Below are 56,105 nucleotides of genomic sequence, written 5' to 3' on the forward strand. Positions count from 1 at the left end.
GACCTGTCGTCCCCCCACCGGGGGGCTGCCGGGTACGGCGTTCGGCTGGGTTTGCCGTGGGAATCCCGTGGACGCGCGCCCAGTGCGTCGATTTCGGCCCGGAGCCCATACATTTGTACTACTGAGAACTACTGAGCGGGACGAAAGGACATGCTGTGGCTGTGCCGGATGGCGCCCGCGTGCTCATCGCTGACGACGACCCTGACATCCGTGACCTCGTGGAGTTCAAGCTCACGCAGTCCGGGTATGCCGTGGAGGCCGTCGGTGACGGGCTCGCCGCCTGGGAGTCCTTCCAGGCCGAGCGCCCCGCGCTGGTGATCCTGGACGTGATGATGCCGGGACTGTCCGGCATCGACGTGCTGCGCAAGATCCGTGACAGCGAGGACGGCGCCGTGCCGGTGCTCCTGCTGAGCGCCAAGTCCCGGGACAGCGACGTCGACACCGGCTTCGCCGTGGGGGCCGACGACTACGTCATCAAGCCGTTCAGCCCGCGCGAGCTGCTGCACCGGGTCAACGGAATGCTCGCCCGCGCCCGGTGACCACCCGCCCGCTCCTCCTGGGCATCGAGCTCCTGGTCCTGCTGGCCTGCCTGGCACTGGGCCTCAGCGTCATCTGGTCCAAGGTGACGCGCCTGCGTCGCGAGCGACGGACCGCGGCGTCCCTGGCCCCCGTGCGGGGCGCCCTCATCCAGCTCGCCGCCGGCGAGCCCGGCGGCCTGCGGATCCTGCGCAGCGCGCGCGGCAGGACCGCCGACGCGATCGACGAGGCGGCGGTGGCCCTGCTGGCAAAGGTGCGCGGCGAACCCGCGAGCCAGCTCGTCACCGTCCTGGAGCACCACGGCGCGCTGGAGCGGGCCAAGCTGGAGGTCTCCCACCGCTCGCCCGTACGCCGCGCCCGCGCGGTACAGCTGCTGGGCCTGGCCCGCGTGGACGACAGCACGGCACTCATCTCCGAGGCCTTGGAGGACGAGGCCTCCGAGGTCCGGGCCAGCGCTGCGTACGCCGCCTCATACCTGGCCGACCCCTGGCTCGCCGCTCCATTGCTGCGCTCGGTGGGCAACGGCGAGGGCATCCCAGCGGGTCTCGCCGCGGACGCCCTGCTGGAGATGGGCGTCGAGATCGCGCCCGTGCTGCGGGCCGCCATGCGCAACACCGCTCCCCGCACCCGCATGGTCGCTGCGCACGTGGCCGGCGTGGGCACGTTCGTGCAGGCGCTGCCCGAGCTGCGCGAGCTCATCGGCGCCGACCCCGACGTCACCGTGCGGGTGGAGGCGGCCGAGGCGCTCGGCTCGATCGGGCAGGACTCCGAGGTCGAGCTGCTGGCACGCCACACCCGGCCGGACCAGCCGACGGACCTGCGCCGCGCCTGCGCCGAGGCGATGGGCCGGATCGGCTCCCCGGTCGCCCACGACGACCTCGTCGGGCTCCTCGACGACGACGACCCGCGCCTCGCCGAGGTGGCCGCGGAGTCGCTGGTCCAGATCGGTCCTCGCGGGCGGGCCACGCTCGAGGGGCGTCGCCACCAGCCGGCCGCCGGCACGGCGCTCGTGCTGGCAGACCTCAGGGCGGCGCAGCGGTGAACGGCTTCCTCGACGGCCTCCGGACCGGGGTGCAATGGCTGTACGACGTCACCTCGGTGCCGATCCTCGTCTACTTCGTCGTCATCAACCTCTCGTTCCTCCTGCTCATCATCACGGCGGGCTTGCAGTTCCGCCGCTACCTGCGGATGCGCGACGCCTCGGTCGACACCCTCGGTGGAGAGCTCGCCCTGGGCGTCTCGGTGGTGATGCCCGCCCACAACGAGGAGGTCGGCATCGTCACCTCCACCACCGCGATGCTGAGCCTGCGCTACCCCCGTCACGAGGTCGTCGTCGTCGACGACGGCAGCACCGACAACACCTTCGAGGTGCTGCGCGAGGCCTTCGACCTCGTCCAGATCCCCCGGGAGGTCCCCATGGACCTCCCCCTGCGCGCCGAGATCCTCGGCGTCTTCGTCCCGCGCGACGGGCACACGCGCCTCGTCGTCGTGCGCAAGACGAACTCCGGGCGCTCCGAGGCCATCAACGCCGGCGTCAACGTCGCGGTCGAGCCGCTCATCGCGTTCATCGACGCCGACTCGATCCTCGAGCCCGACGCCCTGCTGCGCGTGAGCAAGCCGTTCACCGACGACCCGACGCGGATGGTCGCCACCGGTGGCACCATCCGAGCCGTCAACGGCAGCCGGGTCGTCTCCGGCCGCCTGGTCAAGCTCGCCATGCCGACCCAGTGGATCGCCCGGATCCAGGTCGTCGAGTACCTCCGCGCGTTCCTGGTCGGTCGCACCGGCTGGTCGCGCCTGGGCATGCTCATCCTCATCAGCGGTGCCTTCGGCATGTTCCGGCGCGACGTCGTCGTGGACGCCGGCGGGCTGGACCCCGACAGCATCGGCGAGGACTTCGAGCTGGTCCTGCGCATCCACCGCCGGATGATGGACGAGGGGCGCGACTACGCCGTCGAGTTCGTGCCGGAGCCGGTGTGCTGGACCGAGGTGCCCTCGACGCTGTCCGTCCTGGCCCGCCAGCGACGGCGCTGGCACCGTGGCCTCTGGGAGACCCTCTGGGCCTACCGCGGCATGCTCTTCAACCGCCGCTACGGGCGCATCGGCTTCTTCGCGCTGCCCTACTACTGGGTGTTCGAGCTCTTCGCGCCGCTGCTGGAGGGCTTCGGGATCATCGTCGTCGTGCTCGGCCTGCTGCTCGGGATCGTCAACGTGCCCTACGCGCTGCTCTTCCTCGTGCTGGCCTACGGCCTGGCGATCCTCGTGACCCTCGCGGCGATGTCTGTCGAGGAGTGGGCCTTCCACCGCTACCACCGCTGGCGTGACCTGTCGACGACGTTGGCCGCCGCGGTCCTGGAGAACATCGGCTACCGCCAGCTCACCGTCTGGTGGCGGCTCGGCGGCTGGTGGGCGAGCCTGCGCAAGAAGGAGCAGGTGTGGGGCGTCATGACCCGTGCCGGATTCGACGAGGCGACCGATTGACCAAGCCCTCCCTGTGGTCCGTGTCCGGCCAGCTCAGGCTGCTGGTCGTGGCGATGCTGTGCATCGTCCCCGTGGTCGCGGGATCCGCCCTGCTCACGGTGCGGTCCAACTCGCGCGACACGGCCCGCACGAGCCTGGCGTTCTCGCCGGCCATCGACACGACCGCCTCGATCCGCCAGCGCATGACCGACGCCAATGCCGCCTGGAGCCGCACCACGCAGACCGGGGTGGACGAGGGGGCGGCGCTCCGTGCCTCGATGAGCGAGGTCGAGCGCCTGGTCTCGCTGCAGCAGCAGGTGCTGCGACGTGACGTGCTCACGCGCAAGGAGCGGGCCACCTACGCCGACCTGACCAGCCGCCAGGAGACCGCCGCCCGGGCGTGGTTCTCCTGGGTGGCCGAGCGCCGCAGCCAGGACGGGCTGTCGCCGGCGGCGGTGCTGGCGGGTGCCGACGGGCGCATGGCCGAGTTCCGCTCGGTGTCCGACGAGCTCGAGTCCGAGCTCGTCGCCGGCCGCATGGCGGCGCGGGCCCGCATCGCCGGGGCGTTCGACCGGCTGCTGTCCATGATGGCCGCGCTCACTCTGCTGTCCGTGGTCGGCGCCTACCTCATGTGGCGCAGCATCGACGGCTCGCTCTCGGCCCCGGTCGCCCGGCTGCGCCAGGTCGTGGCCCGACAGCGCGGCGGGGACAACCTCGCCCTGGCCGATGCCTCGGGTGGCGCTGCAGAGATCCGAGCGCTGGCCGACGACTTCAACGAGCTCACCAAGACCAACCGCGCGCTGGTCGAGGAGCAGGCCCAGGTCCTGCTCATGCACCAGCTCGCCCTGGAGGTCGCCGACATGGTGCGCAGCGTCGACGACATCGAGGAGGCGCTGCGCCTCGTCTGCGCCCGGTTGGGCACCGGCATGCACGCCGACCGCGTCCTGCTCTACACCCTCGGTGACGGGCAGGAGGCGGTGGAGCAGCGGGTGCAGTGGCACCGCGACGACCTGCCGCCGCTTCCGCCGCTGCCGCCGTCACTGATGACCATGGTGCCGGAGGTCAACCGCGAGCTGCGCCGCGACGCCTCGGTCTTCGTCATCCGCGACCTGCTCGACTCCACCGTGGTGCGCGACGAGCGGGCGCAGGCCTTCCACCGGGCCACCGGTGCCCGCTCGATGGTCATGGTGCCCGTCGGCGTGGGTGAGCGCGGCCTCGGGGTGCTGGCCCTCATGACGGTCGACATCTACCGGCGCTGGCGGCGCTACGAGATCCAGGCCGCCCAGCAGTGCGCCGGCTACCTCGCCCAGGCCATCGCCCAGCTGCGGCTCAACGAGATGCAGGGCGAGCAGATGCGCCGGCTCACCGAGCTCGACCGCCAGAAGACCGACTTCATGGCGACGGTGAGCCACGAGCTGCGGACCCCGCTGACCTCGATCAGCGGTTACCTCGAGCTGCTCGAGGACGGCGACTACGGCGACCTCAGCGGCGTGCAGCAGTCGGCACTGCGGGTCATCGGGCGCAACGCCACCCGCCTGCGAGGTCTCATCGAGGACCTGCTCGTGCTCAACAAGATCGAGGCGTCCGGGCTCGAGTCGGACCCCGAGGACGTGCTGGTCTCCGAGATCGTGCGCGGGGTCAGCGAGATGCTCGAGCCCGTCGCCGCCGCGGGCGGGGTGCGCCTCGTCGTCGAGCAGGTCGACCCCTGCCTGCAGGTCCACGTCGACCGCATCCAGCTCGAGCGCGCCCTGATCAACCTGGGGTCCAACGCCGTGAAGTTCACCCCGACCGGGGGAGTGGCGACCATCTCGACCCGTCGGGAGGGCGACTCGGTGGAGATCGCGGTCGCCGACACCGGCATCGGCATCCCGGAGAAGGACCAGGCCAAGCTGTTCGACCGCTTCTTCCGCGCGTCCAACGCCAATGCCCAGGCCATCCCGGGCACAGGCCTGGGGCTGGCCATCGTGCGGGCGATCGTCGAGGGCCACGGGGGAGAGCTCGGGTTCGAGTCCACGGAGGGCGTCGGCACCACGATGACGATCTGCCTCCCGCTGGTGCTGAGCGCCGCCCCCCGGCGCAGCCGCCCGGGGAATGCCTCCCGGGCCACCACCGTTTAGGAGATGTGCGCCGCTGTCTGGCACACTTGACCGCTGACCGGTTCACGGCCCGAGGCACCCGCCCCGCCGACCCGGCCACATGACCAAGGAGCACGCTTTGAAGAAGGACATCCACCCCGCGTACGTCGAGACCACGGTCACCTGCACCTGTGGCGCGACGTTCAAGACCCGCAGCACTGCGACCTCCGGCGAGATGCGCGCCGAGGTGTGCTCGCAGTGCCACCCGTTCTACACGGGCAAGCAGAAGATCCTCGACACCGGTGGTCGCGTGGCCCGCTTCGAGGCGCGCTACGGCAAGAAGGCCGCAGCCGAGTCCAAGTAGCTTCCCTGATGCGCCGGTCCTGACCCTCGAGGTCGGGGCCGGCGCATTGCTTTACCCGTCTGCCGGCGGCGCGACCGGGCACCGGGCAGGCAACCCCGGCACCACCCGCGCACGACCTCAGGAGCCCCGCATGTTGGAGTCCGCAGCCGCCCTCGTCGAGGAGCACGCCGACCTGGAGAGGCAGCTCTCCGACCCGGAGGTCTTCGGGGACCAGGACCTCGTGCGCCGCCTCAACAAGCGGTACGCCGCGCTGGGACCGACCGTCGCCGCGTACCACGCCTGGCACGCGGCGACCGACGACCTGCAGGCCGCCCGCGAGCTGGCCAAGGAGGACGAGGGGTTCGCCGCAGAGGTGCCCGCGCTGGAGGCGACGCTGCAGGCGGCCGAGGACAAGCTGCGTCGCCTGCTCGTGCCCCGCGACCCCGACGACGACCGCGACGTCATCCTCGAGGTCAAGGCGGGCGAGGGCGGGGAGGAGTCGGCGCTGTTCGCCGGCGACCTGCTGCGGATGTACCTGCGCTACGCCGAGCGGCGCGGGTGGAAGACCGAGCTCATCGACGCCACCGAGTCCGACCTCGGCGGCTACAAGGACGTGCGGATGGCGGTCAAGGCCAAAGGCACGCCCGAGCCCGGCGACGCCCCGTGGGCGAGGCTGAAGTACGAGGGCGGGGTCCACCGCGTGCAGCGCGTGCCCGTCACCGAGAGCCAGGGGCGCATCCACACGTCGGCGGCCGGCGTGCTCGTCATGCCGGAGGCCGAGGAGGTCGAGGTGACCATCGACCCCAACGACCTGAAGATCGACGTCTACCGCAGCTCGGGCCCGGGCGGGCAGTCGGTCAACACCACCGACTCGGCGGTGCGCATCACCCACCTGCCCACCGGCACCGTGGTCTCCTGCCAGAACGAGAAGAGCCAGCTCCAGAACAAGGAGTCGGCGATGCGCGTGCTGCGCGCCAGGCTCCACCAGCTGGCCCAGGACGCCGCCGACGCCGAGGCGAGCGCCGCCCGCCGCAGCCAGATCCGTACGGTCGACCGCAGCGAGCGCATCCGCACCTACAACTTCCCGGAGAACCGCGTCTCCGACCACCGCACCGGCTACAAGTCCTACAACCTCGACACCGTCCTCGACGGCGAGCTCGACGCGGTCGTGCAGTCGGCCGTCGACGCCGACGAGGCCGCTCGCATGGCCGCCGTCGCGGAGGCGTCCGGCTCCGCAGCCTCGTCCCGGTGACCGGGCCGCACGCTCCGGCCGACCTGCGGGCCGCGGTCCGAGGGGCCGCTGCCCGGCTGGCCGAGGCAGGGGTGCCGTCGCCGGACGTCGACGCCGTCGCCCTCGCGGCCCACGTGCTGCGCACCACGGCCTCGCAGGTCCGCACCGCGATGGTGGTCGGCGCCCCCGCGCCGGACCCTGCCGCCTACGGTGCGCTGGTCGAGCAGCGCGTCAGCCGCGTCCCGCTCCAGCACCTCACCGGGCGCGCCGCCTTCCGCCGCCTCGAGCTCGCCGTCGGACCCGGGGTGTTCACGCCCCGGCCGGAGACCGAGGTCGTGGCCGGGCTCGCCATCGACGCGGCCCGGGCTGTCGTCGCGGCGCCGGTCGTGGTCGACCTCTGCACCGGGTCGGGCGCCATCGCGCTCGCCGTCGCAGACGAGCTCCCGTCCGCGACCGTGTATGCCGTGGAGCTGGGGGAGGACGCGCACGCCTGGGCCGCGCGCAACGTCGCCGACACCGGCCTTCCCGTCACCCTCGTGCACGGCGACGCCACGACCGCCTTCCCCGAGCTCGACGGGACGGTCGACGTGGTCGTCTCCAACCCTCCCTACATCCCGGTCGGCATGGTGCCCGTCGACCCCGAGGTCCGCGACCACGACCCCGAGCTCGCCCTCTACGGCGGCAGCGAGGACGGCCTGGCCATCCCCCTGGCGGTGGGGGCCAGGGCCGCGGCGCTGCTGCGTCCCGGTGGGGTGCTGGTCATGGAGCACGCCGACAGCCAGGGCGAGTCGCTGCCCCGGGCCCTGGAGCGGACGGGGTGCTGGCGCGACGTGCACGACGAGCGGGACCTCACCGGCCGGCCCCGCGCGACGGTGGCCACCCGCGCCTGACGCCGGTCCCCGCGCTCCGTCAGGCGGCGTCGGGCGCCCGGACTGCCGCGTCGACCAAGGCGCGAGCGGACGCCTTCGCGGCCTCGGGCGCCTCGGGGCTGGCGTCCAGCGAGCCGCTGGCCAGGCCGCCGTCGAGCAGCAGGGTGAGGGAGCGTGCCAGCGCCTCGGGGTCGCGGGCCCCGGCTTGCCCGGCGAGCCCGCGCACCCATGAGAGCACTGCCGACTTGTGGGCCACGGTGCGGTCGTGGACCGGGGTGCCCGGCTGCGACTCAGCGGCAGCGTTGATGAACGCGCAGCCGCGGTAGCCCTCCCGGCGGCACGAGCTCCGCAGGGCGTCGAACATGCCGACGAGCTGGTCGGCGGGATCGGGACCGGCCGCGGCGGCGGCCTCGTGGAGCTGGCCGGTCCAGATGCCGTCGACCTTGTCGAGGTAGGCCACGATGAGGTCGTCCTTGGCGGGGAAGTGCTTGTAGAACGTCGCCTTCGCGACGCCGGACTCGGCGATGATCAGGTCGACCCCCACCGCCCGTATGCCGCGGGCATAGAAGAGTGCGAACGCCGCGTCCAGGACGCGCTCGCGGGCCTCGCTCGGCCGGGCTGTGGTGGTCATGGACGCACTATACCTTGCAAGTAGACAGATCTGTCTGTTAGGTTCTCCGCATCGCGGTAGACAGACCTGTCTACTGGCGCTCACGGTTCTGATCAGGAGTCCCCATGAAGATCGCAGTCCTCGGCACCGGCATGGTCGGCCAGGCCCTCGCCGGCCGCCTCAGCGAGCTCGGCCACGACGTGGTCATCGGCACGCGCGACCCGCAGTCCACCCTCGCCCGCACCGAGCCCGACGGCATGGGCAACCCGCCCGTCTCGGCCTGGCTGCAGGACCACCGGGCGGTCGGTCTCGCGACCTTCGCCGACGCCGTCGCCGGGGCGGAGCTGGTCGTCAACGCGACCAGCGGCAACGGGGCCATCCCGGCCCTCGAGCTGGCCGGCGCCGACAATCTGGCCGGCAAGGTCGTGCTCGACATCTCCAACCCGCTCGACTTCTCGAACGGCTTCCCTCCCACCCTCTTCGTCAAGGACACCGACTCGCTCGGCGAGCAGGTCCAGCGCGCCTTCCCGCAGGCGCGGGTCGTCAAGACCCTCAACACCCTCAACGCCCACCTGATGGTGAACCCCAAGGCCCTGGGCCAGGAGTCGTCGGTCTTCGTCTCCGGCGACGACGCGGCCGCCAAGGCCACCGTCACCGAGCTGCTCGAGAGCTTCGGGCACACCGACGTCATCGACCTCGGCGACATCACCACGGCCCGCGGCACGGAGATGCTCCTGCCCGTGTGGCTGCGCCTGATGGGCGCCCTCGGCACGCCGGCGTTCAACTTCAAGATCGTGCGCTGACCATGACGCCCACGCCGGGTCGGCCGATGGCCGGCAGGACGGTGCTCGTCACCGGCGGGACCGGCGGGATCGGCGGCGCCACCGCCGCCGGTCTCGCCGCCCTCGGGGCGAGGGTGGGCGTCGTCGGCCGCGACCGGGCTCGGGCCGAGGGCGCCGCCGCGCGCCTGCGCGCGTCCGGCGGAGAGGTCGACGTCTTCATCGCCGACCTCTCGGCGCAGCGGGAGGTGCGCCGACTCGCCGACGAGGCGCTCGCGGCATACCCCCGCCTCGACGTCCTCGTGAACAACGTGGGCGGCTACTGGGCCCGCCGGCACACCACCGAGGACGGGCTCGAGCGCACCTTCGCCGTCAACCACCTCGCGCCGTTCCTGCTGACGAACCTGCTGCTGCCCCGGCTGCGTGAGAGCGCCCCGGCCCGGGTCGTCACGGTGTCGTCAGGCGCGCAGGCCATGGGCCGCATCGACTTCGACGACCTGGAGGGGGAGCGGGGCTACCGTGGCCAGCGCGCCTACAGCCAGTCCAAGCTCGCCAACGTCCTGTTCACCTACGAGCTGGCCCGGCGCCTCGAGGGCACCGGTGTCACCGCGACGGTGCTGCACCCCGGCGTGGTGCGGACGGCGTTCGGCCAGGAGGACCCGGGGCGGTGGATGGCGGCCATGACGCGAGTGGCGCGGCTGTTCATGAAGACCCCGCAGGAGGGTGCCCGTACGTCGATCCACCTCGCCTCCTCGCCGGCGGTGGAGGGCGTCACCGGCCAGTACTTCGCGAACGAACGGCCGAAGCGGTCCTCGAAGGCGTCCTACGACCGGGCCGCCGCCGCGCGGCTGTGGGACGCCTCCGCACGGCTCGTGCACCTCACCGACGACCAGGGGGCCTGAGGGGCCTCGGTGAGGTCCGGGGCAACACGTCGCAGGGGTGGGGGCCGCAATAGGCTGCAGCCCATGAGTCCTGTGTACGACTGCACCACCGAGTCCGGCCGCGCCGAGGGCATCGCCGCCGCCGTCGAGGTCGTCCGCGACGGCGGCGTCGTCGTCCTGCCGACGGACACGGTCTACGGCATCGGAGCCGACGCGTTCTCCCCCGAGGCGGTCGCGTCCGTGCTGGCCGCCAAGGGCCGGGGCCGTGAGATGCCGCCCCCGGTCCTCGTGCCCAGCGTCCGCACCGTCGACGGCCTGGCCACCGACGTGCCGGAGTGGGCGCGTGACCTCATCCGCGAGTTCTGGCCCGGCCCGCTCACCCTGGTGCTCAAGGCCCAGTCCTCGCTGATGTGGGACCTCGGCGACACCAACGGCACGGTCGCGGTGCGGATGCCCAAGGACGACACCGCCCTGGCCCTGCTCGGCGAGGTGGGCCCGATGGCCGTCACCAGCGCCAACCTCACCGGCCGCCCGCCCGCGACGACCGTCACCGACGCCGCCGCCCAGCTCGGCGCCGCCGTCGCCGTCTACCTCGACGCCGGCCCGACCACGAGCACCGAGGTCTCCACCATCGTCGACTGCACCGCCGACGAGCCCGTCGTCCTGCGCGCCGGCGCCGTCACCCAGGAGCAGCTCGACGCCGTCCTGCACCCCGCCCCGGACGCCGAGGAGCCCGAACCCACCCAGGCCCTAGAGTTGCCGGCGGATCCGGCCGCCGACAGCACCCCAGACAGCAGCACCCCCGACAGCAGCACCCCAGGAGAGACGCGATGACCCAGAGCGCTGACACCTTCTACGGCTCCGACTTCGGCGCCCTGTCGTCCTTCGACCCCGAGATCGCCGGGGTCCTCGTGTCCGAGCTCGACCGCATCCGCAGCGGCCTGCAGCTCATCGCCTCGGAGAACATGTCCAGCCCCGAGGTGCTCACCGCGCTCGGCTCGACGTTGTCCAACAAGTACGCCGAGGGCTACCCGGGTCGTCGCTACTACGGCGGCTGCTCCGAGGTCGACAAGGCCGAGACCCTCGCCATCGAGCGGTGCAAGGCCCTGTTCGGCGCCGACCACGCCAACGTCCAGCCGCACTCGGGCGCCAGCGCCAACCAGGCGGTCTACGGCGCCTTCATGCAGCCCGGCGACACGATCCTCGCGATGGCGCTGCCCATGGGTGGCCACCTCACCCACGGCACCAAGGTGTCCTTCTCCGGCAAGTGGTTCAACGCCGTCCACTACGGCGTCGACAAGCAGACCGAGGACATCGACTACGACGAGGTGGAGCGCCTCGCCAAGGAGCACCGCCCGAAGGTCATCCTCGCCGGCGGCTCGGCGATCCCGCGCCTGATCGACTTCGAGTTCTTCCGCAGGCTGGCCGACGAGGTCGGGGCGATCTTCTGGGTGGACGCCGCGCACTTCATCGGCCTCGTCGCCGGCAAGGCGATCCCGAGCCCGGTGCCCCACGCCGACGTCGTCACCTTCACGACCCACAAGGTGCTGCGCGGGCCGCGTTCGGGTGCGCTGGTCTGCAAGGAGGAGCACGCCACCAAGCTCGACAAGGCCGTGTTCCCGATGATGCAGGGCGGGCCGCAGATGCACACCATCGCGGCCAAGGCGGTCAACTTCAAGGAGTGTGCGACGCCCGAGTACCAGGCGTACGCCAAGCAGGTCATCGAGAACGCCAGGGTGCTTGCGACGTCGCTGGGGGAGAAGGGGATCCGTCCCACCACCGGCGGCACCGACACCCACCTGTCGCTGCACGACCTGCAGGGTGTGGGCGTCACCGGCGCCGACGCCGAGGCCCGTTCCGACGCAGCCGGCATCGTCCTCAACAAGAACGCCATCCCGTTCGACCCGCAGAAGCCCAACATCGCCAGCGGCATCCGCGTCGGCACCCCCTGCGTCACCACCCAGGGGATGGGCACCGACGAGATGCGGACCATCGCCGACCTCATCGCCAAGGCCGTCATCGAGGGCGACGCCGACCCCGACCACGCGGTCTCCAAGGAGGTCCGTGCGGGCGTGACGGACCTCGTGACCAGGTTCCCGGCATACCCTCGAGGCTGAGTCCCGACCCACCCGAGAGGCGCCCTGAGTGCGCGAGTACCTCCTCGTCCTGATGGTCGCCGCGGTGATCACGTATGCCGCGACGCCGCTCATGCGCGCCGTCGCCGTGCGCACCGGGGCCTTCACCCCGGTGCGCGACCGTGACGTCCACTCGACGCCGATCCCGCGCCTGGGCGGTGTGGCGATCTTCCTCGGGTTCGCCGCGTCGATGCTCGCGGCGAGCAGGCTGCCGTTCCTCGGCCAGGTCTTCCGGCTGGGCCCGGAGCTCAACGCGGTGCTGTGGGGCGCCGCCATCGTCTGCCTGCTGGGGGCGATCGACGACATCCGTGAGCTCGACTGGCTGACGAAGATGGGCGGCCAGATGATCGCCGCCGGGATCATGGCATTCAACGGCGTCACGCTGTTCCAGCTGCCGATCGGAGGCGTGACCGTGCTGCCGCAGCCGATCATGGTGGGGCTGACCGTCTTCGCCGTCGTGCTGTTCACCAACGCGGTCAACTTCATCGACGGCCTCGACGGGTTGGCCGCGGGGGTCGTCATCGTCGCCGCGTCGTCGTTCTTCATCTACAGCTACGGCATCTCCCGCACCTTCGACCCGCCCAACGTGTTCTCGTCGGCGACCTTCATCTCCGCGGCGCTGATCGGCTGCTGCCTGGGGTTCCTGCCGCACAACTACCACCCGGCCCGGCTCTTCATGGGCGACTCGGGCGCGCTGCTGCTGGGCCTGCTGCTGGCCGCGGCGACGATCTCCACGACCGGGAACGTCACGCCCTCGCAGGTGAGCACCAACCCGGTGGCGGCGACGCTGCTGCCGCTCGTGGTGCCGGCCGCCATCATCCTGCTGCCGCTGGTCGACATCCTGCTCGCGGTGGTGCGCCGCACCCGGCGCGGTGAGCGGCCGTGGAGCCCGGACAAGCAGCACCTCCACCACCGCATGCTCCAGATCGGCCACGGGCACCGTCGCGCGGTGCTGCTGCTGTGGATGTGGGCCGCGGTGGCCGCCCTGGGCTCGGTGAGCTTCATCTTCATCCAGGACGCCCGGGTCGCGGGAGCCGGCGTGCTCGCTGCCGTGGTCGTCGTGGGCGTGCTCACCATCTGGCTGCCCCGGTGGGCCCCGACCGGCGGCCGGGTCCGCCGCATCTCCTGACGGAGGTCAGCCGAGCCGCTGCTCGAGCCCGGCGCGCACGCGTGGCCACTCGTCGCGCAGCACGCTGAAGACCACGGTGTCGCGGAAGGTGCCGTCGGCCCGCCGGGTGTGCCGGCGCAGCACGCCCTCGCGCGTCGCACCGAGCTTGGCGATCGCCGCCTGGGACCGCTCGTTGACGGCGTCGGTCTGGATCTTCACACGGCAGAACCCGCAGTCGAACGCGTGCCCGAGCAGCAGCAGCTTGCACTCCGGGTTCACGGCCGTGCCCCACCAGCGCGACCCGTACACCGTCCACCCCAGGTGCACGCGCTCGTGGACGAGGTCGACGTCGCCGAGGGAGGAGGTGCCGACGACGGTGCCCTCCTCGCCGAGCCCGCCGACCCCGGTCAGGCGCACCGTGTATGCCGTGCGGCCGGCCGCACGGGCCGCGACCGCTGCGTCGACGAGCGCTCGGGTGGCGGCGAGGTCCGGGGGAGGGGCCGCCATGACGTAGCCCTGGGTGTAGACGACCGGGTCGCTGTGGACGGCGTGCAGGCCCTCGGCATCAGCTGGTCGCACAGGGTCCAGCCGGACGAAACGGCCGATGAGGGGGTAGCCGGTCGGGGGATGCGCGGTCACGGGTCGCAGGCTAGCGCCGACCGGTTTGCCCGGTTCGACCCACACCACGACCTCCGATGTCCTAGCGTCACGCCCCGAACAAGACGTCCGCGACCCGCGCGGCGCCCAGCAGGGGGAAACCATGAGCACGACCGACAACCTGATCCCGGAGCCGCCCAAGGCCTCCGTCCCGACGCCGGCGCCGGCCCCGGTGCTGCCGGAGGTGGGACCGTTCGACGCCAGCGCGCTCTACACCCAGGCCCAGCCGGTCGAGATCGTGTCCCGCGGGATCCTGTTCTCCCTGGCCGCGGTGCCCCTCGGCATGGCCGTCGCCGTCCTGGTCTGGGAGCTCGGCTTCGTCGCCTCGATCTCCAGCTTCGTCATCGCCGGCGCCGGGGCCGCGCTCTACACCAAGGGCGCCACCCGGACGCCGAACCGTGGCCTGGTCCCGCTGGTGCTCGTGGTCCTCGGCGGCGTCGCCCTGTCCTTCTTCGCGGTCGTCACCGCCGACCTGGTGGACTTCTACAACACCCCGCAGGGCCAGTCCCTCGGCTACCCGTCGGTGGTCGACTTCGTCAGCGCCAACCTCTTCACCGGCAACGTGCTGTCGTCCTACGGCTCGCAGGCGGTCATGTTCGTCCTCTTCGCCGCACTCGGCGTCTTCGGCACGGTGCGCCGCCTGGTCCGCGCCCGGCAGGCCTGAGGCTCCCCGCTCCACGACGACGGCTGCCCACGACGGCTGCCAGCGTCGGCTGCCCACGACGGCCCCCACGACGGCCCGGTTCCCCACGGGGGACTGGGCCGTCGGCCTGTCGACGGGGTGCCTCCTGCTGCTCGTACGCCACTGGGACCGGCGTGGTTGGTGCGTGGCGGAGCGCTTGTGATACCTTTCACAAGCACCCCAAGGCGGGTGTGGACCACCGTTCGCCAGGCCCCGCAGCCCCGACGAATCAGGCAGCAGACCGATGACCACAGCCCCTCACGCCGACCGTGACCCGTTTGCGGTCATGCTGCGTGGAGCGTTCGTCCCCACCGTCGCGGTGGGTCCGGTCGCCGTGGTCGTGGCTGCGCTGGTCTCCGGCGGCAAGGCCGCCCTCGGTGCGGCACTGGGCTTCGTCATCGCCCTCGCCTTCTTCGCCCTCGGCCTGCTCGTCATGCGACGGCTGGGCGGCGCGATGGACCCGCTGCGGTTCCTCGCCAGCGCGCTGGCCGTCTTCATGGGCCAGATGATCTTCCTGCTCGTGGTGATCATGGCCCTCAAGGACGCCTCGTGGCTCGACGGGACCGCCTTCGGCGTCACCGTGCTCGCGGTCGCCCTGGTGTGGCAGGTCTTCCAGGTCGTCGCCTTCGTCCGGTCCCGCCGCCTCGTCTTCGACGCCCCGAAGGATCCGGGGCAGGATGAGGGACCTGCGTCATGACCCCAGGAGCCCACCGTGACCGACCCCTCCACGCCACCGCCGGACGACCGGCCCACGCCCTTGCAGAAGGCCGACGCCGGACACCAGCGCCTCGAGGAGGCGCGGATGTGGAACGTCGTCTCCTACCTGATCACGGGGCCGGCGATGTTCGGTGCGATCGGCTGGGGACTGGACCGCTGGCTGGGCACGACGTGGCTCGTCGCCGTGGGGATCGTGGGGGGGATGGCCCTGTCGCTGTACCTCGTGTGGTTCCGGTACGGTACGCAATGACTTCCGCAGGTCAGGTCCGCCCAGTGCATGCAGGGCCGGGGCTCGTGACCGTTGCCCTCATCGGCCAGTGGAGTGTTCCGAACGCAAAGCTCGAGGAGAACCTGTGAGTCTGAACGTGCTGGGTGCCATCAGCCCGGCTGCTGCCGGCGGTGACGGGGAGGGCTTCCACGCCCCCACGCCCGCCGAGTTCTACCAGCCCCTGATCGGTCACGGCGACTTCGCGATCACGCGCCCGATGGTCGTCCTGGCCATCTCGGTGGCGCTGATCGCCTGGTTCCTCGTGGCGACGACCAAGCGTGCTGCGGTGGTGCCGGGCAAGGGCCAGTGGGTGACCGAGGGTGCCTACAACTTCGTGCGCAACGGCGTGGCCCGCGACATCATCGGCAGCCACGACTTCCTGCGGTTCGTCCCGCTGCTGTTCAGCATGTTCATGCTGATCCTGGTCAACAACCTGTTCGGCGTCATCCCGCCGATCCAGTACCCCACGATGAGCCGCATCGGCTTCCCGATCGCGCTGACCCTGCTGGTCTTCGTGATCTACCACGCTGTGGGCATCCGCAAGAACGGCGCCTGGGGCCACATCAAGCACATGATCCCGCCGGGCCTGCCCAAGGGCATCTACGTGCTGATCATCCCGCTGGAGCTGCTGACCTACTTCGTCACCCGGCCGCTGACGCTGGCCCTGCGACTCTTCGGCAACATGTTCGCCGGGCACATGCTCCTGCTGCTGTTCATCACCGGTGGCGAGTACATGCTGATCCACGGTGGAATCGGCCTCAAGGCAGCCGGCGTCGGCTCCTTCGGCATGGCCTTCGTGCTGACCGCCTTCGAGGCACTGATCGAGTTCCTGCAGGCCTACATCTTCACGCTGCTCGCAGCCACCTACATCGCCGGCTCCCTCGCCGACGAGCACTGAGACCGTCCGGGGCGACGGCACGTCGGCCCGGTGCAGGACCCGCCCGACCCACAACTGAATAGCCAACGAACTCCCGCTCGGCGACCTGCCGACGGACTGATAACCCGAAAGAGGACCTCTGACATGACTGGCAACATCGCCATCCTCGGCTACGGCCTGTCTGCGATCGGCCCCGGTGTGGGCATCGGCCTGATCTTCGCCGCCTACATCAACGGTGTCGCCCGGCAGCCCGAGGCGCGCGGCGTCCTCCAGGGCATCGCGATCCTCGGCTTCGCCCTCGCCGAGGCGCTGGCCATCTTCGGTCTGGTTCTCGCGTTCGTCTTCAAGTAAGCCGAACCACCCAGCCCCACGCCCCCTGGCACCACAGCACTAGGAGAACCCGTGCAGCACTTCACCGGCATCACGCAGGTGGTTGTCGCGGCCGCCGCCGAGGACAAGACCGGCGAGCGCCTGCCGATCCTGCCCCTCTGGGGTGAGCTGATCTTCGGCGTCATCGCCTTCGCGATCCTCTACTGGGTTGTGGCCACCAAGGTCGTGCCCAACCTCGAGAAGGCGTACGCCGAGCGCACCGCCGCCATCGAGGGCGGCATGCAGCAGGCGGAAGAGGCGCAGCAGCAGGCGCAGGCCGCGCTGGAGCAGTACCAGGCCCAGCTGGCCGAGGCGCGCGCCGAGGCGGCCCGCATCCGTGAGGAGGCGCGGGAGCAGGGCGCCGCGATCGTCGTCGAGATGCGCGGTCACGCCCAGGCCGAGGCCAACCGCATCACCGAGGCCGCGCACAAGCAGATCGAGGCCGAGCGCCAGCAGGCCGTGGTCTCGCTGCGCAGCGAGGTCGGCCGGCTGTCGACCGAGCTGGCGAGCCGCATCGTCGGGGAGTCCCTCGAGGACGAGACCCGTCGCCGCGGCACCGTGGACCGGTTCCTGGCCGAGCTCGAGGCCGGCAACATCCAGCCCGAGAAGGTCGGAGAGGGCGCCTGATGCGTGGTTCGTCGCGGGCTGCCGCCATCGAGTCGAGCAAGGCCTTCGAGGCCGCGCTCGGCGCGGGGGCGGACCGCCGCACCCTCGGTGAGGAGCTCCTCGCCGTGGTGGGCGTCATCGACGGCAGCGCCACGCTGCGCCGGGCCCTGGCCGACCCGTCCCGGGACGCCGAGGCCAAGCGTGACCTGGTCACGCGGGTCTTGAGCGGCAAGGTGTCGCAGCCGACGACCGACCTGCTCCGCACCGTGGTCGGCCAGCGCTGGGCCACCGAGCGCGACCTGTCCGACTGCGTGGAGGAGCTCGGCATCGAGTCGCTGCTCGCCCAGGCCGAGGCCAACGGCGAGATCGACCGCGTCGAGGACGAGCTGTTCCGGTTCGAGCGCATCGTGGCCGGCAACCCCGAGCTACGTGACCGCCTGACCAACCGCCAGGGCGACGCCCAGGCCAAGGCGGGCGTCATCAGCCAGCTCCTCGAGGGCAAGTCGAGCGAGACGACCGTGCGGCTGGCCCGCCAGGCCGTGCTCGCCACCCGGGGTCGCAAGCTCGACCGCACCCTGGAGGGCTACCTCGCCCTCGCGTCCAGGCGACGCGAGCAGCTCACGGCCGTCGTCACCGCGGCGACCGAGCTCACGCCCCAGCAGCGTGAGCGTCTCGGCGCGGCGCTGCACACCATCTACGGCAAGTCCATCGTGCTGCAGGTCGTCCTCGACCCGCAGGTGCTCGGTGGCATCCGTGTCCAGGTCGGCGACGAGGTCGTCGACGGCACCGTGCTGCGTCGCCTCGACGAGGCGCGCAGGCACATCGCCGGCTGACGGCACCGCACGACAACTGCACAGCACGACCACCACCACGCCTTCCGGTCCGAGCCCCTCGGCACCGGTCACTGCACCACTCAAGGGAGAAGAGATCAGATGACGGAGCTTTCGATCCGTCCGGAGGAGATCCGGGACGCACTGGACAACTTCGTTCAGTCCTACGAGCCCGGCACGGCCTCCCGCGAAGAGGTCGGCCGCGTCAGCGACGCCGGCGACGGCATCGCCCACGTCGAGGGCCTGCCCTCGTGCATGACCAACGAGCTGCTCGAGTTCGAGGACGGGACCCTGGGCCTCGCGCTCAACCTCGACGTCCACGAGATCGGCGTCGTCATCCTCGGTGACTTCTCCAGGATCGAGGAGGGCCAGGAGGTCAAGCGGACCGGCGAGGTGCTCTCCGTGCCCGTCGGCGACGCGTTCCTCGGTCGCGTCGTCAACCCGCTCGGCCAGCCGATCGACGGCCTCGGCGAGATCGCGACCACCGAGCGTCGCGCCCTCGAGCTGCAGGCGCCGACCGTGGTCCAGCGCAAGTCGGTCCACGAGCCGCTGCAGACCGGCCTCAAGGCCGTCGACGCCATGACCCCCATCGGCCGCGGCCAGCGCCAGCTCATCATCGGCGACCGCCAGACCGGCAAGACGACGGTCGCGGTCGACACGATCATCAACCAGAAGCAGAACTGGGAGTCGGGCGACCCCGACCAGCAGGTCCGCTGCATCTACGTCGCCATGGGCCAGAAGGGCTCCACCATCGCTGCCGTCCGCGGCACGCTGGAGGAGGCCGGCGCCCTCGAGTACACGACGATCGTCGCGGCCCCCGCGTCCGACTCGGCGGGCTTCAAGTACCTCGCGCCGTACACCGGCTCGGCCATCGGCCAGCACTGGATGTACCAGGGCAAGCACGTCCTCATCGTGTTCGACGACCTGTCCAAGCAGGCCGAGGCCTACCGCGCCGTGTCGCTGCTGCTGCGCCGCCCGCCGGGCCGCGAGGCCTACCCCGGTGACGTCTTCTACCTGCACTCCCGCCTCCTGGAGCGTTGCGCGAAGCTGTCCGACGAGCTCGGCCACGGCTCGATGACCGGCCTGCCGATCATCGAGACCAAGGCCGGTGACGTCTCGGCGTACATCCCGACCAACGTCATCTCCATCACCGACGGCCAGATCTACCTCCAGGCCGACCTCTTCAACGCCAACGTGCGTCCCGCGATCGACGTGGGTGTCTCCGTCTCCCGTGTCGGTGGCGCCGCGCAGATCAAGGCCATGAAGGAGGTCTCCGGCCGCCTCAAGCTCGACCTCGCGCAGTTCCGCGCGATGGAGGCGTTCGCCATGTTCGCCTCGGACCTCGACCCGGCCTCCCGTGCCCAGCTCGCGAAGGGTGCCCGCCTCGTCGAGCTCCTCAAGCAGAAGCAGGCCGCGCCGTTCCCGGTCGAGGAGCAGGTCGTGTCCATCTGGACCGGCACCACCGGCCAGCTCGACTCGATCGCCGTCGAGGACGTCTCGCGCTTCGAGTCCGAGTTCCTGGACTACCTGCGCCGCGAGAAGAAGGGCCTGCTGGACGCCATCCGCGAGTCCAAGAAGTTCGAGGACGAGACCCGCTCCGGGCTCGAGGACGCCGTCAAGGCGTTCAAGGAGCAGTTCGCCGCCTCCGGCGCCGAGAACACCCCCGTCGGCCACGAGGCCGACCCGGGCGAGCTCGAGCACGAGGTCGAGCAGGAGCAGATCGTCAAGCAGAAGCGCTGACCACCACCGGGTGCCCACCACGGTGGGCACCCGGTGACAGCGTCGCCGCCTCCGGGCGGCACCCCCCAAGCACGTGATCCGCGGCCCCGGGCCGCACCAGGAACGAACGAGAGAGGCGGCAACATATGGGAGCGCAGATGCGGGTCTACCGCCAGCGCATCCGGTCCGTCCAGGCGACCAAGAAGATCACGCGCGCCATGGAGCTGATCGCCGCGTCCCGCGTGGTCAAGGCCCAGCAGCGCGTCCGTGAGTCCTCGCCGTACGCCCGCGCCCTGACGCGCGCGGTGTCGGCGGTGGCGACGTTCTCCAACGTCGACCACCCGCTCACCACCGAGTCGGCCGAGGTGCGCCGCGCGGCGGTGCTCGTCGTGACCTCCGACCGCGGCCTCGCCGGTGCCTACAGCTCCTCCGTCATCAAGGAGAGCGAGCGCCTCATCGGCGAGCTGCGCGGCGAGGGCAAGGAGGTCGTCCCCTACCTGGTCGGCCGCAAGGCGGTGGGCTTCTACCGCTTCCGCAAGCGTGAGTTCGCGGCCGAGTGGACCGGGTTCACCGACCAGCCCACGTTCGACGTGGCGCGGGAGATCGGCGAGGAGCTCGTGGCGGCGTTCAACCGCCCCTACGAGGACGGTGGTGCCGACGAGGTCCACATCGTCTTCACGCGCTTCGTCAACATGGTCAACCAGGAGCCCGACGTCATCCGCATGCTGCCCCTCGAGGTGGTCGAGGGCGAGGAGCCCCCTGCCGAGGACGACGTCCTGCCCCTCTACGAGTTCGAGCCCGGTGCCGAGCAGGTCCTCGACGCGCTGCTGCCCAAGTACGTCACGGCGCGCATCTACAACTGCCTGCTCCAGGCCGCCGCGTCCGAGCTGGCCGCGCGCCAGAAGGCGATGAAGTCCGCCACGGACAACGCCGAGGAGCTCATCAAGAAGTACACCCGGTTGGCCAACCAGGCCCGCCAGGCCGAGATCACCCAAGAGATCAGCGAGATCGTGGGCGGCGCCAGCGCCCTCGCCGACGCCAGTTGAGAAGGTAGAGAGAAACCAATGACTGCCACTGTCACTGAAGAGACCCAGGCCGCCACCCCCGGTGGCATCGGCCGCATCTCCCGCATCATCGGCCCGGTCGTCGACGTGGAGTTCCCCGCCGACGCCATGCCCGAGCAGTACAACCTGCTCACCACCACGGTCGAGCTCTCGGGGGAGAAGAAGAACCTCAACCTCGAGGTCGCCCAGCACATCGGCGACAACATGGTGCGCGCCATCTCGCTGCAGCCCACCGACGGCCTCGTCCGCGGCACCCAGGTGCAGGACACCGGCGGCCCGATCACCGTGCCCGTCGGCGACCAGACCCTCGGCAAGGTGTTCAACACCACCGGTGACGTCATGAACCTCGCCGAGGGCGAGACGTTCGAGGTCAAGGAGCGCTGGGGCATCCACCGCAAGGCCCCGGCCTTCGACCAGCTCGAGTCCAAGACCCAGATGTTCGAGACCGGCATCAAGGTCATCGACCTGCTGACGCCCTACGTGCAGGGCGGCAAGATCGGCCTGTTCGGCGGCGCCGGCGTGGGCAAGACGGTGCTCATCCAGGAGATGATCGCCCGTGTGGCCCGCGACCACGGTGGTGTGTCGGTGTTCGCCGGTGTCGGCGAGCGCACCCGTGAGGGCAACGACCTCATGGTGGAGATGGAGGAGGCCGGAGTCCTCGGCCAGACCGCCCTCGTCTTCGGCCAGATGGACGAGCCGCCGGGCACGCGTCTTCGCGTGGCGCTGTCGGCGCTGACCATGGCGGAGTACTTCCGCGACGTCCAGAACCAGGACGTGCTGCTCTTCATCGACAACATCTTCCGCTTCACGCAGGCCGGTTCCGAGGTCTCCACCCTTCTCGGCCGCATGCCGTCCGCCGTGGGCTACCAGCCCACCCTCGCCGACGAGATGGGCACGCTCCAGGAGCGCATCACCTCGACGCGTGGTCACTCGATCACCTCGATGCAGGCGATCTACGTGCCGGCCGACGACTACACCGACCCGGCCCCGGCCACGACGTTCGCGCACCTCGACGCGACGACCGAGCTGTCCCGTGAGATCGCCTCGCTGGGTATCTACCCCGCCGTGGACCCGCTCACGTCGACCTCGCGCATCCTCGACCGTCGCTACATCGCCGAGGACCACTACAACACCGCGGTGCGCGTCAAGCAGATCCTCCAGCGCAACAAGGAGCTGCAGGACATCATCGCCATCCTCGGCATCGACGAGCTCTCCGAAGAGGACAAGATCCTCGTCAACCGCGCCCGTCGCATCCAGCGGTTCCTGTCGCAGAACACCTACGTCGCCAAGCAGTTCACCGGCATCGAGGGCTCGACGGTCCCGCTGACCGACACCATCGAGGCGTTCACCAAGATCGCCGACGGCGACTACGACCACGTGCCGGAGCAGGCGTTCTTCATGTGTGGTGGCCTCGACGATGTCGAGCGCCAGGCCGCGGAGATCGAGAAGAACCTCTGACGCGACAGCGTCGATGCAGGATGACGCGACAGCGTCGATGCAGGACTGACGCGACAGCGTCGACTGAAGCACCCGTGTGCCGTGGGGCCAGCCACTCTGGCTGGCCCCACGGCATACCACCCGCCGGAGGGTTCCCCACGGCGGTGGTTAGACTCGAGCAGTACGCATTCCCGTGGAGGACACCGTGAGCACCCTGCAGGTTGAACTCGTCGCCGCCGACCGCAAGGTCTGGGAGGGCGAGGCCGACATGGTCCTGGCCCGCACCGTCGACGGCGAGCTGGGCATCCTGCCCGGTCACACCCCGCTGCTCGGCATCCTCGTCGAGGGCGACGTGCGCATCCGGACCGCAGGCACCGACGCGGCGGCCCGCATCGACGGGGGCTTCCTGTCGGTCGACCGTGACAAGGTCATCATCGTCGCCGAGGCGGTCGACGCCTCGCAGATCCCGGCGTAGCCGAAAGGGGTGAGCATGGCGCCCGCGACGTTCGTCGAGATCATCGTGGGGGCACTCGCCCTGCTCGCCGTCCTGGCGCTGGCGTACATCTTCGTGCGCCGGCGCCTGCTGTCGTCCGGGGCACCGCTCATGCTGTGCGCGCTGCGTGCCCTGGACCGGTCGTCCTACCGGCTGGGGCTGCTGCGCTTCTCCGGCGGGACCCTGGAGTGGTACACCCTCATCGGCCCCTCACCGCGCCCGGTCCGGACCTGGGAGCGGCCCCGGCTCGAGCTCGGGCCGCCGGAGGTCTCGCAGGAAGCCATCGCCGGCCTGCCGGAGGCGGTCACGGTGGCGTGCCGCTACGACGGCGACGAGTTCCGCATCGCCCTGGCGCCTGCGGCCTACACCGCCATGCGCAGCTGGCTGGAGAGTTCGCCCCCCGGCTTCAACGTCAACGTCGCCTGACCGGGATCACTTCTTCCGGTCGGGCGCCTGGGCGCGTCCGCCGCCGGGCTGCCACAGCACGTCGCCGCCGATGGGCAGGTTGGCGACGCGGGCCAGCACGAAGAGCAGGTCCGAGAGCCGGTTGAGGTACTTCGCGGTGAGGACGTTGACCCCGCCGTGGCCCTTGCTGCCGTCGCCGGGCTGGTCGCCGTAGGCGTCGATCGCCGCCCAGGCCGCGCGCTCCGCCCGGCGCACCACGGTCGTCGCGACGTGCAGGTGGGCCGAGCCCACGGTGCCGCCGGGCAGGATGAACGAGCGCAGCTTCTCGACGCGCTCCAGGTAGGCGTCGCAGTCGGCCTCGAGTTCGTCGACCCATGCCTGCTGGACGCGCAGCGGCGGGTACTCGTAGGTGGGCTGCAGCGGGGTGCAGAGGTCGGCGCCGACGTCGAACAGGTCGTTCTGCACCCGCAGCAGGGTGGCCCGGATGTCCTCGGGGAGCTCCCCGGCGGCCAGGGCGACCCCGATGGCGGCGTTCGCCTCGTTGGTGTCGGCGTAGGCGAGCAACCGGACGTCGGTCTTGCTGGTGCGGCTCATGTCCCCGAGGTGGGTGCGGCCGTCGTCACCGGTCCGGGTGTAGATGCGCGTCAGGTTGACCATGGCAGCAGCCTGTCAGATGGGCCTGGGCGGCGCGGATAGGGTGGGTCGGTGGCTGAGAGATTCAGGGTCGTCGGAGGCACCGCGCTGCGTGGCGAGGTCGCGGTGTGGGGTGCCAAGAACAGCGCGCTCAAGCTCATGGCCGTGGCCCTGCTCGCCGTCGGCCGCACCCGCCTGACCAACGTCCCGGCCATCCTCGACGTGACGATCATGGCCGAGCTGCTGCGGCGCCTGGGCTGCACCGTCGACTACGACGCCACGGCCGGCGTCGTGGAGATCACCGTGCCCGAGAAGATCGGGCACCGGGCCGACTACGACCTCGTCCGCGCCCTGCGCGCGTCGACCGCCGTGCTCGGCCCGCTGGTGGCCCGCACCGGCTCCGCCGACGTCGCCGTGCCCGGGGGAGACGCCATCGGCTCACGCGGGCTCGACCTGCACGCCGCAGGGCTGGAGGCGCTCGGCGCCCGCGTCCACGTCACCCACGGCTTCCTGGTCGCCGAGGCGCCGGACGGCCTCCACGGCGCCGAGATCCGGCTCGAGTTCCCGAGCGTCGGGGCCACCGAGAACGTCCTGACGGCTGCGGTCCTGGCCCGGGGGACCACCCGTCTGGAGAACGCCGCGCGCGAGCCCGAGATCGCGGACATCGCCGAGATGCTGACGTCGATGGGGGCCCGCATCACGGGCGCCGGCACCTCCGTCATCGAGGTGGAGGGCGTCGACCGGCTCTCGCCCACCGAGCACGCCGTCGTCCCCGACCGCATCGCGGCCGGCACCTGGGCCTTCGCCGCCGCAGCCACCCGCGGCGACGTCGAGGTCGTCGGCGCCGTGAGCGCCCACCTCGTCGCCGCCCTCGAGCTGGTCGAGGCGAGCGGTGCCACCGTCACCGACACCGAGCGGGGGTTCCGGGTCGACTCCGGGGGCCGCCGCCCGCGCGCGTTCGACGTGGCCACGCTCCCGTACCCCGGCTTCCCGACCGACCTGCAGCCCTTCGCCCTCGCCTGCAACGCCGTCGCCGACGGCTCGGCGATGATCACCGAGAACCTCTTCGAGGCCCGGTTCCGCACCGTCCAGGAGCTGAACCGGCTCGGGGCCGAGACCCGCATCGACGGCCACCACGTCATGGTCCACGGGGTGGAGCGGCTCTCCGGCGCCCCGGTGGAGGCGAGCGACATCCGCGCCGGCGCGGCCCTGGTCATCGCCGGCCTGGTCGCCGAGGGGGTGACCACGGTCAGCGGTGCCCAGCACATCGACCGTGGCTACGCAGGGTTCGCCGAGAGCATGCAGGGCCTCGGCGCCGACGTCACGCGCGAGCCGGACGACGACCCCTTCCTCTGAGGGAAGCGTCCCGGAAGGACCGGGTTCCTCCCGGTTGGCGTAGCCGACACCGGGCCGGCCGACCGGGACCTTTACCAGATCTTGATCAGGCTCGACACAACCCGTACCCCGCCCGCGGGCGTCCCTGTGAGTGAATGTCTCCACGGACAAGGGGGTTCGCATGTCGGTCAGCACCATCGGGGTCCTCCCCGTCGCGGTCCGCGCACTGCACTCGGGGCAGGAGGTCGCCATCACCGGCCGCATCGACGTGCACTCGGTCCCCGACGTGCGACTGCTCCTCCACGAGATCATCGACACCGGCTGCGGTGACGTGCTGATGCGCCTGGCCGACGCCGAGATCGGTGACGCGACCGGCCTGGGGGTCATCGTGGAGGCCTACACGCGCGCCCGCCGTGCCGGCCGCCGACTGGCCGTCATCGACATGAGCGAGCGCACCGGGCGCCTGTTGCGTGCGTCACGCATCGACCGCGTCCTCGTGCTGCGCGAGCCCGTCGAGGACCACACTGTGGTGGCTGTCACCGCCTGAGCGCCTCCCGCGGGCCTTCGGCCCGCCGGTACGTTCGGCCCATGCCCGAGCCTGCCGAGCCCGCTGCCGCGTCGACCCCCACCCCCGACGCGCCGCCGCGCCGCGAGCGCGACCGGCCCTGGGTGATGCGCACCTACGCCGGCCACTCCAGCGCGGCCGCGAGCAACGCGCTCTACCGGCGCAACCTCGCCAAGGGGCAGACCGGGCTGTCGGTGGCGTTCGACCTGCCGACCCAGACCGGGTACGACCCCGACCACCCGCTCGCGCGCGGGGAGGTGGGCAAGGTCGGTGTCCCGGTCTCGCACGTCGGTGACATGCGGGCGCTGTTCGACCAGATCCCGCTGGACCGCATGAACACGTCGATGACCATCAACGCCACCGCGATGTGGCTGCTCGCGCTCTACCAGGTGGTGGCGGAGGAGCAGGCGGTCGCCGAGGGCCGTGACCCGGCCGAGGCGGTGCGGGCGCTGGCGGGCACCACCCAGAACGACATCATCAAGGAGTACCTGTCGCGGGGGACCTACGTCTTCGCGCCCCAGCCGTCGCTGCGGCTCATCACCGACATGGTCGCCTACACGGTCTCCGAGATGCCGAGGTGGAACCCCACCAACATCTGCAGCTACCACCTGCAGGAGGCCGGGGCGACGCCGGTCCAGGAGATCGCCTACGCGATGTCGACGGCGATCGCCGTCCTCGACGCCGTGCGCGACTCGGGACAGGTGCCGCAGGAGCGCTTCGGCGAGGTGGTCGCGCGGATCTCCTTCTTCGTCAACGCCGGGGTGCGGTTCGTCGAGGAGATGTGCAAGATGCGCGCCTTCGTCCAGCTGTGGGACGAGGTCACACGCGACCGGTACGGCGTGCAGGACCCGCGACACCGGCGGTTCCGGTACGGCGTGCAGGTCAACTCCCTGGGGCTGACCGAGGCCCAGCCCGAGAACAACGTCCAGCGCATCGTCCTGGAGATGCTGGCGGTGACGCTGAGCAAGGACGCCCGCGCCCGCGCGGTGCAGCTCCCCGCCTGGAACGAGGCGCTGGGACTGCCGCGCCCGTGGGACCAGCAGTGGTCGCTGCGCATGCAGCAGGTGCTGGCGTACGAGTCCGACCTGCTCGAGTACGACGACCTGTTCACCGGGTCGACCGTCGTCGAGGCCAAGGTCTCCGAGCTCGTCGACGGCGCCAGGGCCGAGATCGCCCGCGTCCAGGAGATGGGTGGGGCGGTCGCGGCCGTCGAGAGCGGCTACATGAAGTCCGCGCTGGTCGCCTCGCACTCCCGGCGCCGGGCGCGGATCGAGTCGGGCGAGGACGTCGTCGTCGGCGTCAACCGGTTCGAGACGACCGAGCCGAACCCGCTCACGGCCGACCTCGACACCGCCATCCAGACCGTCGACCACGACGTGGAGGCGCGGGCCGTCGAGGCGGTACGCGGCTGGCGCGCGGACCGCGACGCGGACGAGGGCTCCCGCCAGCGCGCCGCGGCAGCCTTGGCGGCGCTCGGGGAGGCCGCCCGCTCCGGTACCCCGCTCATGGCTGCCTCGCTGGAGGCGGCCCGCGCCGGGGTCACCACGGGGGAGTGGGCCCAGGCGCTGCGCGAGGTCTTCGGCGAGTACCGGGCGCCGACGGGGGTCTCGGGGTCGGTCGGGGTCGGGGACGGGGCCACCGACGAGCTGCAGGCAGTGCGTGAGCTGGTGCGCCGCACCGGCGAGGAGCTCGGCGAGCGGCTGCGGGTGCTCGTCGCCAAGCCCGGGCTCGACGGGCACAGCAACGGCGCCGAGCAGGTGGCGGTCCGCGCCCGGGACGCCGGGTTCGAGGTGGTCTACCAGGGGATCCGGCTCACGCCGGAGCAGATCGTGGCCGCGGCAGTGGCCGAGGACGTGCACCTGGTCGGGATCTCGATCCTCTCGGGGTCGCACATGGAGCTGGTCCCGCAGGTCCTCGACGGGCTGAGGGAGGCCGGCGCCGGCGACGTCCCGGTCATCGTCGGCGGCATCATCCCCGACTCCGACGCCAAGGCGCTCAGGGGGCTCGGCGTCGCGGCCGTCTTCACGCCCAAGGACTTCGGGCTCAACGAGATCATGGGCGAGCTCGTCGAGGTCGTCCGGCGCTCGCGCGGCCTGGCCGCGGGGCGTCCGGCCGGGGGCTGAGACCCGCTCCGCGCCCGGTCCGGAAACCGTTGCCCCACAGGCCGGGACGCGGCTCGCGTGGTGCCCGAGTCAAGTCTTGGTGCGTGTTTCCTGAAAATTCGCCCACGTGGCCGTTTCGTCGCCTAAGTTCGCCCCGCGCGCGGTGAATCAGTGGGGGCGGGTGTCCTCCACGCGCCCGGCCCAAGTGGGGGGCGAATGGTTGTGTGGCCGCGCGACGAAGGAGACCCCGTGTCGATGCATCATCTGGGGCGGCGCCACCGCGGCTACGTAGCCGTGGTCGGTGTCAGTGCCCTGTCGGTAGTGGCGGCTGCCGCGCTCGGAACCTCGAGTGCCTCCGCCAGTGTGAACCCGAGCGCGCCCAAGCACCGCGGCTCGCTCGTGGACGTCCCCAAGGGACTCAAGAGTGCCGGCTCCTACCGGCTTGGCACCCAGCGCAGCGGGGCCGAGAAGGTGGACCGCTCGCTGGTGGGCGCCAAGGGCCAGGTCGACGTCATGATCGAGCTCGACGCCGCCCCCGCCTCCTCGGCGTTCGGGCTGGCCCGGGCGCGCGGGACGGCGGCCGCCACGACGGCGTCCCGCAACCAGACTGCCGCGGTCAAGCGCGCGCAGGCTGCTGTCGAGTCCCACTTCGGGGCCTCCGCCACCAAGGCGAAGACGCTGTACCGCGCGCACGCGCTGTACTCGGGCGTCGCGGTCCGCACCGACGCGAGCAAGCTCCAGGCCCTCGCCGCCCTCCCGGGCGTCAAGGCCGTGCACCGCATCACCCCCAAGCAGGCCTCCAACTCCTCCTCGGTGCCGCTCATCGGCGCCCCCGAGGTCTGGAAGGGCCGCGGCGAGACGGGGCAGGGCGTCCGCGTCGGCGTCATCGACACGGGCATCGACTACACCCACGCCGACTTCGGTGGTCCCGGCACCAAGGCGGCGTTCGACGCCGCCAAGGCGAGCAACACCTTCACGCCCACGGCCAAGGTGGTCGGCGGCTACGACTTCGCCGGTGACGCCTACAACCCCAGCGAGGGCGTGGGCACGCCCGTCCCGGACGCCAACCCCCTCGACTGCGAGGGTCACGGCTCCCACGTCTCGGGCACCACGGCCGGGCTCGGCGTCAACAAGGACGGCTCGACCTACACGGGCGGCTACTCCAAGGACATCGACCCCGCGTCGCTGAGCATCGGCCCGGGTGTCGCACCCGGCGCCAGCCTCTACGCGCTCAAGGTCTTCGGCTGCGAGGGTGACACCAGCATCGTGGGCCAGGCCCTCGACTGGGCCGCCGACCCCAACGGTGACGGCGACCTGTCCGACCGCCTCGACGTCGTCAACATGTCGCTCGGCTCGAGCTACGGCTCGCCCGACGACCCCGACTCCGTCGCCAGCAACAACCTCGCCGCGCTCGGCACCGTCGTCGTCGCCTCCATGGGCAACAGCGGTGACGTCTACGAGGTCGGCGGCGCCCCGGGCAACGCCACGCGCGTGCTCGCCGTGGCTGCCTCCGACGACGGCAACGACGTCGTCGACGGCCTCAAGGTCGACAGCCCGGACGACATCGAGCCGGCCGACACCGTCGACGGCAAGCAGGACAACGTCTTCGCCGCGCTGAAGTCGGTGGCCTACGACTGGGCGAACAAGCCCGGCCTCAGCAACACCGACGTCGTCACCCTCGGCGACTGGAGCCAGCCGCCGTCGGACACGAACAACACCGACGGCTGCTCGCCGCTGTCCACGGCCGACGCGGCTGCGGTCGCCGGCAAGGTCCTCATGACCATGTGGCTCGACGGCACGGGCCGTCGCTGCGGCTCGGTGGGTCGTTCGGGCAACGCTGAGACCGCCGGCGCCGCCGGCGTCATCTTCGGCAGCGACGTCAACTCCTTCTCCGCCGGTGTCACCGGTTCCGAGGTCATCCCGGCGATGCTCCTGGTCAACCAGGGCACCGAGGCGATCAAGGGCCAGCTCGACGCGGACCACGCAGTCAAGGTCACCATGACCAACGACCTGCGCAACTCGGTCGTCGTCGTCAACAAGGGCGCGATCGACCAGCTCGCGGGCTTCTCCTCGCGCGGCATCGGCGTGGCGAACAACGTCAAGCCCGACGTCGCGGCCCCGGGTGTCACCACCTTCTCGGTGGCGGTCGGCACGGGCAACGAGGGCATCGCCGAGAGCGGCACCTCCATGGCCTCCCCGCACGTGGCCGGCCAGGCCGCGCTCGTGCGTGGCCTGCACAGCACCTGGAGCGTCGAGGAGGTCAAGGCCGCCATCATGAACACGGCGACCCAGGACGTCTTCGTCGGCCAGGACCACACCGGTGCCGTCTACGGCCCCGAGCGGGTCGGCTCCGGCCGCGTCGAGGTGGACGACTCCGTCGGCACCTCGACCCTGGCCTACAGCAAGGACACCCCGGGCGCGGTCAGCGTCTCCTTCGGTCCCGTGGCGGTCACCGCCCCGACGACCACGCTGACCAAGACGGTCAAGGTCGTCAACAAGCGGCCCACCGGCTCCGCGGCCTACACGATCGGCTACAAGGCGGCGCACCCCACCCCTGGCGTCACCTACTCGTTCAGCCCCACCCAGGTGAACCTCGCGGCCGGCGCCTCGGTCGACGTCAAGGTCACGGCCACGATCACCAAGGCCAACCTGCGCGTCGCCCAGGACCCGACCACCTCGCCCGACCCGCTGGACATCGGCCTGCAGCGCAGCTTCCGGACCGACGCGAGCGGCCGCATGGTCCTCACCCCGGTCGGGTCCACGCCCGGTGGCGCCCTGCGCGTGCCGGTGTGGTCGGCTCCGCGGCCGGCCTCGGTGATGTCCTCCACGGGCAACGCCACGGTCAGCGGCGGCAGCTCCGTCAAGTGGGGCAAGCTCACCCTCACGGGCACCGGTGTCGACCAGGGCGGCGTCTCGGGCTACCAGTCCAGCGTCTCCGCGGTCGAGCTGCAGGGCATGAGCTCCAAGATGCCGAGCTGCAGCAGCACGCTGGCGGTCAACTGCATCGCCTTCGCTGACGACCGTTCCGCGGACCTGCGCTACGTGGGTGCCGGCTCGGACTACAACATGGCGGGCAACCTGGACGACAGCACGCTGACCTTCGCGGTCAACAGCTGGGGCCCGTGGCGCACGCCCGCGTCGTACACCGAGTTCGACGTCCTGCTCGAGACCGACGCCACCAACGCCGGGCCAGACGCAGCCGTCTACAACACCCGTGTGTCGACGACGGACGACTACGACTACTTCCTCTCGGAGCTGGTCGACCTGCGCAAGAGCTCGGACACCTACGGTGAGGTCCTCGACGACCAGCTCATCAACGGCATCGACGGCTCCTTCGACACCAACGTCTTCAACAGCGACTCGCTGGTGCTGCCGGTGTCGATGGGGGTCCTCGCGGACGCCGGGCTCGTCAAGGACGCCTCCGCCAAGCTCAAGTACTGGGTGGAGTCGTACTCGGCGGAGGCTGGGGCGGTCGACACGATCGGCTCGTCCTCGGCGCCGATGACCATCAGCGTGGGTTCGCCCGCCCTGTCGGCCTTCGGTGACTTCTGGACGCTGCTGAACACCGACCTCCCGGGTCAGGTGCTCCGCATCCGTCGCAACGACGCGGCCTACGCCACGGACAAGCCGATCGGCCTGATGCTGGTCCACCACCTCAACACCGACGGCCTGCGCTCGCAGGTGGTCCGGGTCAAGGCGGCGACCAGCACCACGCTGTCGGCGAACGACCGCGACTTCGGCTACGGCTACCGCCCGACGCTGACCGCCACGGTCGCCCCGTCGCTGACCACCGGCACGGTGACGTTCATGGACGGCACCAAGAAGCTGGGTACGGCCACGGTCTCGGGCGGCAAGGCCACCTTCAAGGCCCCCGTCCTGGCACGCGGCACGCACTCGCTGAAGGCGGTGTACGGCGGCTCGACCGTCTACCTGTCCTCCACGTCGGCGGCCCTGTCGGTGGTCGTGCGCTGAGCACCCACCACCACGCCTGACCAGTGGGCCCCTGCCGGGAGGCAGGGGCCCACTGCCGTCCCGGCGCCCAGGGGAAGAACGGGGCGTATGGCGTCAGAGCCAGGCGCCGCGGCGCAGCACCCGCACGAGCTCGAGCGACTCGTCCGCGACGACGACATCGGCGTGGCCACCCGGCGCCAGGGCGCCGACCTCGGCCAGGCCCACGGCACGTGCCGGCGTGGCCGAGGCGGCGGTGACGGCGTCGACGAGGTCGATGCCGAGGTCCTGGACGCACCACCGGACCTGCTCGAGCAGGGTCGAGACCCCGCCGGCGAGCGAGCCGCCCTCGGTGAGGCGGGCCTCCCGGCCGGTCACGGTGACCGAGCGACCGCCGAGGGTGTGCGCGCCCTCGGGCAGCCCGCTGGCGGACATCGCGTCGCTGACGAGGGCTATGGCTGCGGAACCCGCGGTGTCGAACAGCAGCCGCACGGTCGGACCTGCGAGGTGCACGCCGTCGGCGATGACCTCCACGACGGCCTCACCGCGGACCGCGGCGCCGAGGGCGGCGCCGACCGGCCCGGGGGCGCGGTGGTGCAGTGGCGGCATCCCGTTGAACAGGTGGGTCACGAGGGCCTTGCCCCCGGCGCCGCCGTACCCCGCCACGGCGGCGAGCGCTGCAGCGCACGTGTCGTGGTCGGCGTCGGTGTGCCCCAGGGACGCGACGACTCCGTGGTCGGCCAGGGCCGAGGGCAGCTCGCTGCGGGGGTCGCGCTCGGGGGCGAAGGTCATGTGGCGCAGGCCGCCCCCTGCAAGGGTGCAGAGGTCCTCCACGAGGTCGAGGTCGACGTCGACCAGCGCCGCCGGGTCCTGGGCGCCGCACCGCACGCTCGACAGGAACGGCCCCTCGAGGTGGATGCCGGCGAGCACTCCGGACTCGACCAGGGGGGCGAGCGTGGAGACGCCTTCGCGCAGCATCCCGGCGGGGGCGGAGACCAGCGAGGCCACGACGGAGGTGGTCCCGTGGCGCTGGTGGTGCTCGGCCGCGACGAGGGACCCGGCCGTCCCCACGCCGAACTCGCCGCCGGCACCCCCGTGGCAGTGGAGGTCGACGAGGCCCGGGAGCAACGTGAGCCCCGGGCGCCACCACGAGGGGGTGGTCACGTCCGACCAGCCGCCGAGCCGTTGGGCCGACTCGGGCCGTGGGCCGACGTGGACGATGCGACCGTCCTCGACCGCCACCACCCCGTCGGCGACCACGCCGTCCGGGGTCACGAGCCGGCCGGGCAGCAGCTGTCGGGGGACGGCGTGGGGTGCGGAGGTCACGACAGGATGATGGACCTCGTGAGGTGGCGGGGGCGATCCGGGTCGACCCCGGCGCGTCGCGCCTTGAGCAGGCAGAGCCGGTGGACCCGCAGCAGGTCGGCGAGGGGGTCGATGTCGCGGTGCTCGAAGTGGCCACCGGTGGCGAGCACGTCGTCGGCCAGGCCATCGGGGACCTCGCCGAAGGCCCACGTGGCCCGCCCGGCCGTGGTGATGCTGATGGGGCCGTGGCGGTACTCCATGGCGGGGTAGGCCTCGGTCCAGAACTGCGCGGACTCCCGCAGCTTGAGCGCTGCCTCCTGGGCGAGCCCGACGGTCCAGCCACGGCCGAGGAAGGTGAGCTGCTCGGCGTCGGCGACACCGGCGAGGGCGGTGTCCTCGTCCTCGGCGAGGACCGCCTCGGCGTCGGCGACGGCGCGGCCGAGGTCCTCACCCAGCGTGGCGCGCAGCAGGAAGAGCGTGGTCGTCGCGAAGCGGGTCTGCACGACCGACCGCTCGTCGACCTCGGCCATGAGCAGGCAGTCGCTGCCCAGCTCGGTCAGCCGCGTGCCCGCCGTCGCCACGATGGTGGTCACGCGCACGCCGCGCTCCCGCAGGCCTGCGACCAGTTCGATGACCTCGGTCGTCGTCCCCGAGCGGGAGATCGCGACGACGTGGTCGAAGGTCCGTCCCGTCGGGAACTCGCTGGCGGCGTGGGCCTCGGTGACGCCGTGGCCGCCCTGCTCGCGCAGGACGGCGTAGGCCTGGGCCATGTAGTAGGACGTCCCGCAGCCGACGACGGCGACGTGGTCACCGGGGCGGGGGAGGACCGCGGTGGCCTCGTCGACCCGACCCAGCACAGTGGCCCAGTCGGCCGGCTGCGTGGCGATCTCGGCGGCGACATGGCTGGTGTAGTCGGTCATCGGTGCCCCTCTGTGAGCGGATAAGAGTGGCTGAAGTGTTCCGCACTCAGATTCGATCAGTCAAGACGTGCCGTGTTTGCGACGCTTTGTGACGCCGGGCCGACGTGACGATCGCAAAAGTGGCCCAGAAGTGCTTGACGAGGGCGCGGTGCCGGGCCATGGTTTCCCTCATGCTTCGGCGAACATGAGCGAAGCGCGCTTCAAACGACAGGAAACGATCATCCGACTCGAGCCGCGGCTCGGGTCGCGACCCGGGCTCTGCCGAAGCGTTCAATGACGAACACGAGGAGCGACGTGCGCACCACGACTTCAGGACACACAGCGGCGCTGCGCTGGGGCGTGCTCGCCCTCGGCGCGGGCCTGGGCCTGGCGGCCTGCTCGGGCGGGACCGGGGCGGGGTCGGCCGGCGGAGGGGGCAACTCCGGGAAGAAGGCGACCACCATCAAGCTGGTCGCCGCGGAGTACTCCAAGGACCACACCAAGGCGTTCTGGGACAAGTTCGCCACCGACTACAAGGCGAAGACCGGCAACACCCTCGAGGTGCAGATCGTCAGCTGGGACGACATCGACCAGCAGAGCTCGACGATGGTCCAGAACAACAACCCGCCGGACATCCTCAACCTCAACGCCTACGCGAGCTACGCCAAGGACGGCCTGCTCTACAGCGCCGACGACGTGCTCTCCAGCTCGGTGAAGTCCGACCTGCTCGACGCCTTCGTCAAGTCGGGCACCTACAACGGCAAGATGTACGGCATGCCGGACCTCAGCTCGGCCCGCGCCATGTTCTACAACAAGGCGCTGTTCAAGAAGGCCGGCATCGCCGCCCCGCCGAAGACCTGGGCCGAGTTCGAGCAGGACGCCACCAAGGTCGCGGGCCTCGGCGACGGCAGCATCGGCTACGGCCTGCCGCTGGGCCCGGAGGAGTCGCAGGGCGAGTTCTCCATCTGGATGTTCAACAACGGCGGGGACTGGAAGAAGGACGGGAAGTGGACGATCAACTCCCCGGAGAACGTCGAGACGCTCACCTTCCTCAAGTCGCTGGCGACCAAGAAGCTCACGCAGAACAACCCCGGCAAGACCAACCGGCAGGACGCGTTCGACCTGTTCGCCTCCGGCAAGGTCGGCATGGTCGTCGGCTTCTCCCCGCTGGCGGCCACCCTCGACGGAGCCAAGAAGGTCGACTACGGCGTCGCGCCGATGCCGACCAAGGCCGACGGCGGTGAGCCGCAGACGTTCGGCGTCACCGACTACCTGATGGCGTTCAAGAAGACGGGCAACCAGGACGCGGTGAAGGCGTTCTACGACCTGTACTACCAGAAGGACCAGGTCAACACCTTCATCAAGGCCGAGGGCTTCCTGCCGGTGACCAAGTCCGGCATCGAGCAGTTCAAGTCCGACACCAAGCTCGCGACCTACCTCGAGACGCTGCCCAACGCGCACCTGACGCCGACCGACGACCCCACGTGGGACAAGGTCAAGCTGGCCGTGCAGCAGAACCTCGGCACCGCCGTGACGGGTGACCCGAAGGCCGTGCTCGACAAGCTGCAGAAGTCCGCCGAGGCCGGCAGCTGAGCATGAAGAGACGAGGTGAGGCGTCGGGCCCCGTCGCACTGCTGTGGCTGGGGCCCGCGCTCATCCTCATCGCCGGGGTGGTCGTCTACCCCGCCGTGGAGCTGGTCAAGGCGTCGCTCTCGCGCTACTCCATCACGGGGCTGCGCAAGGGCGACGCCGGGCTGGAGAACTTCCGCGGCGTCCTGGCCAACGAGTCCCTCGGCACGGTCCTGACCAACACCCTGGTCTGGGTGGTCGCGGTCGTCGTGCTGACGATCCTCATCAGCCTCGGGGTCGCGCAGTTCCTCACCAAGGACTTCTGGGGCCGGCGGGTGGTGCGGTGGGCGGTCATCGTGCCGTGGGCCGCGTCACTGGTCATCACCGCGCGACTGTTCAGCCTCATCTACAGCTACTACTACGGCACGCTCAACGCGCTGCTGTTGAAGCTGCACGTCATCAGCACGCCGATCGACTTCCTGGGCGACGACCGCTGGATCATGCCGTCGATGGTGGCGGTCGGGGTGTTCGTCTCGATCCCGTTCACCGCCTACGTGTTCGTCGCCGGGCTGCACGCCATCCCGAGCGACGTCTACGAGGCGGCGCGCATCGACGGCGCCTCGCCCTGGAAGGTGTGGCGGCTGATCACGCTGCCGCTGCTGCGCCCGGCCGTCCTCGTGGCGACCGTGCTCAACATGATCTACGTGTTCAACAGCTTCCCGATCATCTACACGCTCAACGAGTCCAACCCCGGGTTCGGCCACGACACGACGATCACGTTCATGTACAAGCTGGCGTTCAAGAGCGCCGAGAAGGACGTGGGCCAGTCGGCGGCCGCGGGCCTGTTCAACGTGCTGCTCATCCTGGTGGCCGTCGTCGTCTACCTGCGGGTCTCGCGGTGGCGTGAGGAGGAGCAGTCGTGAACGGCACCCTGAGCTGGCGCAGGATCCGCCCGGCGGCCATGCCGGTCATCGGGCTCGCGGTGGCGCTGGCGTTCCTGTGGCCCTACCTCGTGATGCTGCTCGACGCCTTCCGGCCCAGTGGCGACGTCGTCACCACGCCCGCCTCGATCCTGCCGCGGGAGTGGAAGTGGACGACGTTCAGTGAGGTGGTCGGTGACGAGCGGTTCCGCGCGTGGCTGCTGACCTCCGTCGTCGTCGCCGTGGCCTCAACGGTGATCGTGGTGCTCGTCGCGGTGCCGGCGGCCTACTTCACCGCCCGGTTCCGCTTCCGGGGGCGCATTGCGTTCCTGTTCCTCGTGCTCATCACGCAGATGTTCTCGCCGACCTCGCTGGTCGTCGGCATCTACCGGGAGTTCTTCTCCCTCAACCTCGTCAACACCTACCTCGCCCTCATCCTCACCAACGCTGCGTTCAACCTCGCCTTCGCGGTCTGGATCCTGCACGGGTTCTTCGCCTCCATCCCCAAGGAGGTCGAGGAGGCGGCCGAGCTCGACGGGTGCGGCCCGGTGACGCGGCTGCGGCGGATCATGCTGCCGCTGACGCTGCCCGGCCTCGTGACGGCGACCATCTTCACCTTCATCGCGGCCTGGAACGAGTACGTCGTGGCGCTGACCCTCATGCTCGACGACAGCAAGAAGCCGCTCACCGTCGGCATCAACTCCTACGTCACCGGCTACGAGCAGAACTGGGACCAGCTGTTCGGCGCCTCGATCATCGCGATCGTGCCGGTCGTGATCCTGTTCGCGATCATCGAGAAGCACCTCGTGGGGGGCCTGACGGCCGGGTCGGTCAAGTGAGCGCCTCCGTCTCGCGGCCGCAGGACCGCGGCGCGCGGTGGAGCGCCCTGCTCGGGCTGCTCGCCGAGAACGGGAGGCTGAGCGTCGCCGAGGTCGTCGAGGCGCTCGGGGTCTCCGAGGCCACCGTGCGGCGCGACTTCACCGACCTCGCGGCCCAGCAGCTCGTGACCAGGACGCACGGCGGCATCGTCGCGTCGGCGGTCGCCTACGACCTCCCCGCCCGCTACAAGCAGGCCGGCACCGACACGGCCAAGGACCGGATCGCGGCGTACGCGGCCGACCTCGCCGTCGAGGGCTCGGTCGTGGGCTTCAACGGGGGCACCACGACGAGTGCGGTCGCGCGGCGGCTCGCGGCGCGCGCCGACCTCGCGAGCTCGTCGCGGCGACCGGCGATCACCGTGGTGACCAACGCCCTCAACATCGCCACGGAGATGGTGCTGCGCCCGTTCGTACGGTGCGTGTCGCTCGGTGGCGTGGCGCGCACCGAGTCCTACGAGCTGTCCGGGCCACTCGCCGCGATGGTGCTCGGGGAGCTGTGGCTCGACACGGTCTTCCTCGGCGTCGACGCGGTCTCCGGCTCGGCCGGCGCCATGTGCCACCACGAGGGGGAGGCGGGCATCAACGCCCTCATGGTCGAACGCGCCCAGCGCGTCGTCGTGGTGGCCACCGGCGCCAAGCTCGGCCGCAGGGCGTTCGCGCGCATCTGCCCACCGTCGCGCATCGACCTGGTGGTCACCGACAGCACCGCACCCGAGGACGCCGTCGCCGACCTGCGTTCTGCCGGCGTCACCGTGGACGTGGTCTGACGGTGGACCCGCACGACGCAGCGACCGACGTGGTCGCCGCCGTGGACGTGGGCGGCACCCGCACCAAGGCGGCGCTCGTGGCGCGCGACGGCCGCGAGGTCGTCTCGACGACGGTGCCGACACCGACAGACTGTGCGCTCCCGGGCGTCCTGGTGCAGCACGTGGAGCAGGTCGTGCGCGACCTGCTGGCCGCGCAGGGGGCAGTGCAGCAGGTCGTCGCCTGCGGGGTGGTCGTCCCCGGGCTCGTCGACGACGAGCGGGGGGTCGCCCGCTGGTCGGCCAACCTCGGCTGGCGCGACCTGCCCGTCGGCGCGCCGCTCTCCGCGCGGCTCGGGCTGCCGGTCGCCCTCGGCCACGACGTCCGCGCGGGACTGGTGGCAGAGGCCAGGCTGGGCGCCGCCCGCGACGACCGGCACGTCCTGTTCGTCCCGGTGGGCACGGGCATCGCGGGCGCCCTCATGGTCGACGGGCACGTCCTGCTCGCCGACGGCTACGCGGGCGAGCTGGGGCACGTCGTCGTCGACCCCGGGGGCCCTGAGTGCGGCTGCGGGGCTCGCGGGTGCCTGGAGGCCGTCGCGTCCGCGGCTGCCGTCGAGCGCGCGTACGCTGCGGTGGCCGCCACGCCACCAGGACCTGGGGGACGGGTCTCTGCGGAGGAGCTCGCGGCCCTCGTCGATGCGGGCGACGTGGCGGCGCAACAGGTCTGGGAGGTCGCTGTCGAGGCTCTCGCGACTGCGGTGACCGCGGCCGTGACCCTGACGGGTGTCGACCTGGTGCTCGTGGGGGGAGGCCTGGCCGAGAGCGGGGAGACCCTGCTCGGGCCGTTGCGCACCGCGGTCCGCGGCCGGCTGACGTTCCAGCGGATGCCGCGCATCGAGCGACCGATGCTCGGCGACCGGGCCGGCTGCCTCGGGGCGGCCTGCCTCGCCTGGGACCTCGCATGAACGTCGCACCGGACGAGCCCGGTGTGGTGCTCACCGTCACCCCCAACCCGGCCCTCGACGTGACCTACGACGTCGAGCGGCTGGTGCCCCACGCCAGCCACCGCGTGCTGGCGGTGCGCGAGGTGGCCGGGGGCAAGGGGCTCAACGTCGCCGGGGTCCTGCGGTGCTGCGCGGTGCCGGTGCTCGCCACCGGTGCGGTCGGCGGACCGGCGGGGGAGCAGCTGCGGGCCGACCTCGACGCCCGCGGAGTCACCCACCGCTTTGCCCGGTCCTGCGCCCCCACGCGGCGCACGACGACCGTCGTCAGCCTGGCGGACGGTGATGCCACGGCGTTCAACGAGCCCGGCGCGGCGTGGCCGGTCGAGGCGTGGTCGGCGCTGGTCCAGCACGTGGCCGACCTCGTCGACCAGCACCCGGTGCGGGTGCTGGTCGCGTCGGGCAGCCTGCCGCCAGCTCGCAGCGAGGGGTCCCACCCGGGCGCCGACGGAGCGCCATCCTTCGCCGACCACGCCTACGCCGACCTGACCCGGGTCGCGCACGACGCCGGGCTACCCGTCGTGGTCGACGCCTCCCGCGCCGCGCTCCTCGGTGCCCTCGCGGCGGGCCCCGACGTGGTGAAGCCCAACGTGCACGAGCTCCGCGAGGCGACCGGCGTGCAGGATCCCTTGGAGGGCGCAAAGGCGCTGCAGCGCAAGGGCGCTCGTCACGTCGTGGTCTCGCTGGGCGCCGAGGGCGTCCTGGCGGTTGCTCCGGACGGAACGGTCGTGCGAGCCGGCCTGGGGGAGCACCTGCGCGGCAACCCCACCGGCGCCGGCGACGCCGCCGTGGCAGCGATCGCAGCCGGGCTGGCCAGGGGAACAGCGTGGGACGAGTGCCTGCGTGACGCCGTGGCCTGGTCCGCCGCGGCGGTGCTGCAACCCACCGCGGGCGTCGTCGACCCCGCCGACATCGACCGCCTGCGCGCCGCCGTGCGCGTCGAGACGACAGGGAGCTGAACAGTGCTCGTACCGCTCAGGGAATCGCTCGAGCAGGCTCGCGCCGCGGACCGGGGGCTCGCGGCATACAACGTCGTGCACCTCGAGCACGCCGAGGCACTGGTCGGGGCGGCGGAGGACACCGGCCTCCCGGTGGTGCTCCAGGTCAGCGAGAACGCCGTGCGCTTCCACGGTTCCCTGGCCCCGATCGCCCTGGCCACGCGGACCCTGGCTGAGCGGGCGACCGTACCCGTCGTCCTGCACCTCGACCACGCGGTCTCGGTGGACCTGGTGCACGAGGCGCTCGACCTCGGCTTCACCTCCGTGATGTTCGACGGGTCACGGCTCGACGACGCCACCAACCGTTCCACGACCCGGGAGGTGGTCGCTCGCTGCCACGACCGCGGGGTCGACGTCGAGGCGGAGCTCGGCGAGATCGGCGGCAAGGACGGCGTGCACGCACCGGGGGTGCGCACCCGGCCCGAGGACGCGCGACAGTTCGCACTGGACACGGGGGTCGACGCGCTCGCCGTGGCTGTCGGCTCCTCGCACGCGATGACCGAGCGCACTGCAGCACTCGACCTCGAGCTGGTCGCTGCGATCCGGGAGGCGGTCCCGGTACCGCTGGTGCTCCACGGCTCGTCGGGCGTGCCGGACGAGGGCCTCGTCGCCGCGGTCCGGGCCGGCATGACCAAGGTCAACATCGCCACGCACCTCAGCAGCGTCTTCACCGCCGAGGTGCGTCGGGCGCTGGCCGCCGACCCGGACCTCGTCGACAGCCGCAAGTACCTCGCGCCGGCCAGGGCTGCGGTGCGGGCCGAGGCGGCCCGCCTGCTCGAGCTGCTCGCCCTGCGCTAGGCCCAGCTGCGCAGCGCGTGGTCCAGGGCGTCGAGCGAGCGCTCGAACGACGTCCCGAGGTCGCGGGGGTGGTGGCTGAAGCCGCCCGAGGTCTCCAGGCCGAGGAACCCGTAGACGGTGGACAGCACGAGTCGCGCGGCATCGGTCTCGTCCGGGTCGGCCAGGCCGTACCCGCGCAGCACGGCCCGCACGAGCTCGCCGTGCCGGGGCGCGGCGCTGGCGGCGAGCGTGGCGGGGTCGAGCTCCTGCTGCATCGCGGTGTAGCGACCGGGGTGGGCGAGCGCATAGTGCCGGTACGTCGTCGCGAAGGCCTTCAGGGCGTCCTTGCCTGCGAGGCCCGCCACGGCGTCCGCGAGCAGGTCGGCGAGCTCGGCGAGCGCAAGGACGGTGACCCGGGTGCGCAGGTCCCCCAGGCCCGCGACGTGGGAGTAGAGGCTGGCGTCCTTGACGCCCAGGCCCCGGGCGAGTGCCGCCAGGCTGATGGCCTCGAAGCCGACCTCGTCGGCGAGGTCGGCCGCGGCCACCGTGAGCCGCTCCGGGGTGATGCCTGCCCGCGCCATGTCGCTCCATAAACTAGGGGTTCTAGGTTTTCACCTATAGTACCTAGTATGCAGGAGCTGACCGAGACCCAGATCAGGACGTCGTTCGTCAACGCCACCAAGGGCGAGTCCAAGCGCCTGGTCCTGCCCAAGGACCTGACCTCGCGGCCGTGGGCCGACCTCGACTTCCTCGGCTGGCGCGACCCTGCTGCACCCCAGCGCGCCTACCTCGTGGTCCCGGACGGCGGGTCGGCCACGGGGGTCGCACTGCGGCTCGCCGACTCCTCGGCCGGACGACGCCGCCGCAACATGTGCGCGGTGTGCCTGACGACGCACCCCGGTGACGGCGTGGCGCTGATGACGGCGCGACGGGCGGGACGGTCGGGGCAGCTGGGCAACTCGGTCGGCACCTACCTGTGCAGCGACCTCGCCTGCTCGCTCTACCTGCGTGGGCTGCGCAGCGCAGGGCCGGGCGCACGGATGCAGGAGTCGCTGTCGCTGGAGGACCAGGTGGACCGGCTGCTCGCCCGGCTGCACGCCTTCCTGGGCAGCGTCGCCCGCGAGGCCTGAACCGTCAGGGCGCGCGCCGGCGCCGGCGCCGGCCCCGACCCGGCCCACCGCGGTGCTGACGCCGAACGACCCCCTCACCCGGCCCGGCGGCATACCCTCGGTCCGTGAGCGACCTCCACTGTCCCGCAACGCTGCTCGTCGCCCGCCACGGTGACGCCGAGTACGGGCACCCCTCGGTGCTCTCCGACGAGGGCGGCTGGCTCAGCGACCGGGGCCGCGAGCAGGTGCGCGACCTCGCGGCGTCGCTGCGGGACCGGCGGGTCGCCCGCGTCTACACCAGCGTCCTCCAGCGTGCGGTCGAGTCCGGCTGCCTCGCCGCGGAGGTCCTGGGGGTGGACAGCGTGGCCGTCGACGGGCTCGCGGAGTTCTCCGTCGGGGCGCTCGCCGGGCGGCCGCACGACGACCACGAGCTGGCCTCGGTCTTCCGCGCCTGGATGCACGGCGACCTCGGCCGGTTCATCCCGGGCGGCGAGACCGGCGCCGAGGTCGTGGCGCGCTACCGGGAGGCGCTGCAGTCGATCGCGGACCTGCACCGTGGGGAGACGGTGCTGGTCTTCAGCCACGGCGGCGTCATGTCGTTCGTCCTCCCGCGCATCGGGGGAGTCGTGCGCGCGGACCTGGTCGAGCAGGCGTTCCTGCCCAACTGCGGGATCGCCGAGGTCGAGGTCGACGGGGACGGCTTCCGGGTGCCGTCGTGGCCGGGGTCGAGCGACCGCGCCGTCGTCTGAGCGTCGGAGCCCGATGGACGGCGACCGGCGGGTGGCCGGCCAGCGCCGGGTCGGGGGGCCGGCCTGCGCCGGCCGGGTGGCCGCGGCTCAGAAGAGGCGGGTCGTCGTGTCGTCGATGCCGCGCAGCGCGTCGTAGTCGAGGGTGACGCAGCGGATGCCGCGGTCGGTGGCCAGCGTGCGCGCCTGCGGCTTGATCTCCTGCGCCGCGAAGATCCCGGTGACGGGGGCCAGGTGCGGGTCGCGGTTCATGAGCTCGAGGTAGCGGGTCAGCTGCTCGACGCCGTCGATGTCTCCGCGCCGCTTGATCTCGACCGCCACCGACGCGCCCCCGGCGTCACGGCACAGGATGTCGACCGGGCCGATGGCGGTCATGTACTCGCGTCGCACCAGCGACCAGCCCTCGCCGAGGGTGTGGATGTGCTCGGCCAGGAGCTTCTGCAGGTGGGCCTCCACGCCGTCCTTGACCAGGCCCGGGTCGACCCCGAGCTGGTGGGAGGAGTCGTGCAGCACCTCGTGGATGAGGACGCGCAGGCGGTCCTCGGACTTGGCGTGCTGGACCTGCCAGACCGTCTGCACGCCCTGCTCGGCCTCGTGCTCCTCCGGGGTGACCTCAGCCATGGCGCACGGCGGTGACATCCAGTTGAGCGGCTTGTAGGAGCCGCCGTCGCTGTGCACCAGGACCGAGCCGTCGGCCTTGACCAGGAGGAGCCTGGTCGCGAGGGGGAGGTGGGCGGACAGCCGCCCGTCGTAGTCCACCGAGCACGTCGCAATCACCAGTCGCACGAGGCGCAACTCTACGGCGGACGGTGACGTGGTCGTGACCAGGACCTCATTGCATCGACGAGGGGGCGGGCGCACACTCGAACCTGAGGTGAGGTGAGCACCCATGCTGATCCTGCTGGGCAACGTCGCCGGGCTGGCCATCGTCGTCGCCACCGGCATCGCCGTGCTGCGCTGGGTCAACACCGGCAGGGCCCCCCGCCTGCTGCGCCCGCTGCTCGACCGACTCGAGCGCGCGGTGGCCCGGCGAAGGCCCCGGCACGAGCCGCTGCCACCGGTCCTGCTCGCCCTCGAGGTCAGCCGGCTGGCGGGGCACGTGCGCACCGTCGACCAGTCGGACCTGCCCAACAAGGCCGAGCGGCTCATGGCCGCCCGGCTGGCCTACGACCACGCCCTGCGCGACTACTGCCGGGCCGTCGACGTGCCGGTGCCCACCGCCATCCGGGGGTTGTCGCGTGAGCAGCGCTTCGACCTCGAGACGGCGCTCATCGGGGCCGGCCACGAGTGGTGAGCGCGTGCGCCGGCCGGTGACAGAGGACCCTCCCGCTCGTCGTGTGCCGGTGCGCGGGTGGCGACCGTCACCCCGGCAGGGGGTCCACGCGGCGAACTGCCTCTGACAGACTGCGCCGCATGGCTCGTGAGTTCAGCAAGGTCGCTGTCGTCGGTCTCGGCACCATGGGTGCAGGCATCGTGGAGGTGTTCGCCCGCAACGGCATCGACGTCGTCGCGATCGAGGTCGACGAGGCGGCGGTCGAGAAGGGCCGCGGCGTCCTGCAGCACTCGACGGACCGGGCCGTCTCCCGCGGCAAGCTCTCGATCGACGACCAGGCGGCGCTGCACTCGCGGGTGCACTTCACCTCGAGCATGGACGACGTGGCCGACTGCCAGCTCGTCATCGAGGCGGTGCCCGAGCACCTGGACCTCAAGAAGGAGGTCTTCGCCAAGCTCGACGCCGTGGTCGGTCCCGACGCGATCCTGGCGACCAACACCTCCTCCCTGTCGGTCACCGAGATCGCCGTCGCCACGAGCAACCCCAAGCGGGTCGTGGGCATGCACTTCTTCAACCCGGCCCCGGTGCTGCAGTTCGTCGAGGTCATCCGCACGGTCGTCACCGAGGACGAGGTCTTCGAGGACGTCAAGGCCCTCGCCCAGCGCCTCGGCAAGCAGCCGGTCGTCGTCGGCGACAAGGCCGGCTTCATCGCCAACGCGCTGCTGTTCGGCTACCTCAACCACGCCGTCGCGATGTACGAGAGCCGCTACGCGAGCCGCGAGGACATCGACGCCGCCATGAAGCTCGGCTGCGGCTACCCGATGGGCCCGCTCGCCCTCATGGACCTCATCGGCCTGGACACCGCCTACGAGATCCTCGACACGATGTACAAGCAGGGCCGCGACCGCCTGCACGCGCCGAGCCCGATCCTCAAGCAGATGGTCAGCGCCGGCCTCAAGGGCCGCAAGAGCGGCCGCGGCTTCTACACGTATGCCGAGCCGGGCAGCTCCCAGCTCGTGGACGACGCCCTCAGCCCGGCCACCGCCGGGGGGACCCACGTGGCCACCCGTACCGTGCGCACCGTCGGTGTCGTGGGGTCGGGGACCATGGCGACCGGCATCGTCGAGGTGTTCGCCAAGGCCGGGTTCGACGTCACCTACGTCACCCGCAGCCAGCCCAAGGTCGACGCCGTGACCGCCGCCGTCACCAAGTCGCTCGAGAAGGCCGTCCAGCGCGGCAAGCTCACCCAGGAGGACCGCGACGAGGCGCTCACCCACCTCACCGGCTCCACGTCCCTTGAGGACCTGGCGACCGTCGACCTGGTCATCGAGGCGGTCGTGGAGGACCTCGCGGTCAAGCGGGCGCTCTTCGAGAACCTCGACGAGATCTGCAAGCCCGGTGCGGTCCTCGCGACCACCACGTCCTCGCTGCCGGTGGTCGAGTGCGCTGCGGCGACCAGCCGTCCGCAGGACGTCGTCGGCATGCACTTCTTCAACCCGGCCCAGGTGATGAAGCTCGTCGAGGTGGTGCACACCGTCTCGACCGCGCCCGAGGTGGTGGCCACCGCGCAGGAGGTCTGCGCCCGCGTCGGCAAGCACGTGGTGACGTGCGGCGACCGGTCGGGGGTCATCGTCAACGCGCTGCTCTTCCCCTACCTCAACGACGCCGTGAAGATGCTCGAGGCCAGCTACGCCACGGCCGACGACATCGACACCGCGATGAAGACCGGGTGCGGCCTGCCCATGGGTCCCTTCGAGCTGCTCGACGTGGTGGGACTCGACGTCGCCCTGGCCATCCAGCGCGAGCTCTACCTCGAGTTCCGCGAGCGTGGGTTCGCCCCGGCGCCCCTGCTCGAGCACCTGGTCACCGCCGGCTACCTGGGGCGCAAGACCGGACGCGGCTTCCGCACCTACGCCTGACGGCGCGCCCCGAGAGGGCTCTGCGAGAATCGGGGAATGCCCCGAGCCAACCGGCGCCGCCGCGACGACGTCCCGCTGAACGTCGACCGCGCCGTCGGCCGGCTCACGCGGCGCGAGTCGTACGGCGGCACGGAGTGGTTCGTGCGGCGGGTCACCGGTGCCTCCTCCAGCAGGGCCTACCGGTGCCCGGGCTGCCAGCAGGACATCGCCATGGGGACTCCGCACGTCGTCGCCTGGCCGGCCGAGGGCATCGGTGGTCTCGACGACCGGCGCCACTGGCACACCACGTGCTGGCAGGCGCGCGAGCGGCGGCACACGACCGGCTCCTACCGCTGACCCGGTCGTCCCCGGCTGGGACGTTCGCCTCTGGGGAGGCCGGCTCCACGGGGTGACGGTGGACGGGTGTCGGACGGGCTGCGGGTCGACCGCGTGGTGCACGCCTTCGGCGACCGCGTGGCGCTCGACGGCGTCACCTGCGAGGTGCCGGCGGGGCGCCTGACCGGCCTCCTGGGTCCCAACGGCGCCGGCAAGACCACGCTGATGCGCATCCTGCTCGGTGTGCTGCCCGCCGACGGTGGCGAGGTATGGCTCGACGGCCGGCGCCTGGAGGACGTCCACGACCGGCGCAGCTGGGGCTACATGCCGCAGGAGCGTGGGCTGTACCCGGCGATGACCGCCGGTGCGCAGCTCGTGCACTTCGGCCGCCTGCACGGGCTCCCACGCGAGGAGGCCACGCGCCGCGCTCGCGAGCTGCTCGAGGAGCTCGAGCTCGGCGACCGGTGGGACGAGCGCACCGACCGGCTGTCCGGCGGTATGCAGCAGCGGCTCCAGCTCGCTGCCGCGCTCGCGCACGGCCCGGAGGTCGTGGTGCTCGACGAGCCGTTCGCCGGCCTCGACCCCGTGGCGGTCGAGCAGCTCTCGGCGATGCTGCGGCGACGCGCCGACGACGGGTGCCTCGTCCTCTTCTCCAGCCACCAGCTCGACCTCGTGCAGGACCTGTGCGAGGACATCGTCATGGTCGACCGCGGCCGCACGGTGCTGGCGGGGTCGGTGTCGGGGCTGCGCGCCGCCTCGGGGCAGCGACGGCTGCGGCTGCAGCTGGCCTCAGCCCAGCGGGGCTGGGTGCAGGCGTTCGAGGGCGTCGAGGTGGTCAGCGACCACGCCGACGACCTGCGGCTCACCGTGCCGCCGCAGGTCGACCCGCTACGGGTGCTCGACGCCGCCCGTGCCTGCGGACCGGTGCTCGACTTCGGCCTCGAGCTGCCCACGCTCTCCGAGCTGTTCCTGGCCGCGGTGTCCGCGGCACCCGCCCGGGAGGTCGTCCGGTGACCTGGTGGCGGGGGACCGCCCTGGTCGCCGAGCGCATCCTCCTGGAGACCTTCCGCTCGCGCGCCTACCGGATCATCACGGCGGTCCTGCTGCTCGCCTCGGCGGCCGCGGTCGTGGTGCCCCGGCTCGTGCTCGCCGGCCCCACCCACTACACGCTCGCCACGGTGGGCGTGGCGCCGTCGCCGTTGCGCGCCGCCCTGCAGGCGGCCGCAGGCCAGGGCGGCTACTCGGTGGACTACGCCCCGCGCGACACGCCGGCCGCGGTCCGGGCCGCCGTCCGGGACGGCGACGCCACCGCTGGGCTCGCCGACGGCAGCCTCTACACCGGGCCCGGGGTGGCACAGACGTTCCCCGCGGTCGTCGCGCAGGCGGTCGCCTCCGTCGAGGTCACCGCGCGCCTGCGTGGCGCAGGCCTGACGCCCGCCCAGATCGCCTCGGTCGCCGCGGTGCGGCCGCCCCCGCAGGTGGTGGTCGGCCGGCCCGACAGCACCGAGCGGGCCGCCGTCGGCTTCGGGGTCGGTATCGCGCTCTACCTCGCGATCACGTTCGCGGGCAGCACGATCGCCACGGCCGTCGCGGTCGAGAAGTCGACCCGGGTCTCCGAGGTGCTGCTCGCCGTGCTCCGGCCCAGCCAGGTCCTGGTCGGGACCGTGTCGGCGGTCGGTGCCGCCACGCTGGCCCAGCTGCTCGTGCTCGGGACGCCGCTCGCCGTCGCGGTGCGGCTCGGCTACGTGGGGCTGCCGGCCGTGGCCAGCGGGGACCTCGCGCTCGGCGTCGTCTGGTTCGTGCTGGGCTTCGGGCTCTACGCGTTCCTGTTCGCCGCGTCGGCAGCGCTGGTGGACAAGGTGACGGAGGCCAGCGCTGCCGTCGCACCGGTCACCACGGTGCTCGTGCTCGGGTACCTCCTGAGCATCATGGTGGTGACGGGCGACCCGTCGAGCGGGTGGAGCACGGCCATCTCCCTGTTCCCGCTGAGCGCGCCGATGGCGATGCCGATCCGGTGGTCGGGCGGCCAGGTCCCGGTGTGGCAGCTGGCCGCCGCGATGGTGCTCACGGCCGCGACGGCGGTGCTGCTCGTCGGGGCCGGCGCTGCCGTGTACCGGCGCGCGCTCGTGATCACCGGCCACCGGGTGCGCTGGTCCGAGCTGTTCGGACGCCGCAGGCCGCGGGGCGGGGTGACCGGGCGTCCGCCCTCGCCGCCGGCTCAGTGGCGACGCTGGCGGGGGAGGAGGACCTCTTCGTAGAGCAGCAGCAGTCCCGCGGCCACGGGGATGGCCAGCAGGGCGCCGAGCACCCCGAGCAGGGTGCCGCCGGCCAGGGCGGCCACGACCGTCACGGCGCCGGGCACCGAGACCGTGCGCTGCATGACCTTCGGCGCCACGACGTAGTTCTCGATCTGCTGGTAGATGACGTAGTAGGCGAGCGCGATGAACATCTTGCGCGGCTCGTCGAAGACCGCCACGAGGCACACGACCGAGGCGCCGAGCGTGGCTCCCACCATGGGGACCAGGCCCAGGAAGCCGACCGACACGGCGAGCACGGCGGCATACGGGATCCCGACGATGGTCATCATGATCCAGGAGCAGAACGCGTTGACCGTGGCCACGGCGACCTGGCCGATGGCGTAGGACCCGGTCCGCCGCATGATCTCCTCGGAGAGCGACACGACGCGCGGGCGGCGCGAGGCCGGCACGACGGCATACGCCGCCTGCTTGACGCGCGGCAGGGAGGCGAGCAGGAAGAGGGTCAGGACGAGGACGGTGAACGCCTGGAAGATGCCCGTGACGACCGCGGCGCCGACCCCCAGCACGCCGCCGAAGACCGAGCCGAGGAAGCCGCTGTCGGTGATGCGCTTGTTGAACTCGCTCTGGATCTTGTCGACCAGGTCGTAGTGCTGGTCGAGGTCCTGGACCCAGTGGCTCTTGAGGACCTGGTCGAGCCAGTCCGGCGCCTGCGCGACGAGCTGTCCGCCCTGGGTGATGACGGGCGGCACCACGACGACGCCGAGCAGCGCGAAGACGACCACGAGACCGGCGAACACGATGGCCACGGCGCCGCCGCGCTTGACCCCTCGCCGGGTGAGCGTCTCGACCACCGGGTTGAGGGTCAGGGTGAGGAAGAAGGAGATGACGAGGATCGTCAGGACCGTCGTGAGCCGGCCGAGGGTGTGCCAGAGCAGCAGCGCGGCCAGGACCCCGAGCGCCCCGACGAAGCCCATGTAGAAGGGGGACTGCCGGTTGAGGGGGCGTCCGGCCATGCCGTACCGCGTGCTGGCGCCGGCCGCCGCCCCCTCGGTGCCGGTCGTGTCCAGCTCCTCGACGGCGGGCGCGGAGGTGCCGGTGCCCTGTCCGGCGCCCTGACCCGCGCCGTCGACCGCTGCCGGCGCCTCGCCCGGGGACTGGCCCCCCTGGGAGGACGGGCGCAGGCCGGGCAGCACCTCGGCGAGGACGTCGGTGACGGAGGACGAACCGTTGGGGGCGTCGCGGTGCGGGTGGTTGCTCGCCCGCAGGGCCTCACGCTGGGTGCGCCGGAACTCGCGCCACCGATCAAGCACCGACATGTCCCGACCCTATGCCACCGCAGGCGCGCGCCGAGGTGACGACTCGGCGTCAGGCGTTGCGGAACCGGTTGATCTGCGGGAGCAGACGCGCACGCTTCTCGGGGTCCGTGACGCCGAGCCCCTCCTCGGGGGCGAGGGTCAGCACGCCGACCTTGCCCTGGTGGGCGTTGCGGTGGACGTCGAGCGCGGCCTGCCCGACCTCTTCCATCGAGTAGGTCTTCGACAGGGTCGGGTGGATCAGCCCGCGGTTGATGAGCTCGTTGGCCTCCCACGCCTCGCGGTAGTTGGCGAAGTGCGAGGACACGATCCGCTTGAGGTTCATCCACAGGTAGCGGTTGTCGTACTCGTGCATGTAGCCCGAGGTCGACGCGCAGGTGACGATGGTGCCGCCCTTGCGCGCCACGTACACGCTGGCACCGAAGGTCTCACGGCCCGGGTGCTCGAAGACGATGTCGACGTCGTACCCGCCGGTGAGCTCACGGATCTTCTTGCCCAGCCGCTGCCACTCACGAGGGTTCTGCGCGGTGCCCTCCTCGTTCCAGAAGGCGTAGCCCTCGGCGCTGCGGTCGATGATCAGCTCGGCGCCCATGTCGCGGCAGATCTGCGCCTTCTCGGGCGAGGAGACGACGCACACCGGGGTCGCGCCGCCGGCCAGGGCCATCTGCGTCGCGTAGGACCCCAGGCCGCCGGAAGCGCCCCAGATGAGGACGCGGTCGCCGAGCTTCATGTGGGCACCGTTGGTGGAGACCAGCTGGCGGTATGCCGTGGAGTTGACCAGGCCGGGAGACGCCGCCTCCTCCCACGACAGGTGGGCGGGCTTGGGCATCAGCTGGTTGGCCTTGACGATGGCGAGCTCGGCGAGGCCACCGAAGTTCGTCTCGAAGCCCCAGATGCGCTGCTGCGGGTCGAGCATCGTGTCGTTGTGGCCCTCGGCGTCCTCGAGCTCCACCGAGAGGCAGTGGGCGACGACCTCGGTGCCGGCCTTCCACTTGGTGACGCCGGGACCGGTGCGCAGCACGACGCCGGCCAGGTCGGAACCGACCACGTGGTAGGGCAGGTCGTGCCGCTTGGCGAACTCCGAGGTGCGGCCGTAGCGCTCCAGGAAGCCGAAGGTCGAGACCGGCTCGAAGATCGAGGTCCAGACGGTGTTGTAGTTGATCGCGCTGGCCATGACGGCGACGAGCGCCTCGCCCGGTGCGAGATCTGGGACCGGCACCTCGTCGAGGTGCAGCGACCTGCGCGGGTCCTTCTCCTTGGTCGCCATGCCCTCGAACATGCCCACCTCGTCCTTGTGCACGGTCACGGCACGGTAGGACTCGGGGAGGGGGAGGGCGGCGTACGTCTGCTCGGTGCGGTCCCCGGAGAGGATGGCGTCGCGGATGTCCTGCATGGGATGTGGCTCCTCGGCGTCGTCGGCGTCACTGCTCGGCTGCGGCCGAAACTACTGCTGGGTAAGGCAGTTCGACGGGCAGTGAGACTCCGGTCACGCGGTGACCTACCTCACCCGGCCGCAGCGCTGGCGCCCGCGCGGGCGGACGGGCTCAGTGCGTCTCGTGGGCGGGCTCGACGAGCTCGACGAGCACCCCGCCTGCGTCCTTGGGGTGGATGAAGTTGACCCTGCTGTTGGACGTGCCACGGCGCGGCTCGTCGTAGAGGAGGCGCAGCCCGCGGTCGCGCAGCACGGCGCTGACGTCCTCGAGGTCCTCGACGCGGTAGGCGACCTGCTGGACGCCGGGGCCCGAGCGGTCGAGGAACCTGGCGATGGTGGACTCGGGGGAGAGTGGGGCCAGCAGCTGGATGTGGGAGCCGCTGTCGCCGACCGCCATCATCGCCTCGCGGACACCCTGCTCCTCGTTGACCTCTTCGTGGGCGAGCCTCATGCCGTAGGTGTCGCGGTAGAAGACGACGGCCGCGTCGAGGTCGGCGACCGCGATCCCCACGTGGTCGATGGCGGTGAAGAGCTCGGTCGGCAGCGCGTTCATGCGCCCAGCCTAGGTCCGTCGACCGCCCTGCCGACATGAGCGATCCGTCACGTCGGCGGAGGGATCCGTCACCTCGGCGCAGGGCCGGGCGCCGCAGGACCGGTCGTCAGGACCGGTCGCCGAGATGGGGTGCGAAGAAGTCGCGGGTGCGGGCGTCGGCGGCGAGCTCGGGCCGCTCCATGAGCCACTGCGCCAGGACGCCGACGGCACGCTCCCACCCCCGGTCGCGAGCGGTGAACCGGGCCACCGGCTGCTTCTGCCCCTGCGCCATGACGAAGACCCGGGACGGCCGCTGGCGGCCGTCGACCGAGGAGGCCCCGACGTAGTGGACCGAGACGACCTGCTCCCGGGGGGTGTCGGTGCGGCGGCGCCCCACCCGCAGGCGCACGCCGTCGGCGTCGAGGACCTCGCGGTACGACGCGGCGTACCAGACGCCCACGGGCAGCACCACGAGCAGCACGGCCACGATGAGCCAGCCGATGACGCTGCCGACGGCCCCGATGCCCGACCCGCGGAAGGGCGCCATCCAGTCGCCCTCCGTGACGGCAAGCCGGACTGCGGCCAGCATGCCCACCCACAGGGCGGCGGCGGCCGGGCCACCGATCCACAGCAGCGGCCAGGGCGTCCGCACCACGACGCGCTCGGTGCGGGAGGGACGACGCAGGTCGCTGGACATGGCTCGATCGTAGACACCGGAGGGGGTCGCCGGGATGGGGAGTTCTCACCGTTGGCCCCAACTGTCCGCTGCGCTACCTTCGTCCACCATGGGGACCATTCCGGACTACTCGTCGGCCGACGCCGCCCGCGAGACCATCGCCCGCCAGACGCAGGAGGCGATCGAGAAGGCCCGCCGCGCCACAGCCTGGAGGCAGGAGATCGACGCCCTGCGCGGCCACGGCAGCGCCGACCGCGGAGCCGTCAGTGCCACCGTCGAGGTGTCGGGGATGCTGGTCGACCTCGAGGTCTCCGACCAGGCCGCGCAGCGCGGGGGGCGTGAGGTGGCGGCCCTGGTCGTCGAGGCGGTCAAGGCGGCCCAGCGCGACGTGGGGCGCAAGGTCATGGAGGCCTCCGAGCAGGAGTGGGGCGCCGAGTCCAGCACGACCGACCGCATGCGGGCCGAGGTGACCGGTCGCTTCGGGTCCCTCGAGGACCCGGACGCGCCGAGCCGGGGGCTGCCGGGCGCCGACATCAACTGGGGCCGCTGAGCCCGACCGCCGCCGGGCGCGCACCACCCGGTACCCGCTAGCTCCACCGCACCACCACAACCGCACCACGACGCCATACCGCCACACCACAGCCACACCGCAGGGGGAACCAGCATGGCCATCGACGTAGACACCGACACCCTTCGCGAGCACGCGAAGTCCGTGGACTTCCTCGCCGACGACCTGCAGCGGTGCTCGTCGGCCACGGGCACGACGCTCGGCGGCGACGACTTCGGCAAGATCGTCGGCTGGCTCGCCGAGGTGTTCACGGGACAGCGAGAGGCCCACCACGAGACCCTCGGGAAGCTGCAGGAGGAGTTCGCCTCCGCCGCCGAGGCGCTGCGCTCGGTGGCGCGCCAGTACGACCACGACGACGAGTCGGTCACGTTCACCATGAAGGACGTGTACTGATGGGACAGACCCAGATCGGGCCCGCGTCGCTGGTCGCGGGTGAGGAGGAGCGCGGGGCGTTCTCCGGCGCCGGACTGCTCGACAGCGTGGTGGGCACGTGCGACTCGCTTGCCAACGGCGACTGGGTCTCCGCGGGTCTGGGGACCGTCTCGACGGCCCTGGACCTGGCGGCGACCGTCTCCGACCCGCTCGGCAGCCTCATCGCCGCTGGTCTGGGCTTCCTCATCGACCACCTGGAGCCGATCAAGGGCTGGTTCGACGACCTGGCCGGCAACCCCGAGGGTGTCGCCGCCTACGCCGGCACGTGGAGCAACGTCGCCTCCCAGCTCGTCTCCGTCTCCGACAGCCTCATCCACCGCCTCGACGCCGACCTGGGCCTGATGTCAGGTGCCGCCGTCGCCGCCTACCGGGGCGAGGCGCGCAAGCTCAAGGCCGTCACCGACACCATGAAGCAGGAGTGCGACGGCGTGGCCGGCTCGCTCGAGGCCGCGGCCGCGCTGGTCGGCTTCGTCCACGGGTTCGTGCGCGACGTCCTGTCCGAGCTCGTCGGCGCCCTGATCAGCTACGCCGCGGAGCTCGCCCTGAGCCTGGGCCTGGCCACGCCGCTGGTCGTCGAGCAGGCCAGCACCCGCGTCGCCTCGGTGGTGGGGCGCTGCTCGACGAAGATCGACGCCCTGGTCAGCTCCAGCCGCGAGCTCGAGCGCCTCGTGGCCCTCCTCAAGGACGGCCTGCGCCAGATCAAGTCCATGCTCGGCAAGATCCGCCCCAACGAGGCCCCGCCCACCGGTCGCCACCGCGCCCCGGGGAGCCCCGACCGGCCGCGGCCTCCCCACGACCCGGCCGACCCGCCGGGGGACCACCGGGCGACGTTCCCCGAGACGGTCCGCAACACCGGCCGCCGCAACCTCCACGACGCCAAGGAGGACCTGCCCTACAACGTCCGCGACTGGATCTTCAACAACGCGCGCGAGCAGGTGCCCGAGAAGGACGACGAGGAGCAGTAGGCCGCGCGGCGCGCAGGTCGTCGCGCCGGCCTAGGTCGCTCAGAGGCCGCTCGGAGGTCGCTCAGAGGTTCGGCAGGATCCAGCGCCAGAAGAACCACACGAGCACGCCCAGCACGAACCAGTCGGTGAGCACGACCAGGGCCGTGAAGACCCACCTCCACGCGAGGGCGAGGGCGCCGCGACGCTCCGTCGCGCGCAGCGAGGACCAGCGGCCGTTCGCGAACGGGTAGCGGCCGAGCTCGTCGGGCAGGAACGGCTGCCACGGGTCCCGGGCCCGCACCGCGCGGACGACGGCGCGCCACACGACGAGCTCGACCCAGGCGGTCACGCCCAGCACGAGCGCGAGGATCGCCACGGTGAGGGCGACGCCCACCCAGTCGCTGCCGTGGAGGGCCACCTTCGCCACCGCGCGCATCTGTCTCCTGCCGGACCTGCCCACGGCCGGTCCGTGGTGCCGCGGACATCGTGCCACGGCGGGGACGACCCGGACGCCCGGTGACGAACCGGGGCGAGCACCGACGAAGCGGACGGCCGCGGGGCAGGACCGTGCTGGGGTCGCCCCTAGACTGGCCCCCATGTCCGCACTGTCCCGGGACGACGTCGCCCACCTCGCCGGCCTCGCCCGCATCGACCTCTCCGACGCCGAGCTCGACCGCATGGTCGGGGAGCTCGGCGTCATCCTCGAATCCGTCGCCAAGGTGCAGGAGGTGGCGGCAGGGGACATCGAGCCGATGTCGCACCCGCTGCCGCTCACCAACGTCACCCGGCCCGACGAGGTCCGCCCCTCCCTCGGTGCCGAGGCCGCCCTCGCGGGCGCGCCGCAGCAGGACCAGCAGCGGTTCTCCGTGCCGCGCATCCTCGCGGAGGACTGAGCGGCGTCCACGCCGCACCCGCACCCGCACCCGCCTCGCGCCACGCCGCGACCGACTCGCGCCCTCGCGACCGACGAAGGACCCCCACTCGTGAACCCCGACATCACCCGCTCCAGCGCCGCTGAGCTCGCCCACGCCCTCGACTCCGGGGAGCTCAGCTCCGTGGAGGTCGTGCAGGCCCACCTCGACCGCATCGCCGCGGTCGACGGCGACGTGCACGCCTACCTCCACGTCGACGGCGAGGGGGCGCTCGCCGCCGCCCGCGAGGTCGACCAGCGCCGCGCCTCCGGCGAGGAGGTCCACGTCCTCGCCGGCGTGCCCATCGCCGTCAAGGACGTCATGGCCACCAAGGGCCTGCCGACCACGTGCGGCTCGAAGATCCTCGAGGGCTGGGTCCCGCCGTACGACGCGACGCTCGTGGCGAAGCTGCGCGCGGCCGGGATGCCGATCCTCGGCAAGACCAACATGGACGAGTTCGCCATGGGCTCCTCCACCGAGCACTCCGCCTACGGGCCCACCCACAACCCGTGGGACCTCACCCGGATCCCCGGCGGCTCGGGCGGTGGCTCGTCGGCGGTCGTCGCGGCGTACGAGGCCCCCCTGGCCATCGGCACCGACACCGGTGGCTCGATCCGCCAGCCCGCCTCGGTGACCGGCACCGTCGGCGTGAAGCCCACCTACGGAGGCGTCTCGCGCTACGGGCTCGTCGCGCTCGCCTCGAGCCTCGACCAGGCCGGCCCGTGCACCCGCACGGTCCTCGACGCGGCCCTGCTGCACTCGGTCATCGGCGGCCACGACCCGCTGGACTCGACGTCGATCGACGCGCCGGTCCCGGCTGTGGTCGAGGCCGCCCGCCGGGCCGAGGTC

General features: G+C 71.7%; 59 protein-coding genes (1 of these 59 running past the window's edge). 47 read left to right on the top strand and 12 right to left on the bottom strand.

The window, feature by feature from the left end; translation table 11 throughout:
• The first annotated feature begins 155 nt into the window (after positions 1-155).
• From ASG70_RS09110 to prmC, 7 genes are all read left to right on the top strand, one after another.
• Entirely contained in the window at positions 156-539 is a 384-nt protein-coding gene (locus ASG70_RS09110) for a response regulator transcription factor (RefSeq protein ID WP_235531420.1), read from the top strand.
• Positions 536-1,579: a HEAT repeat domain-containing protein gene (locus tag ASG70_RS09115; protein ID WP_056883517.1), complete on the top strand. Its 1,044-nt coding sequence runs from the start codon at positions 536-538 to the stop codon at positions 1,577-1,579. Before ASG70_RS09110 ends, ASG70_RS09115 begins: the two co-directional genes overlap by 4 nt.
• A complete protein-coding gene (locus ASG70_RS09120) occupies positions 1,576-3,018 on the top strand; it encodes a glycosyltransferase (protein WP_056883518.1) in 1,443 nt (480 codons plus the stop codon). Before ASG70_RS09115 ends, ASG70_RS09120 begins: the two co-directional genes overlap by 4 nt.
• Complete coding sequence (locus tag ASG70_RS09125) at positions 3,015-5,114, top strand: cell wall metabolism sensor histidine kinase WalK (protein WP_056883519.1); 2,100 nt, start codon at positions 3,015-3,017, stop codon at positions 5,112-5,114. The genes ASG70_RS09120 and ASG70_RS09125 overlap by 4 nt, the downstream gene beginning before the upstream one ends.
• Before the next feature lie 97 nt (positions 5,115-5,211).
• Complete coding sequence (rpmE, locus tag ASG70_RS09130; RefSeq protein WP_056883520.1) at positions 5,212-5,436, top strand: 50S ribosomal protein L31; 225 nt, start codon at positions 5,212-5,214, stop codon at positions 5,434-5,436.
• Positions 5,437-5,566: 130 nt separating this feature from the next.
• Positions 5,567-6,667: a peptide chain release factor 1 gene (gene prfA / locus ASG70_RS09135; protein ID WP_056883521.1), complete on the top strand. Its 1,101-nt coding sequence runs from the start codon at positions 5,567-5,569 to the stop codon at positions 6,665-6,667.
• Complete coding sequence (gene prmC, locus ASG70_RS09140) at positions 6,664-7,536, top strand: peptide chain release factor N(5)-glutamine methyltransferase (protein ID WP_056883522.1); 873 nt, start codon at positions 6,664-6,666, stop codon at positions 7,534-7,536. The genes prfA and prmC overlap by 4 nt, the downstream gene beginning before the upstream one ends.
• Before the next feature lie 19 nt (positions 7,537-7,555).
• On the opposite strand, the gene ASG70_RS09145 is transcribed toward prmC, so the two are convergent.
• Positions 7,556-8,146, bottom strand: a complete 591-nt coding sequence (locus tag ASG70_RS09145) for a TetR/AcrR family transcriptional regulator (RefSeq protein ID WP_056883523.1) — start codon at positions 8,144-8,146, stop codon at positions 7,556-7,558.
• A 104-nt stretch (positions 8,147-8,250) separates the two neighbouring features.
• On the opposite strand from ASG70_RS09145, the gene ASG70_RS09150 reads away from it, so the two are divergent.
• The 5 genes from ASG70_RS09150 to ASG70_RS09170 all read left to right on the top strand — a co-directional run bounded on the left by ASG70_RS09150 (position 8,251) and on the right by ASG70_RS09170 (position 13,049).
• Positions 8,251-8,928, top strand: a complete 678-nt coding sequence (locus ASG70_RS09150; protein ID WP_056883524.1) for an NADPH-dependent F420 reductase — start codon at positions 8,251-8,253, stop codon at positions 8,926-8,928.
• A 2-nt stretch (positions 8,929-8,930) separates the two neighbouring features.
• Positions 8,931-9,806, top strand: a complete 876-nt coding sequence (locus tag ASG70_RS09155) for an SDR family NAD(P)-dependent oxidoreductase (RefSeq protein ID WP_235531421.1) — start codon at positions 8,931-8,933, stop codon at positions 9,804-9,806.
• Positions 9,807-9,869: 63 nt separating this feature from the next.
• Positions 9,870-10,619, top strand: a complete 750-nt coding sequence (locus tag ASG70_RS09160; RefSeq protein WP_056883526.1) for an L-threonylcarbamoyladenylate synthase — start codon at positions 9,870-9,872, stop codon at positions 10,617-10,619.
• Positions 10,616-11,902, top strand: a complete 1,287-nt coding sequence (gene glyA / locus ASG70_RS09165; RefSeq protein WP_056883527.1) for a serine hydroxymethyltransferase — start codon at positions 10,616-10,618, stop codon at positions 11,900-11,902. The genes ASG70_RS09160 and glyA overlap by 4 nt, the downstream gene beginning before the upstream one ends.
• Positions 11,903-11,930: 28 nt before the next feature.
• Positions 11,931-13,049, top strand: coding sequence for an MraY family glycosyltransferase (locus ASG70_RS09170; protein WP_056883528.1), 1,119 nt, complete (start codon positions 11,931-11,933; stop codon positions 13,047-13,049).
• A 6-nt stretch (positions 13,050-13,055) separates the two neighbouring features.
• Here ASG70_RS09170 and ASG70_RS09175 read toward each other — a convergent pair whose 3' ends face one another.
• Positions 13,056-13,667 carry a GNAT family N-acetyltransferase gene (locus ASG70_RS09175; RefSeq protein ID WP_056884101.1) on the bottom strand — a complete coding sequence of 204 codons (612 nt, stop codon included), beginning with the start codon at positions 13,665-13,667 and terminating at the stop codon, positions 13,056-13,058.
• A 121-nt stretch (positions 13,668-13,788) separates the two neighbouring features.
• Between ASG70_RS09175 and ASG70_RS09180 the strand changes: the two genes are divergently transcribed.
• From ASG70_RS09180 to ASG70_RS09235, 12 genes are all read left to right on the top strand, one after another.
• Entirely contained in the window at positions 13,789-14,349 is a 561-nt protein-coding gene (locus ASG70_RS09180) for a hypothetical protein (RefSeq protein ID WP_056883529.1), read from the top strand.
• Positions 14,350-14,611: 262 nt separating this feature from the next.
• Entirely contained in the window at positions 14,612-15,064 is a 453-nt protein-coding gene (locus ASG70_RS09185) for a hypothetical protein (protein ID WP_056883530.1), read from the top strand.
• A 15-nt stretch (positions 15,065-15,079) separates the two neighbouring features.
• Entirely contained in the window at positions 15,080-15,334 is a 255-nt protein-coding gene (locus ASG70_RS19655; protein ID WP_056883531.1) for an AtpZ/AtpI family protein, read from the top strand.
• 103 nt (positions 15,335-15,437) lie between these two features.
• Positions 15,438-16,250, top strand: coding sequence for a F0F1 ATP synthase subunit A (gene atpB / locus ASG70_RS09195; protein ID WP_056883532.1), 813 nt, complete (start codon positions 15,438-15,440; stop codon positions 16,248-16,250).
• Between the two features lie 123 nt (positions 16,251-16,373).
• The gene (atpE, locus tag ASG70_RS09200) at positions 16,374-16,580 is read left to right on the top strand and encodes an ATP synthase F0 subunit C (RefSeq protein WP_056883533.1); all 207 of its coding nucleotides are present in this window, start codon (positions 16,374-16,376) and stop codon (positions 16,578-16,580) included.
• Between the two features lie 69 nt (positions 16,581-16,649).
• Positions 16,650-17,225, top strand: a complete 576-nt coding sequence (locus ASG70_RS09205) for a F0F1 ATP synthase subunit B (protein WP_056884102.1) — start codon at positions 16,650-16,652, stop codon at positions 17,223-17,225.
• Positions 17,225-18,037, top strand: a complete 813-nt coding sequence (locus ASG70_RS09210; protein ID WP_056883534.1) for a F0F1 ATP synthase subunit delta — start codon at positions 17,225-17,227, stop codon at positions 18,035-18,037. Before ASG70_RS09205 ends, ASG70_RS09210 begins: the two co-directional genes overlap by 1 nt.
• Before the next feature lie 99 nt (positions 18,038-18,136).
• Positions 18,137-19,774, top strand: coding sequence for a F0F1 ATP synthase subunit alpha (gene atpA / locus ASG70_RS09215; protein WP_056883535.1), 1,638 nt, complete (start codon positions 18,137-18,139; stop codon positions 19,772-19,774).
• Between the two features lie 125 nt (positions 19,775-19,899).
• Positions 19,900-20,799 carry a F0F1 ATP synthase subunit gamma gene (locus ASG70_RS09220; protein WP_056883536.1) on the top strand — a complete coding sequence of 300 codons (900 nt, stop codon included), beginning with the start codon at positions 19,900-19,902 and terminating at the stop codon, positions 20,797-20,799.
• An 18-nt stretch (positions 20,800-20,817) separates the two neighbouring features.
• Positions 20,818-22,275 (top strand): F0F1 ATP synthase subunit beta, encoded by a 1,458-nt coding sequence (gene atpD, locus ASG70_RS09225; RefSeq protein WP_056883537.1) that lies wholly within the window; start codon positions 20,818-20,820, stop codon positions 22,273-22,275.
• A 184-nt stretch (positions 22,276-22,459) separates the two neighbouring features.
• Positions 22,460-22,729: a F0F1 ATP synthase subunit epsilon gene (locus ASG70_RS09230; protein ID WP_056884103.1), complete on the top strand. Its 270-nt coding sequence runs from the start codon at positions 22,460-22,462 to the stop codon at positions 22,727-22,729.
• Positions 22,730-22,744: 15 nt separating this feature from the next.
• Positions 22,745-23,173 carry a DUF2550 domain-containing protein gene (locus ASG70_RS09235; protein WP_056883538.1) on the top strand — a complete coding sequence of 143 codons (429 nt, stop codon included), beginning with the start codon at positions 22,745-22,747 and terminating at the stop codon, positions 23,171-23,173.
• A 6-nt stretch (positions 23,174-23,179) separates the two neighbouring features.
• Here the strand turns inward: ASG70_RS09235 and ASG70_RS09240 are convergent, their stop codons facing one another.
• The gene (locus ASG70_RS09240) at positions 23,180-23,809 is read right to left on the bottom strand and encodes a cob(I)yrinic acid a,c-diamide adenosyltransferase (protein ID WP_056883539.1); all 630 of its coding nucleotides are present in this window, start codon (positions 23,807-23,809) and stop codon (positions 23,180-23,182) included.
• Positions 23,810-23,857: 48 nt separating this feature from the next.
• Between ASG70_RS09240 and murA the strand changes: the two genes are divergently transcribed.
• From murA to ASG70_RS09260, 4 genes are all read left to right on the top strand, one after another.
• Complete coding sequence (murA, locus tag ASG70_RS09245) at positions 23,858-25,141, top strand: UDP-N-acetylglucosamine 1-carboxyvinyltransferase (protein WP_056883540.1); 1,284 nt, start codon at positions 23,858-23,860, stop codon at positions 25,139-25,141.
• Between the two features lie 160 nt (positions 25,142-25,301).
• A complete protein-coding gene (locus ASG70_RS09250) occupies positions 25,302-25,667 on the top strand; it encodes an STAS domain-containing protein (RefSeq protein WP_056883541.1) in 366 nt (121 codons plus the stop codon).
• A gap of 125 nt (positions 25,668-25,792) precedes the next feature.
• A complete protein-coding gene (locus ASG70_RS09255) occupies positions 25,793-27,808 on the top strand; it encodes a protein meaA (RefSeq protein WP_056884104.1) in 2,016 nt (671 codons plus the stop codon).
• Between the two features lie 234 nt (positions 27,809-28,042).
• Positions 28,043-31,759, top strand: coding sequence for a S8 family serine peptidase (locus ASG70_RS09260; RefSeq protein WP_304437976.1), 3,717 nt, complete (start codon positions 28,043-28,045; stop codon positions 31,757-31,759).
• A gap of 93 nt (positions 31,760-31,852) precedes the next feature.
• On the opposite strand, the gene ASG70_RS09265 is transcribed toward ASG70_RS09260, so the two are convergent.
• Positions 31,853-33,061, bottom strand: coding sequence for an N-acetylglucosamine-6-phosphate deacetylase (locus ASG70_RS09265; RefSeq protein ID WP_082590399.1), 1,209 nt, complete (start codon positions 33,059-33,061; stop codon positions 31,853-31,855).
• Complete coding sequence (locus tag ASG70_RS09270; RefSeq protein ID WP_056883543.1) at positions 33,058-33,960, bottom strand: SIS domain-containing protein; 903 nt, start codon at positions 33,958-33,960, stop codon at positions 33,058-33,060. Before ASG70_RS09270 ends, ASG70_RS09265 begins: the two co-directional genes overlap by 4 nt.
• Before the next feature lie 294 nt (positions 33,961-34,254).
• Between ASG70_RS09270 and ASG70_RS09275 the strand changes: the two genes are divergently transcribed.
• From ASG70_RS09275 to ASG70_RS09305, 7 genes are read left to right on the top strand one after another with little or no spacing between them, the layout of a single operon-like run.
• Positions 34,255-35,532 carry an extracellular solute-binding protein gene (locus ASG70_RS09275; RefSeq protein ID WP_235531422.1) on the top strand — a complete coding sequence of 426 codons (1,278 nt, stop codon included), beginning with the start codon at positions 34,255-34,257 and terminating at the stop codon, positions 35,530-35,532.
• Between the two features lie 2 nt (positions 35,533-35,534).
• Positions 35,535-36,431: a carbohydrate ABC transporter permease gene (locus ASG70_RS09280; RefSeq protein WP_056883544.1), complete on the top strand. Its 897-nt coding sequence runs from the start codon at positions 35,535-35,537 to the stop codon at positions 36,429-36,431.
• Positions 36,428-37,267, top strand: coding sequence for a carbohydrate ABC transporter permease (locus ASG70_RS09285; RefSeq protein ID WP_235531423.1), 840 nt, complete (start codon positions 36,428-36,430; stop codon positions 37,265-37,267). Before ASG70_RS09280 ends, ASG70_RS09285 begins: the two co-directional genes overlap by 4 nt.
• The gene (locus tag ASG70_RS09290) at positions 37,264-38,073 is read left to right on the top strand and encodes a DeoR/GlpR family DNA-binding transcription regulator (RefSeq protein ID WP_056883545.1); all 810 of its coding nucleotides are present in this window, start codon (positions 37,264-37,266) and stop codon (positions 38,071-38,073) included. The genes ASG70_RS09285 and ASG70_RS09290 overlap by 4 nt, the downstream gene beginning before the upstream one ends.
• 2 nt (positions 38,074-38,075) lie before the next feature.
• Positions 38,076-39,017 carry an ROK family protein gene (locus tag ASG70_RS09295; protein ID WP_056883546.1) on the top strand — a complete coding sequence of 314 codons (942 nt, stop codon included), beginning with the start codon at positions 38,076-38,078 and terminating at the stop codon, positions 39,015-39,017.
• Positions 39,014-40,012: a 1-phosphofructokinase family hexose kinase gene (locus tag ASG70_RS09300; protein ID WP_235531424.1), complete on the top strand. Its 999-nt coding sequence runs from the start codon at positions 39,014-39,016 to the stop codon at positions 40,010-40,012. The genes ASG70_RS09295 and ASG70_RS09300 overlap by 4 nt, the downstream gene beginning before the upstream one ends.
• A gap of 3 nt (positions 40,013-40,015) precedes the next feature.
• Positions 40,016-40,849: a class II fructose-bisphosphate aldolase gene (locus tag ASG70_RS09305; protein ID WP_056883547.1), complete on the top strand. Its 834-nt coding sequence runs from the start codon at positions 40,016-40,018 to the stop codon at positions 40,847-40,849.
• On the opposite strand, the gene ASG70_RS09310 is transcribed toward ASG70_RS09305, so the two are convergent.
• Complete coding sequence (locus ASG70_RS09310; RefSeq protein WP_056883548.1) at positions 40,846-41,409, bottom strand: TetR/AcrR family transcriptional regulator; 564 nt, start codon at positions 41,407-41,409, stop codon at positions 40,846-40,848. The genes ASG70_RS09305 and ASG70_RS09310 overlap by 4 nt on opposite strands.
• 48 nt (positions 41,410-41,457) lie before the next feature.
• On the opposite strand from ASG70_RS09310, the gene ASG70_RS09315 reads away from it, so the two are divergent.
• Both ASG70_RS09315 and ASG70_RS09320 read left to right on the top strand, forming a co-directional pair.
• Entirely contained in the window at positions 41,458-41,958 is a 501-nt protein-coding gene (locus ASG70_RS09315) for an FBP domain-containing protein (RefSeq protein WP_056883549.1), read from the top strand.
• Positions 41,959-42,062: 104 nt separating this feature from the next.
• Positions 42,063-42,686, top strand: a complete 624-nt coding sequence (locus tag ASG70_RS09320; protein WP_056883550.1) for a histidine phosphatase family protein — start codon at positions 42,063-42,065, stop codon at positions 42,684-42,686.
• A gap of 87 nt (positions 42,687-42,773) precedes the next feature.
• Here the strand turns inward: ASG70_RS09320 and nucS are convergent, their stop codons facing one another.
• Entirely contained in the window at positions 42,774-43,469 is a 696-nt protein-coding gene (gene nucS / locus ASG70_RS09325; protein WP_056884109.1) for an endonuclease NucS, read from the bottom strand.
• 103 nt (positions 43,470-43,572) lie between these two features.
• Between nucS and ASG70_RS09330 the strand changes: the two genes are divergently transcribed.
• The 5 genes from ASG70_RS09330 to ASG70_RS09350 all read left to right on the top strand — a co-directional run bounded on the left by ASG70_RS09330 (position 43,573) and on the right by ASG70_RS09350 (position 48,448).
• Positions 43,573-43,977: a hypothetical protein gene (locus ASG70_RS09330; RefSeq protein ID WP_056883551.1), complete on the top strand. Its 405-nt coding sequence runs from the start codon at positions 43,573-43,575 to the stop codon at positions 43,975-43,977.
• A 119-nt stretch (positions 43,978-44,096) separates the two neighbouring features.
• Positions 44,097-45,875, top strand: coding sequence for a 3-hydroxyacyl-CoA dehydrogenase family protein (locus ASG70_RS09335; RefSeq protein ID WP_056883552.1), 1,779 nt, complete (start codon positions 44,097-44,099; stop codon positions 45,873-45,875).
• A 36-nt stretch (positions 45,876-45,911) separates the two neighbouring features.
• Positions 45,912-46,211 carry a hypothetical protein gene (locus tag ASG70_RS09340; protein WP_056883553.1) on the top strand — a complete coding sequence of 100 codons (300 nt, stop codon included), beginning with the start codon at positions 45,912-45,914 and terminating at the stop codon, positions 46,209-46,211.
• A 66-nt stretch (positions 46,212-46,277) separates the two neighbouring features.
• A complete protein-coding gene (locus ASG70_RS09345) occupies positions 46,278-47,204 on the top strand; it encodes an ABC transporter ATP-binding protein (protein ID WP_056883554.1) in 927 nt (308 codons plus the stop codon).
• Positions 47,201-48,448 carry an ABC transporter permease gene (locus tag ASG70_RS09350; RefSeq protein ID WP_056883555.1) on the top strand — a complete coding sequence of 416 codons (1,248 nt, stop codon included), beginning with the start codon at positions 47,201-47,203 and terminating at the stop codon, positions 48,446-48,448. The genes ASG70_RS09345 and ASG70_RS09350 overlap by 4 nt, the downstream gene beginning before the upstream one ends.
• On the opposite strand, the gene ASG70_RS09355 is transcribed toward ASG70_RS09350, so the two are convergent.
• The 4 genes from ASG70_RS09355 to ASG70_RS09370 form a co-directional block, all read right to left on the bottom strand.
• Positions 48,409-49,764 (bottom strand): AI-2E family transporter, encoded by a 1,356-nt coding sequence (locus tag ASG70_RS09355; RefSeq protein ID WP_056883556.1) that lies wholly within the window; start codon positions 49,762-49,764, stop codon positions 48,409-48,411. The two genes, ASG70_RS09350 and ASG70_RS09355, sit on opposite strands and share 40 nt — an antisense overlap.
• A 49-nt stretch (positions 49,765-49,813) precedes the next feature.
• Positions 49,814-51,154, bottom strand: a complete 1,341-nt coding sequence (gene ccrA, locus ASG70_RS09360; RefSeq protein ID WP_056883557.1) for a crotonyl-CoA carboxylase/reductase — start codon at positions 51,152-51,154, stop codon at positions 49,814-49,816.
• Positions 51,155-51,305: 151 nt separating this feature from the next.
• Positions 51,306-51,746 (bottom strand): methylmalonyl-CoA epimerase, encoded by a 441-nt coding sequence (gene mce / locus ASG70_RS09365; protein ID WP_056883558.1) that lies wholly within the window; start codon positions 51,744-51,746, stop codon positions 51,306-51,308.
• A gap of 106 nt (positions 51,747-51,852) precedes the next feature.
• Positions 51,853-52,422: a hypothetical protein gene (locus ASG70_RS09370; RefSeq protein WP_056883559.1), complete on the bottom strand. Its 570-nt coding sequence runs from the start codon at positions 52,420-52,422 to the stop codon at positions 51,853-51,855.
• A gap of 88 nt (positions 52,423-52,510) precedes the next feature.
• On the opposite strand from ASG70_RS09370, the gene ASG70_RS09375 reads away from it, so the two are divergent.
• The 3 genes from ASG70_RS09375 to ASG70_RS09385 all read left to right on the top strand — a co-directional run bounded on the left by ASG70_RS09375 (position 52,511) and on the right by ASG70_RS09385 (position 54,366).
• Positions 52,511-52,951 carry a YbaB/EbfC family nucleoid-associated protein gene (locus tag ASG70_RS09375; RefSeq protein ID WP_056883560.1) on the top strand — a complete coding sequence of 147 codons (441 nt, stop codon included), beginning with the start codon at positions 52,511-52,513 and terminating at the stop codon, positions 52,949-52,951.
• A 114-nt stretch (positions 52,952-53,065) separates the two neighbouring features.
• Positions 53,066-53,362 carry a type VII secretion target gene (locus ASG70_RS09380; RefSeq protein WP_056883561.1) on the top strand — a complete coding sequence of 99 codons (297 nt, stop codon included), beginning with the start codon at positions 53,066-53,068 and terminating at the stop codon, positions 53,360-53,362.
• Positions 53,362-54,366: a WXG100 family type VII secretion target gene (locus ASG70_RS09385; protein ID WP_056883562.1), complete on the top strand. Its 1,005-nt coding sequence runs from the start codon at positions 53,362-53,364 to the stop codon at positions 54,364-54,366. The genes ASG70_RS09380 and ASG70_RS09385 overlap by 1 nt, the downstream gene beginning before the upstream one ends.
• A 61-nt stretch (positions 54,367-54,427) precedes the next feature.
• On the opposite strand, the gene ASG70_RS09390 is transcribed toward ASG70_RS09385, so the two are convergent.
• Positions 54,428-54,781 (bottom strand): hypothetical protein, encoded by a 354-nt coding sequence (locus ASG70_RS09390; RefSeq protein WP_056883563.1) that lies wholly within the window; start codon positions 54,779-54,781, stop codon positions 54,428-54,430.
• 160 nt (positions 54,782-54,941) lie between these two features.
• Between ASG70_RS09390 and gatC the strand changes: the two genes are divergently transcribed.
• Together gatC and gatA are read left to right on the top strand one after the other, a co-directional pair.
• On the top strand, positions 54,942-55,238 hold the full coding sequence (gene gatC / locus ASG70_RS09395) for an Asp-tRNA(Asn)/Glu-tRNA(Gln) amidotransferase subunit GatC (RefSeq protein ID WP_056883564.1): 297 nt from the start codon (positions 54,942-54,944) through the stop codon (positions 55,236-55,238).
• Positions 55,239-55,328: 90 nt separating this feature from the next.
• Positions 55,329-56,105: the 5' portion of an Asp-tRNA(Asn)/Glu-tRNA(Gln) amidotransferase subunit GatA gene (gatA, locus tag ASG70_RS09400; protein ID WP_056883565.1), read on the top strand. Its footprint extends 741 nt past the window's final position; only the first 777 of its 1,518 coding nucleotides appear in the window; it begins with the start codon at positions 55,329-55,331; the stop codon falls past the right edge of the window.

The sequence above is a fragment of the Phycicoccus sp. Soil748 genome, from assembly GCF_001428025.1.
GTDB lineage: Bacteria > Actinomycetota > Actinomycetes > Actinomycetales > Dermatophilaceae > Pedococcus.

Bases quoted from the DNA above. Each gene is read 5' to 3' on its own strand.
- prfA (WP_056883521.1), top strand. From the start codon at position 5,567: ATGTTGGAGTCCGCAGCCGCCCTCGTCGAGGAGCACGCCGACCTGGAG.
- ASG70_RS09145 (WP_056883523.1), bottom strand. From the start codon at position 8,146: ATGACCACCACAGCCCGGCCGAGCGAGGCCCGCGAGCGCGTCCTGGAC.
- ASG70_RS09150 (WP_056883524.1), top strand. From the start codon at position 8,251: ATGAAGATCGCAGTCCTCGGCACCGGCATGGTCGGCCAGGCCCTCGCC.
- ASG70_RS09155 (WP_235531421.1), top strand. From the start codon at position 8,931: ATGACGCCCACGCCGGGTCGGCCGATGGCCGGCAGGACGGTGCTCGTC.
- ASG70_RS09160 (WP_056883526.1), top strand. From the start codon at position 9,870: ATGAGTCCTGTGTACGACTGCACCACCGAGTCCGGCCGCGCCGAGGGC.
- glyA (WP_056883527.1), top strand. From the start codon at position 10,616: ATGACCCAGAGCGCTGACACCTTCTACGGCTCCGACTTCGGCGCCCTG.
- ASG70_RS09180 (WP_056883529.1), top strand. From the start codon at position 13,789: ATGAGCACGACCGACAACCTGATCCCGGAGCCGCCCAAGGCCTCCGTC.
- ASG70_RS09185 (WP_056883530.1), top strand. From the start codon at position 14,612: ATGACCACAGCCCCTCACGCCGACCGTGACCCGTTTGCGGTCATGCTG.
- atpE (WP_056883533.1), top strand. From the start codon at position 16,374: ATGACTGGCAACATCGCCATCCTCGGCTACGGCCTGTCTGCGATCGGC.
- ASG70_RS09210 (WP_056883534.1), top strand. From the start codon at position 17,225: ATGCGTGGTTCGTCGCGGGCTGCCGCCATCGAGTCGAGCAAGGCCTTC.
- atpA (WP_056883535.1), top strand. From the start codon at position 18,137: ATGACGGAGCTTTCGATCCGTCCGGAGGAGATCCGGGACGCACTGGAC.
- ASG70_RS09220 (WP_056883536.1), top strand. From the start codon at position 19,900: ATGGGAGCGCAGATGCGGGTCTACCGCCAGCGCATCCGGTCCGTCCAG.
- atpD (WP_056883537.1), top strand. From the start codon at position 20,818: ATGACTGCCACTGTCACTGAAGAGACCCAGGCCGCCACCCCCGGTGGC.
- ASG70_RS09235 (WP_056883538.1), top strand. From the start codon at position 22,745: ATGGCGCCCGCGACGTTCGTCGAGATCATCGTGGGGGCACTCGCCCTG.
- ASG70_RS09240 (WP_056883539.1), bottom strand. From the start codon at position 23,809: ATGGTCAACCTGACGCGCATCTACACCCGGACCGGTGACGACGGCCGC.
- ASG70_RS09250 (WP_056883541.1), top strand. From the start codon at position 25,302: ATGTCGGTCAGCACCATCGGGGTCCTCCCCGTCGCGGTCCGCGCACTG.
- ASG70_RS09255 (WP_056884104.1), top strand. From the start codon at position 25,793: ATGCGCACCTACGCCGGCCACTCCAGCGCGGCCGCGAGCAACGCGCTC.
- ASG70_RS09260 (WP_304437976.1), top strand. From the start codon at position 28,043: ATGCATCATCTGGGGCGGCGCCACCGCGGCTACGTAGCCGTGGTCGGT.
- ASG70_RS09270 (WP_056883543.1), bottom strand. From the start codon at position 33,960: ATGACCGACTACACCAGCCATGTCGCCGCCGAGATCGCCACGCAGCCG.
- ASG70_RS09280 (WP_056883544.1), top strand. From the start codon at position 35,535: ATGAAGAGACGAGGTGAGGCGTCGGGCCCCGTCGCACTGCTGTGGCTG.
- ASG70_RS09300 (WP_235531424.1), top strand. From the start codon at position 39,014: ATGAACGTCGCACCGGACGAGCCCGGTGTGGTGCTCACCGTCACCCCC.
- ASG70_RS09310 (WP_056883548.1), bottom strand. From the start codon at position 41,409: ATGGCGCGGGCAGGCATCACCCCGGAGCGGCTCACGGTGGCCGCGGCC.
- ASG70_RS09315 (WP_056883549.1), top strand. From the start codon at position 41,458: ATGCAGGAGCTGACCGAGACCCAGATCAGGACGTCGTTCGTCAACGCC.
- ASG70_RS09330 (WP_056883551.1), top strand. From the start codon at position 43,573: ATGCTGATCCTGCTGGGCAACGTCGCCGGGCTGGCCATCGTCGTCGCC.
- ASG70_RS09335 (WP_056883552.1), top strand. From the start codon at position 44,097: ATGGCTCGTGAGTTCAGCAAGGTCGCTGTCGTCGGTCTCGGCACCATG.
- ASG70_RS09340 (WP_056883553.1), top strand. From the start codon at position 45,912: ATGCCCCGAGCCAACCGGCGCCGCCGCGACGACGTCCCGCTGAACGTC.
- ASG70_RS09355 (WP_056883556.1), bottom strand. From the start codon at position 49,764: ATGTCGGTGCTTGATCGGTGGCGCGAGTTCCGGCGCACCCAGCGTGAG.
- ccrA (WP_056883557.1), bottom strand. From the start codon at position 51,154: ATGCAGGACATCCGCGACGCCATCCTCTCCGGGGACCGCACCGAGCAG.
- mce (WP_056883558.1), bottom strand. From the start codon at position 51,746: ATGAACGCGCTGCCGACCGAGCTCTTCACCGCCATCGACCACGTGGGG.
- ASG70_RS09370 (WP_056883559.1), bottom strand. From the start codon at position 52,422: ATGTCCAGCGACCTGCGTCGTCCCTCCCGCACCGAGCGCGTCGTGGTG.
- ASG70_RS09375 (WP_056883560.1), top strand. From the start codon at position 52,511: ATGGGGACCATTCCGGACTACTCGTCGGCCGACGCCGCCCGCGAGACC.
- ASG70_RS09380 (WP_056883561.1), top strand. From the start codon at position 53,066: ATGGCCATCGACGTAGACACCGACACCCTTCGCGAGCACGCGAAGTCC.
- ASG70_RS09385 (WP_056883562.1), top strand. From the start codon at position 53,362: ATGGGACAGACCCAGATCGGGCCCGCGTCGCTGGTCGCGGGTGAGGAG.
- ASG70_RS09390 (WP_056883563.1), bottom strand. From the start codon at position 54,781: ATGCGCGCGGTGGCGAAGGTGGCCCTCCACGGCAGCGACTGGGTGGGC.
- gatC (WP_056883564.1), top strand. From the start codon at position 54,942: ATGTCCGCACTGTCCCGGGACGACGTCGCCCACCTCGCCGGCCTCGCC.